Origin of the sequence: Roseovarius sp. SK2 (genome assembly GCF_028807495.1) — a bacterium.
Lineage (GTDB): Bacteria > Pseudomonadota > Alphaproteobacteria > Rhodobacterales > Rhodobacteraceae > Roseovarius > Roseovarius confluentis.
On record NZ_JARAMK010000002.1, the window covers coordinates 55463 to 113133 of the forward strand.

Consider the following 57671-nt stretch of genomic DNA (forward strand, 5'->3'; position numbering starts at 1 on the left):
TTAGCCACGCCCCGGCTTTTTCTTGCCGTAAATACTCAATCCGTCCTAGGCCCCAATATTCGGCACCGGCCTTTTTCGCCCCGTCAGCGGCTGTGCCCGCATGGGCAGGCCACCCCCGGCCCGGACGCAATACGCTTGTCCTGCGTCCCGCCATCGCTTACCCAAATGACAAACGCCATAAGGGAGGCTTTCCATGTCCGACGACGACCGCATCCACCAGTTCGGCTTCGACACACTGCAAATCCACGCCGGCGCCCGGCCCGACCCGGCCACAGGCGCGCGCCAGACGCCGATCTACCAGTCGACCGCCTACGTGTTCCGCGACGCCGAACATGCCGCCGCCCTGTTCAACCTTCAGGAAGTCGGCTTCATCTATTCCCGCCTGACCAACCCCACCGTGGCCGTGCTTCAGGAACGCGTCGCCACGCTCGAGGGAGGCGCCGGCGCCGTCTGCTGTTCATCGGGGCACGCCGCCCAGATCATGGCGCTTTTCCCGCTAATGGGTCCGGGCAAGAACGTGGTCGTCTCCACCCGCCTCTACGGCGGTTCGGTCACGCAGTTCAGCCAGACCATCAAGCGCTTCGGCTGGTCGGCCAAGTTCGTCGATATCGACGACATGGACGCCATCAAGGCGGCCATCGACGATGACACCCGCGCCGTCTTCTGCGAATCCATCGCCAACCCGGGCGGCCACATCGCCGACCTGCGCGCCGTGGCCGACGTCGCCGATGCCGCCGGCTTGCCGCTGATCGTCGACAACACGTCGGCCACGCCGTACCTCTGCCGCCCGATCGAACATGGCGCGACGCTGGTCGTGCATTCCATGACCAAGTTCCTTACCGGCAACGGCACCGTCACCGGCGGCGTCGTGGTGGATTCCGGCACGTTCGACTGGTCCGCCTCCGACAAGTTCCCGTCCCTCTCGGAACCCGAACCCGCCTATCACGGCCTGAAGTTCCACGAGACCTTCGGCCCGCTCGCCTTCACCTTCCACGGCATCGCCATCGGCCTGCGCGATCTCGGCATGACGCTGAACCCGCAAGCCGCGCACTACACCCTGATGGGGATCGAGACGCTGTCCCTGCGCATGCAGAAACACGTCGAGAACGCCGAAACCGTCGCCGCCTGGCTGGAAAAGCACGACGCGGTCGAGGCGGTCACCTATGCCGGGCTCAAATCCTCGCCCTATCACAAGCGCGTCAAGACCGTCTGCCCCAAGGGCGCGGGCGGGCTTTTCACCGTCGCGTTGAAATCGGGCTACGAGGGCTGCGTCAAATTGGTGGACAATCTCGAGCTCTTCAGTCACGTCGCCAACCTCGGCGACACCCGCTCGCTCATCATCCACTCGGCCTCCACCACCCACCGCCAGCTGACCCCGGAACAGCAGACGGCGGCCGGGGCGGCGCCCAACGTGGTGCGTATCTCGATCGGCTGCGAGGATGCGGACGACATCATCGCAGATCTGGAACAGGCTCTGGCCAAGGCCAGCGCCTGACCGCCGGGGGTCTCCGCCGATCGCGAAATTCGTGATCGGTGTTTGCCTTTCCCTCGGCGGTAAGCTGCTGTAGAATCCAACGGCGGCAGGGGGAGCCCCCTGCCGGGTCCGTGGTGCCAGAGCGTTGTAAATGAAACCGAATTTTGCCCTGACCCTGTCCTTTGAAGGCATCAGCCTTCTGCATCGTGCCTTCCCCGGCTGGCACATGGTGGGTGAGGTCAGCCTCGACAACACGGACCTGACCGGCGCGCTCTCGGACCTCCGCCAGCGAGCGGAAGACCTCGACAGCAATCCTATCCGCTCCAAGCTGGTCGTCCCCAACGACCAGATACGCTTTATTCAGTTCGACTCGGAAGGGCTCGAAGCGGACGAGATCGCCTCTGCCGTACACCGCGCGCTCAACGGGGCGACACCCTACGCGGTCGATGATCTGGCCTATGACTGGTCGATCTCCGCCGGGCAAGTGCATGTCGCCGCCGTCGCCCGCGAAACCCTGACCGAGGCCGAGGCCTTCGCCACCGAACACGGTTTCAACCCGCTTTGTTTCGTCGCTGTCCCCGAGGGCCGCGATTTCGTTGGCGAGCCATGGTTTGGCGAGACAAAAGCCGCGCCCTCCCTTCTGCCCGAAGGCGGGCGCATCGACCGCGACACCGCCGCGATCCGCGTCATCGGCATCGCTCCCATGCCCGCCGCAACGGCGGACGCCGCACCCGAGGCTGACCTCGAAGGCGCGCCCGAAGCCGGCGCATCGCCCGATCCGGAGGTGCCGCCAACGCCACGGCCCGAGGTACCGCCTGCGCCACAGCCGGACCTTCCGCCACAGCCCGAACCCGAGGTTCCGCCCGTACCCGGCACGCCCCCCGCGCCGGACCCCGAGATCGAGCCCGACACCGATCCGGTGCCTGACATCCCGCCCGAACCGACGCCGACACCGGACCCGGACATTCCCCCAAGCCCCACACCAGGGCTTGGCGACGAGGATGCTGTCACACAGGCCAGCCCCAAGGACACTGGCCCTGAAACGCAGAACGAAGGTGCCGAGGCTGTCGCGGAAAAGCCCGCCGACCCGCCCGCGCCCGATGCCGCGCCAGCCGTCGCCTTCAGCTCGATCCGCGCCCGGCGCGACGAGCTGCCCACGGTACCGCGCCGCCTGACCGGTGCAACACGCGATGCCGCGACCGCGTCCCACGAAACACCACCCAGCGAGGCGCCCCGCGCCGAACCCACGCTTACCGCGGCACCGCCCCCGACCGCCGACACCGCCGCGGCCAAGGTAACCGGCAGGCCTCAGGACGCGCTGCCGGCGGACGCCGCCGCGCGAATCGGCGCATCGCTGCGTCCCTCCGGCGACAGCCGTCTCGCCCCGGCGGATGACGACCTGCCTCAGGACGACGGAGTGGCGGCCGCGCCTGTCCCCGATGACCCTGACGATGGCGCCGACATTCCCCCGCCGCCGGCCTTCATGGCCGACCGCACCGACCCGGCGCTTCTCGACCTTCCCGATGATACGCCCAATGCCCCCCTCGCGGCACCCGCAGTTGCGAGGTCGTCCCCCTCCGCCGCGCCGCCCTCCGGCCCGCTCTCTTTCTTCTCCCGCCGAAAGGCCCCCAAGCCCGACAAGCGTCAAGCCGCGCGCACCGCCACGCGGCCCACTCCCGAGGCCCAGCGCGAGCAGGAACGCCAACGCATGACCGTCTTCGGCGCGCGCAAATCCGCCTCCGTCGGGGGCAAGCCGCGCTTCCTCGGTCTGATCCTCACCGCCGTTCTGCTGATCTTCCTCGTAGGTGTGGCCGCCTGGGCCTCGATCTTCCTCGAAGACGGCATTTCTCGTGTCTTGCGCGGCGATCCCGATCCCCAGGAACAGATCGCCGCCACCCCCGACGCCGAACTGCCGCCCGGCGACACCGCCACCGCGCCCGAAACCGAGGCCGAAGAGGACGGCGAAAGCGTTCTCGCCGCCTTGCCCGGCGTCACCTCCGACGGCGCAGAGCCAACCCGCGCCGACCCACAGCCAGAGCCAAGCCCGGCCGAACTGACCGATCAGCAGGCCCGCACCCGCTACGCCGTCACCGGCATCTGGCAACGCGCCCCGGACGCGCCCTCCGATCCCGGAGCACAAACGCTCGACGATTTCTACCTTACCTCGATCGATCCGAAAGTCGTCGAACAGGACGCCGTCGCCCTGCCCGCCCCCGAAAGCCTGCGCGGCGACACACGCCCCGACACCCCCGCCGATCCGGCCGCCGCCGACACCATGTTCACCATGGACACGCGCGGCCTCGTTCAGCCAACCCCCGAAGGCGCAACGAGCCCCGACGGCGTGTTGGTCTATGCCGGTCAACCCGCGCTCGTGCCCCCTGACCGCCCGGCAGAAACCCTTGCTCAGCCGGGCGAGGACCCGGCCGAGGCCGCCGCGCGCATCGAAGCGCTTGAACGCATCGCCGCGCTGCGTCCCCGCGTCCGCCCCGGCGACCTTGCCGAAACCAATCAGCGCGAAACGCTCGGCGGTCGCACCCGGGACGAGCTTGCCTCCCTGCGCCCCCGCCTGCGCCCTCAAAGCGCCCAGCAATTGGCAGAACAGGCCGCCGCCTCCACTGCCGCCGAAGCAGCTGCGGCGGCCACGTCAGAGGCAGTCTCGCCCGACCCCGAGGCGGTCAACGCCGCGGTCCAGGCCGCTGCCGCGGTTCCCGCCCCCGACCCCGACCCCTTTGCCGGGGCGACGGCCCAGGCGGTCAAGGTGTCGGTCAAGCCCAACGTCCGTCCCCGCAACTTCGACCGCATCGTCCAGCGCAGCAAGCGCCTTGCCGAACAGCAAGAAGCCCGCACCGCCGCCGCTGCCGTGCCCCGCAATCAGCGCATTTCGCCCAGCGGCCCGACGCCGACCACGGTCGCCCGCGCCGCGACTGAAAAGAACGCGCTGCGTATGCGCCGGGTCAACCTGATCGGCGTCTACGGCAGCAACTCCAACCGCCGCGCCCTCGTGCGGCTGGCGAATGGCAGCTACAAGAAGGTCAAGGTCGGCGACCGGCTCGACGGCGGGCGCGTCGCCGCCATCGGAACCAGCGAACTGCGCTACGTGAAATCTGGGCGCTCGGTCACGCTCACCATGCCGCGCGGCTGACCCCGTCCCCGACTGACAGTCGCATAGTTGGTTTGCCCGAAAAGCAAGGCACACCCGCTATTTTATATACTCTGAACATCGGCAAAAGGCGCACCGAATGGACCAGTGGCTGAAAAAACAGCGGCCACGTTCCGATCCAGTGCCAAGCCGTTTGCACAAGTGTCACCCGCAACGCATACTCTGACCGTGGCGGCGCGTCGCCCCACTCCCGAAAACTTCGCAGGAGTCCCATGGAAGGGTTTTTCTTTCAGGCCACCGTTTTCCTCGCCGCCGCCGTGATCGCGGTGCCGCTCGCCGCCCGGCTGGGGCTGGGCTCGGTTCTTGGCTATCTCGCCGCCGGTATCGCCATCGGCCACATTCCCGGCCTCCTGGGCGGTCACGACGCCGAGGAATTGCAGCATTTCGCCGAGTTCGGCGTGGTCATGATGCTCTTCATCATCGGGCTGGAGCTGGAACCCAAAGCGCTCTGGGACATGCGGCACAAGCTGATCGGACTGGGGGGGCTTCAGATCACGCTGACCACTGCAGCGGTGATGCTTGGCTGCATGGCGCTCGGCGTGGTGTGGTCCGTGGCGCTGGCCATCGGCATGGTCTTCGCGCTGTCCTCGACCGCCATCGTTCTGCAAACCCTGTCGGAAAAGGGCCTTATGCAAACCGGCGGCGGGCGATCGACCTTCTCTGTTCTGCTGACACAGGACATCGCCGTCATCCCGATGCTGGCTTTGCTGCCGCTTCTGGCCCTGCCCAAGACGCCGGACATGATCTTGGGCGAAACCCTGCAACGGCTGGCTGACGAGGGCCACACCGCCGAGGGCGACCACGGAGGCGCGCCGGTCCAGGTTGCGCAGTCCATGATTGACAGCCTGCCCGCATGGGGCGTGACCCTTCTGACACTGGGCGCGGTCGCCGGCATCATCATCTTCGGCGTCTACGCCACCCGCCCGGTGTTTCGTTTCATCCATCACGCCCGCCTGCGCGAAATGTATACCGCGCTGGCGCTGTTGATCGTCGTGGGCATCGCTTTCGTGATGAACCTCGTGGGTCTCTCACCCGCTCTCGGCGCTTTCCTCGCGGGCGTCGTCCTTGCCTCGTCCGAGTTCCGGCACGAGCTGGAAAGCGATATCGAGCCTTTCAAGGGCCTGCTTCTGGGCCTCTTCTTCATCACCGTGGGCGCGGGCATCAACTTCTCGATCCTCTTCGCCTCGTTCTTCACGATCATGGGGCTGGCCTTTGCCATCATCCTGATCAAGGGCAGCATCCTCTACGGGCTGGGCCGGATCTTCGGCCTTAAGGGGCGCAACCTCTGGCTCTTCACGCTGGGCCTTGCCCAGGCAGGCGAGTTCGGCTTCGTGCTGATCAATTTCTCGGGTCAGAACAACGTGATCCCGCCCGAACTGCGCGAGACGCTGCTGCTGGTCATCGCCATTTCCATGTTGATCACGCCGCTGCTCTTCATTCTCTACGATTACCTGGCCCCCCGCATGATCGATCCGTCCGAGGCCCAGGAACCCGACGAGATCGACGCAAAAGGCCCGGTGATCATCGCCGGCATCGGCCGCTTCGGGCAGGTGGTCAACCGCATGGTCCGCTCCTCGGGGTTCGAGACGGTCGTTCTCGATCACGACCTTGCCGCGATCCAGCGGATGCGCCGCTTCGGCATCAAGGGCTTTCTGGGCGATCCCGGCCGGCCCGACCTGCTGCACGCGGCTGGTCTTGCCGATGCCAAGGTGCTCGTGGCCGCGCTCGACGACGCGGACGCCACCACCCGCCTCGTGGCCTTTGCCCGGCGCGAGCGGCCCGACCTGCATATCGTGGCCCGCGCCCGCGACCGCACCCACGTCTTCCGCCTTTACAAGGCCGGCGCAGACGACATCGTGCGGGAACTTTTCGACAGCTCCCTCCGGGCCGGGCGCTATGTGCTGGAAAACATGGGGCTCACGGAGTTCGAGGCAGCAGAGTTGCAAAAGACCTTCTACCACCACGACCGCGACTCTGTCCGCGACCTCGCCGCCTTGTGGGACCCCAACATTCCAACCATCCAGAACGGCGCCTATATCAAGCGCGCCAAGGAGTTGGAGGCGGAATTGCAGACCATGCTTCTGTCACAGCTCGAGGAGAAGGCCGCAGACGACATTTCGGACGACCGCAAGGAAGCATAGGCTGGCGTTTTACCTGCGCATACATGGTCATCAAATGCGATCCCGGACTTGATCCGGGATCTCTCCGATCAGCGCAGAAACGAAAAGGCCGCACCCTTCGGCACGGCCTTTCCCTTCAATTTCCGATCCGTATCAGGCCGCGCGCGAGATCAAGACCTCGTCGACTTCCTTGGCCGCCTGCACCTCGTCGCCACCGCTGACGGCGGCCACTTCGCGGGTCAGACGCTCCAGCGCCGCCTCGTACAACTGGCGCTCGGAATAGCTCTGCTCGCGCTGGTCGTCCGTGCGATGCAGGTCGCGCACCACCTCGGCAATCGCGATCAGGTCGCCCGAATTGATCTTCTGTTCGTATTCCTGCGCCCGGCGCGACCACATCGCCTTTTTCACCTTGGCCTTGCCTTTCAGCGTGGTCATCGCCTTCGACACCACGTCGGGGCTCGACAGGCTGCGCATGCCGATTTCGGTCGCCTTGTGGGTCGGAACCCGTAGCGTCATCTTGTCCTTCTCGAACGAGATCACGAACAGTTCCAGTTCGATCCCGGCGATATCCTGCTTCTCGATCGACATGATCTGGCCAACGCCGTGCGCAGGGTACACAACGTAATCGTCAGGGCGAAACTCGGACTTCTTCGATTTGCTCATTCAGGTTTTCCTCGCAAGCTTCCCAGTTCAAACTTGGCGGAGCATCTCCCGGGGCGGCGGGCCATCAGGGTCTGGCGTCAAGCACAAAGAAATCCACCTCCCATGCGTCAGCGCGGGCAGATGGATAATATATGGGCGGTGTCTACATTTGTAACGATAGTGTATCACAAAAAACGGGCCACAGAAAGCGGCCTCTACGCATCAGGCTGATTACACCTTAAACGTCAGGGTGTTACAGCGATCTCTTCAGGCAAAACATGAGGCCCTGATCGTTTGATCAAACGAATCGGTTTAATCTGAACGAAGCGCCTTCAGCCGCCTTCGCCCGGCGCTTCCGAGAAGTACTTCTCCAGCTTGCCCTCTTCCCCGTCGCGCTCGTCCGCCTCCGGCAGCGGATCCTTCTTGGTTACGATCACCGGCCACATTTCAGAGTATTTGCGGTTGAACTCCACCCATTTCTCCATGTCTGGCTCGGTGTCGGGACGGATCGCGTCTGCCGGGCATTCAGGCTCGCACACGCCACAGTCGATGCATTCGTCGGGGTGGATCACCAGCATGTTCTCACCCTCGTAGAAACAATCCACGGGGCACACCTCGACGCAGTCGGTGTATTTGCACGCGATGCAACTGTCATTGACGATATAGGTCATCTTTCGCCCCGGTCCTGATCTGTTCAGGGTCACGTAATCCAGTCCGGCGGATCATTCAAGCGCCAGACGCGCAATCGCGGCTCACGAACGCGTTTCACGATCCATCTTGCGTCGGTCCTTTTTCGTCGGGCGCCCCTTGCCCTCGTATCGCGGGGTGTGCGGCTCGGCCAACCTGTCCCGGGGCTTTGGCGGGTCAAGGTCGTCATACAGCGCCTGCGCCTCGGGCGCAGGGCCTCTGCGTTCGCCCACCGCAAGGATGCGGATCACGCGGATGTCGTACTCTTTCGGGAAGGTCAGAACATCCCCGGGCCGCACCGACGCAGACGCCTTGGACACCCTTTGCGCGTTGACCCGCACATGCCCGCCGGTCACCAATTTCGTGGCCAGGCTGCGGGTCTTGAAAAACCGCGCATGCCACAGCCACTTGTCCAGCCGGATCTTCGGCTGGCCCGGATCGCTCATGCGTCGCTCATGTCAGGACTTGTCCTTCAGCCCCATAAGGGCCGCTGCGAACGGGTTGTCGGGGTCGATCTTGTCTTTCTTCGCGGGCTTGGAAGAAAAGCTCTTGGCCCCCTCTTCACGGCGCGGCTTGCCCTTGGGTTTACCGCCTTTGGGACGGGGCTTGCCGCCCTGCGGTTTACCGCGGCCCTCGCCCCGGGGTTTCGCCGCGCGCCCGGCCCATGTGAAGGTGTAAAAGACCTCCATCTCGGTCTCGTCCTTGGCAGCGTCCGGCACCTCGCCCAACGGCACTTCGGTTTCGGACACCTCGGGAATATCCGCCTCGACTTCCGGGTCTTCGGGCGGCACTTCCGTCACCGGCGCCAGCCCGTCCTCGGGAATTTGCTCGACAGCATCCTCCGCCGTGTCCGCCTCCTCCGCGGCGCCGGCCTCGGACGGCTCCGGCGCGTCGTCCAGCGCCGCATCCACCGGCTTGACCTTTTCACGCTCGCCCTGCTCCGCCTTGTAACCAAGGCCCTGCATCAGGTCGGCGAATTGCTCCAGCGTCATGCCGGTGATCGACAGCATGTCGGCGTTGGCCTCAAAGCCACCCCGACTGTCCTCGGAGCGCAGCATGTCAGCCAACCGCTCCAACATGTCGATACGGATCGCCCGTTCACCGGCAGCGCGGTAGCCCGACATCGAATGATATCCGCCCGGCGCGCTGGTGCCCGCGGGCACCGTCACCAGCCCCGGCGGCGGCGCCTCGGGGAATTCCTGCAGCCCCATTTTCAACGACCAAAGCACCAGCCGCAGGCGCGTCGGCGCGGGTTTCAGCAGAACCGGCATGAAAATCGTGAACTGGCCAAAGCGCACACCGTGCTTGCGCAGTTGCCCACGGGCATCCTGATCCAGCGCCTTGACCTCGTCGGCCACCTCGCCGCGCGGGATGATCCCGAAATTCTCCACCAATTGGAACCCGAAGCCGCGCGCCAGCCCTGTCAGCTCCTCGTCGCGTTGAATGTTCAGCAACGGCTCGAACAGCGTCGCCACCTTGCGGTCGATGAAATGCTGCAACCGGCGCTGCACCTTCTGCATCACCTCGGGCCCGGCGGTGTCGTCCACGAACGCCTCGACCTGTGGCTTCAACGGATCGGCACCCGCCACCAACTTGCCCACGGCGCTTTCGCCCCACATCAGGCCGCCTTGTTCGGTGAAATCGATCTCGGTGTCGGGCGCGTTGTAGAACTTGTCCGCCCGCAGATGGAAATGCGGCGCCAGCGCCTGAAGGCTGGCCTGCGCGACCGCCTTGGCCTCCTGTCCGCCCGCCGTCTTGTCCTGGCGGAACCGGAACCCTTCCAACCGTCCGACGAATTCGCCTTCGACGGTCACTTCACCTTTGTCATTCACTTCGGCCACGATGGCGTCCTTCTGCTTGAGCCGGCGCATCAGCACGCTGGTGCGCCGGTCCACAAATCTTTGCGTCAGCGCGTCATGCAACGCGTCCGACAGGCGGTCTTCTACAGCGCGGGTCGTTCCGCGCCAATGGTTTTCGTCCCCGACCCAGCCCTTTCGCTGGGCAACATAGGTCCATGTGCGGATATATGCCAAACGCTTGGAGAGCGTGTCGATATCCCCGTCCGTCCGGTCGATCCGCGCCACGTGCCCGGCCAGCCACTCCTCGCTGACGCGGCCATGTTCATGCAGGTCACTGAATATACGCTCGAGCAGCCCCGCATGTTCCGCGTGGCTGATCCCGCGAAAATCCGGCACCCGGCACACATCCCACAAAAGCCGCACCGACGCCCCGTCGCTGGCCCGCGCGGCAATCTCGGCATCTTCGGCCAGCGTGCGCAGCACGACAAGGTCATCCGCCTCACGGGCGCGGGCCAGCCAGTCATCCTCGGGCTTTTGCTCCAGCGAGGCGATCAACGCGTCGACCGACCCGAATTGCAGCGCCGCGTTGCGCCATTCCAGCTTGCGAATGGGGGTAAAGCGATGATCCATGATCGCCTGTGCCATGTCGTCCGGCAGCTCCGGTGCCTCGCCCGTCACCCCGAACGTGCCACTGGTCATGCCCCGCCCCGCGCGCCCGGCGATCTGGCCCAGTTCATTGGGAGCAAGATTGCGCATCCGCCGCCCGTCGAACTTCGTCAGGGACGAGAACGCGACGTGGTTGATATCCAGATTCAGCCCCATCCCGATGGCATCGGTGGCCACCAGGTAATCCACGTCGCCATTCTGATAGAGATCCACCTGCGCATTGCGTGTCCGGGGGCTCAGCGCGCCCATCACGACCGCCGCACCGCCCTTCTGACGGCGCAAGAGTTCGGCGAAAGCATATACATTTTCAACTGAGAACCCCACGATAGCCGAGCGTGCGGGCATCTTACTTATCTTTTTCGAACCTGTGTAGGTCAGTTGGGACATTCGCTCGCGTCCGACGAATTCCACCCCCGGCACCAGCGCCGAAATCGCGCCGCGCATGGTATGCGCGCCCAGAAACTGCGTCTCTTTCTGCCCCCGCATCCGCAGCAGGCGGTCAGTGAACACATGCCCCCGTTCGGGATCGGCACATAGCTGGATTTCGTCCACCGCGACGAAATCCGCACCCATCCCCTCGGGCATCGCCTCGACCGTACAGACCCAGTATTGCGTCCGCGGCGGCACGATCCGTTCCTCGCCGGTGACCAGCGCCACCACCGACGGGCCGCGCACCGCGACGATCTTGTCATAGACCTCCCGCGCCAGAAGGCGCAGCGGCAACCCGATCACGCCGGTGCGATAGCCCAGCATCCGTTCAATCGCGAAATGGGTCTTCCCGGTATTCGTCGGGCCCAGGACCGCCAGGATCCTCGACTGCTCGCCCATGGGCTTTGCCCCTTGTCGTCTCGTGCTTACAGGTCCCGGCCGCCGATTTCGCGTTCGACCAACGGCAAGACCTGTTCCACGTCTTGATGATGCGGATGCAACGCCAGCACAAGGTCGAATGCCTGCTTGGCCTTCTCATAGTTCTCGACGTGGTAAAGGATCCCGCCAAGGCTTGCGATGGCGTTGTAATGTCGCGGGTTCAGCGTCAGCGCCCGTTCGATGTCGGCCAGCGCGGGCCCGAACTTCTCGGCATCAGCATAGGCCATCGCCCGCATGTGGAACCCTTCGGCGAAATCCGGCGCATGATCGGTCAGCGCCGTGAAATGCTCGATCGCCGCCTTGGTGTCGCCCGCCTCCAATGCATCGCGCCCCCGTTTTAGCAGCAGGTCCGCCGTGGCAGAGCCCGACCGCGTCCAGGCCAGCTCGATTTCCTTGGATATTCGGTTGGCCTCCTGTGGCTCGGCCTCTTTCAACTGCTCGAAAAGCGGGTCGAGCGCCGAATCCTGCGCCGCTGCGGGTAAGGAAAACATGACTAACGGCAAAACTGCCGCGACGATATATTTGGAAAGTCGGTTCATAACGCCCATAACGTACCCAGTTTAGCGCGCATGGCCGGGAATCAAAGCCCCCGGTCGATCAAATCTGGAGGAACTGACATGAGCGACGTAACGAAATCCGCGGTCGAGGCCCTGTCCGCCAAGATGAATGGCAGCTTCGACGGCAGCGCCAAGTTCGTGATCGAGAACGAGGGCTCCATCGTGATCGACGAATCCGGCGTGCGTGAAGGCAATGACGAAACCGACGTCACCATGACCGCCGACGCCGACACGTTCCAGTCCATCCTCGAAGGCGATCTCGACCCGACCGCCGCCTTCATGTCCGGCAAGCTGTCGGTCGACGGCGACATGGGCACCGCGATGAAACTCGGCTCGGTCCTGTCGTAACCCCCATGTTGACGGACGCGCCCTTCTTCTCCGATATTGCCGATGGCCCCGACGGTGGCCGCGCCTTCTGGTGCGACACTGCCGACGGGGTGCGCATCCGGCTCGGGCTCTGGCGTCCGCAGGACGATACGGGCGAAAGCGCAGGCACGCTCCTGCTCTTTCCCGGTCGTACCGAGTATATCGAGAAATACGGCCGCACCGTCCGGCAATTCGCCGCCGCGGGCCTGACCACGCTGCTCGTCGACTGGCGCGGTCAGGGCTTGGCCGACCGTCTGATCGAAGACAAGATGTCGGGCCACGTCCTGCATTTCGACGACTACCAGCACGACGTCGCCGCCATGGTTGACGCCGCGCAAAAGCTCGACTTGCCGAAACCGTGGTTCGTTCTGGGCCATTCCATGGGCGGCGGCATCGCGCTCAAATCGGTGATGGACGGCCTGCCGGTGGCCGGCGCGTCCTTTTCCGCGCCGATGTGGGGCATCCGTATCTCGGCTGCGCTGCGCCCGGTTGCCTGGTCACTGGGATGGAGCAGCCGCAGCGTGGGCTTCGACCACGTCTACGCCCCCGGGACCTCGCCCCAAAGCTACGTGCTGGTCGAACCGTTCGAGAAGAACCGCCTGACCACCGACGTCGAAAGCTACCAGCACATGATCGCCCAGGTTACCGCGCACCCGGAACTGACCATCGGTGGCCCGTCCCTGCGCTGGCTCTACGAATCGCTGATGGGCACGCGCCAGATGTGGCGCCGCCCGTCCCCCGACCTGCCCTGCCTGTGCCTGCTTGGGTCGGACGAGGATATCGTCGACGTCTCCCGCGTTCATGACCGCATGTCACGCTGGCCCGGCGGCGAACTGGAAATCGCCGAAGATGCCCGTCACGAGGTACTTCAGGAAGCGCCACAGATCCGCGACGCCCTTATCGGCAAGCTGATCGACTTCTACGCGAGCGTCAGGGATCGGCACGCACCGTCTGGCGCTGACGCCCAAGCCCCCGGATCTCCAACTCCATCACGTCGCCAGGCTTGAGGTAACGCTTGGGGTTGCGCCCCATCCCCACCCCCGGCGGCGTGCCGGTGGCGATGACGTCTCCGGGCTCCAGCCGCATGACCTCACTCAGATGCGCGATGATCTGCGCCACTGTGAAAATCATCGTCGAAGTGTTGCCGAACTGCATCCGCTCCCCGCTCACATCCGCGGACATATCAAGGCTTTGCACGTTGCCCACCGCGTCCGGCGTCACCAGCCACGGCCCGATCGGCCCGAACGTGTCGCAACTCTTGCCCTTGGTCCACTGCCCGCTGCGCTCGGTCTGGAAATGCCGCTCGGACACATCGTTGACGATCGTATAGCCCGCGACGTAATCCAGCGCCTCAGCCTCGCTCACGTATTTCGCCTCGCGCCCGATCACCACGCCAAGCTCCACTTCCCAATCCGCATGGGTCGATCCGCGCGGCAGCACCACATCGTCATCCGGTCCCACGATGCTGGAAGTGGCTTTCATGAAGACAACCGGCTCGGCCGGCGGCTCGATCCCGATCTCCGCGGCATGATCGCTGTAATTCAACCCGATACCGATCAGCTTGCCGATTCCCGCAACCGGCGGCCCCAGCCGTGGCGTCCCGTCCACCAGCGGCAGCTTTTCGGGGTCCAGCTTCGGCAACGCTCCCAGCGCGGCACCGGAAATCTCGGCCATCACGCCGCTCAGGTCCCGCACCCGCCCTTCGGCGTCCAGCATTCCGGGCTGTTCCCGCCCAGGTGCCCCGTATCTCACGAACCGCATTCTTCGTCCCCTGTCTCGTTTCACCCGACGATAGCGGGCCTGTTCGTCACGGCAAGCATTCATCCTCTGGCATGCGCGCGCCAGCACGCTAATTCCCCGACATGGTTCTGGAATTCAAACCTCAGGGCATCTACTGCCCCGCCGGAGATTTCTTCATCGACCCGTGGCGCCCCGTCGACCGGGCGCTCATCACCCATGGCCACGCCGACCACGCCCGACCCGGCCACGCCCGCTATCTTTCGACCGCCGCCGCCGCGCCCGTCATGCGGCACCGCCTGGGCGAAATCACCCTCGACACGGTCAATTACGGCGAAACGCGCCAAATCGGCGGGGCGCAGGTGTCTTTTCACCCCGCCGGCCACGTCCCCGGCTCGGCCCAGATCCGGGTCGAAGTCGAAGGCGAGGTCTGGGTCGTCTCCGGCGACTACAAGACCGAAGCGGACCGCCTGTCCGAACCGTTCGACCCGGTGCCATGCCACAGCTTCATCACCGAATGCACCTTCGGCCTGCCGGTCTTCACCTGGACGCCCGAAAAGGACGCCGCACGTGAGATCAACGACTGGTGGGCCGCCAATGCCGCCGCCGGCACCTTCTCGCTTCTTGGGGCCTATTCTCTCGGCAAGGCCCAGCGGGTCCTGTCGCTGCTCGATCCTTCGATCGGTCCCATCCTGACGCACGGCGCGGTGGAAAACACCAACGCGGTCCTTCGCGATCAGGGGCTCGCTCTGCCGGATACCCTGCATGTCACACCCGACCTCAAGGCCAAGGATCACCCCGGCGCCCTCGTGCTCGCGCCGCCCTCGGCCCTGGGCAGCACATGGGCCCGCCGCTTCCGTCCGGCCTCCACCGGCTTCGCCTCGGGCTGGATGCGCCTGCGCGGCGTCCGCCGCCGCCGTTCCGTCGACCGCGGGTTCGTCATGTCCGACCATGCCGACTGGCCCGGCCTGCTCGATGCAATCAAGTCAACGGGCGCAGAAAATATATATGCAACACATGGTTACACCGATATCTTCGCGCGATACCTGAGCGAGAATGGCTGGAACGCCCAGGTTGTCCCCACAGAGTTTACCGGCGAGTCCCTGGATGCCACGGACGACGCAGAGGGCGCGGCATGAAAGACTTCACAGCCCTCTTCACCACCCTCGACCAGACCACCAAGACCAACACCAAGGTCGCCGCGCTGGCCGACTATTTCCGCACCGCGCCCGATGACGACAAGCTCTGGACCGTCGCGCTGTTTTCCGGCCGCCGCCCCCGCCGCGCCATCACCACCACGAAACTGCGCGAATGGGCCGCCGAACGCGCCGGCATCCCGCTCTGGCTCTTCGAGGAAAGCTATCCCATCGTCGGCGACCTGTCGGAAACCATCGCCCTCGTCCTGCCGCCCCCGGCGCGCGACCATGACGACAGCCTGTCCACGTGGATCGGCCGCCTCCGCGCCCTCGACCATGAAACCGAGGTCGCCCGCAAGGCCGCCATCCTCGACGCCTGGGACCAGATGCAGCCTCATGAACGTCTCGTCTTCAACAAGCTTCTGACCGGCGGTTTCCGCATCGGAATCTCGCGCAAGCTGATGACCCGCGCCCTGGCTCAGGCCAGCGACCGGGACGAGGCGGAACTGGCCCACCGCCTCATGGGCGACTGGACCCCCGACAGCACGTCCTGGAACGCATTGATCGAGGCGCATGACGCCACCGCGGACCTATCGCGCCCCTATCCCTTCTGTCTCGCCTACGGGCTTGATGACGAGGAACCCGAGTCGCTGGGCGATCCCGCCGACTGGCTGGCCGAGTGGAAATGGGACGGCATCCGCGGTCAGCTAATTCTGCGTGGGGGCGAGCACTTCACATGGTCCCGCGGCGAAGAACTGATGACCGACCGTTTCCCCGAACTTGCCCGCGCCCGCGACTACCTGCCTCCCGGGACCGTGCTCGACGGTGAAATCCTGGCCTGGCAGGCCGATGGCCCGATGTCCTTCAACGCCCTGCAAAAACGCATCGGCCGCAAGACCGTGCCGAAGAAACTGCTGAAGGACGCCCCGGTCATCCTCTACGCCTACGACCTGCTGGAGGAAAACGGAACCGACCTGCGTGACACACCCTTCGCCCAGCGTCGCGCCCGGCTTGAGGCCATGCTGCACGAACTTGCACCCGAAGCGCCCATCCGCCAATCCCCGCTCATCTCCTTCCAATCGTGGGACAATCTGCGCGAGACCCGCGCGAAAGCCAGGGACGCGCGCGCCGAAGGCCTCATGCTTAAGCGCAAGGACTCGCCCTACCATTCCGGCCGCAAGAAAGGCGACTGGTGGAAATGGAAACTTGATCCCCTGACCATCGACGCCGTGATGATCTACGCTCAACAGGGCCACGGCCGGCGCGCCAACCTGTTCACCGATTTCACCTTCGCCGTGCGCGACGGCAACGACCTTGTGCCGTTCACCAAGGCCTATTCCGGGCTCACCGACACCGAGTTCCGCAAGATCACCGCATGGGTCCGCAAAAACACCCTGCAACGCTTCGGCCCGGTGCGGCAGGTCAAACCCGAGCATGTCTTCGAGATCGCGTTCGAGGGGATCATGGAATCGACCCGCCACAAGTCCGGGGTGTCGCTTCGCTTCCCCCGCATGAAACGCTGGCGCCACGACAAGCCGGTGCAGGAGGCCAACTCACTCGAAGACCTTCACGACATGCTGGCCCACTACGGATAAAGAAAATTCGTACGAATTTTCTCCGCCAAGATTCTTCGTACGAAGAATCTCGACCCCCTCACCGCAACAGATCGTCCTCGAATGGAAAGCGCGATAACAGCTCCACCCCGGTTTGCGTGATCAGAACCTGTTGCTCCAGCTTCACGCCCTCCGTACCGCCTTCCGCGCCAATATAACTCTCGACGCACAGCGTCATGCCCGGCTCGATCACCCCGTCATACCCCGCATCCGGGAAATCCCCGTGGTGATAGAGATACGGATATTCTCCCGTCATCCCGCAGCCATGCGCCGACAGGTAATAGCGGTTGGCGTAATACTGCTCCGGAATATCCCAGGCCGCATCGGCATAGTCGCGGAACGTCATACCGGGCCGCAGGATACCCTTGTTATGATGCACCTGCTCATGGGCCACCTTGTAAAGCTCCCGCTGGGTGACGCTCGGCTTGCCCGGGCCCGAATGGAAGGTGCGCGAGAAATCGGAGTAATACCCGTGGCACCCCACCACGTCGGTATCCAGCGCGATCAACTCATTGGTGCCGATCACGTTATCCGTCGTCTCCTGAAACCATGGATTGGTCCGCTCCCCGGCATTCAGCAGGCGGGTCTCCACGTAGTCCCCGTTCTGCGCGATCACCGACTGGTGCAGCACCGACCACAGCTCCGCCTCGGTCATCCCCGGCCGGATCGCCTCGCGCAGCTTACCCACGCCGATCTCGGTCGCCCGCAGCGAGGCATTGACGCATTTCATCTCTTCCGCCGACTTGATCGCGCGCGCCATCTCGACCGGTTCCTGCGCATCCACGATCCGCAGCCCCGCATCGCGCAGGGCAATCGCGCTGCCGGCATTCAACCGCTCGATTCCCAGCGTCGCCGCCTTGCCCACCAGCGAAGTCACCAGATCCGCCATCTCGACGGCCCAGGCCCGTTCCCGCCTGGCAATATCCGGCCCGGCCGCCACGAAACTCGCTGTACGCGCCGCGCGCACCTCGTCGATCGTCTCCAGCCCGTCGGCCAAATGCGCACAGCCGGTGAACTCGAACAGGATCGAGCGGTTTTCGGTCAACAAAAGGTACCGCGACGGCGCGTTGCGCTGGCTGAACACCTGCATGTTCCGCGCCCCAGTGGCATAGCGGATGTTCACCGGATCGGACAACAAAACCGCCGCGATATCCCGCTTGCGCATCTCCGCCCTGACCCGGCCCAGCCGGTAGCCGCGCACCGCCGCAAGGTCGATCCCCTCGTCCTCCGGCGCCCGGTCCAACAGGGCCAGATCCGCAAGGTCAGCCCGCTCCGCGTGCCAGTCCAGTTCCGCCATGTCACCCTCCTCGGCTTGAAGTCATGCATTCCATATCCGACCCAATGCACTTCGAAAACGCTGGAAATTCTCGCGCTCTTGGATAACCTCGAGGAATGAATCAGGACCGCCGAGACCTTCCCCCTCTGGAAAGTCTCATCTTCTTCAACACCGTGATGAAACGGGGCGGCTTCTCCGCCGCCGCCCCCGACCTCATGGTCTCCCAGGCCGCCGTCAGCAAACGCATCCGCCAGCTCGAAGACTGGCTCGGCACGCCGCTTTTCGACCGCGGCGCGCGCCACGCGGTGCCCACTGACACCGCCCGCCGACTGGAAGAGCCCGTGCGCCTCGCGCTCGACTACCTGACGGCGTCCCTCGATACGGCGCGCGTCACCGACACCGGCACACTCCGGATCGCGGCCAACGGCGCGGTCTCGATGTTCTGGCTCTATCCCCGGCTCCAGGCCTTCGCCACCAGCTCGGATGCCTGCAATGTCAATGTGCTGACTGCCGACGATCCCTCGACCCTTGCCGCGGACACGCTCGACCTCGCCATCCATTACGGCGAGGCCCCGCCCACTGGCTGGACGGGCACGCCGCTTTTTGACGAGACGATCATTCCAGCCGCCGCGCCCGCCATCGCGTCCACGTTTTCCGACCGGCCCGACCTGCCGCTGCTGGACTATCCCCGCCTCGCGCCCGACTGGATCAACTGGCGCATATGGCACGACCGCAAGCCCGGCTCTCCCCTCTCCGCGCGCCCGGTCCAAACCTGCCGCAGCTACGGCCACAGCATCGGTCGCGCCCTGGCCGGGGAAGGCATCGCCCTGGCCAGCGTGCCGATGCTCGACACCCTCGTCAGCAGCGGCCAGTTGGTCGCCGTAGGCGACGACACCCTGACCACCACCCGCCGCTACTGGCTGAACCATCGCGTGACCGCGCCGCTCTTGCCCAATGCCATGCTCCTGCAGCGCGCCCTTGTGGGATCCGACACCATCTGAGGCGCGCCGCGACCCTCGCCAATCGGCCCCGCGTCCAATCCGCCGCTTGAGCCTGCCCGCCCCGACCCCTATGTCTTGGCCAGCCACGCATTTCAGGAGATCCGCATGTTCCAGCTTCCCAAACCCGCCTTCGACGTCAACGCCGCCTCCGGCTCCGACAACCTGGGCGACCTGCCGGAGTGGAACCTCGACGACCTCTACACCGGGCAGGACGCGCCCGAACTCAAGCGTGATCTCGACTGGCTGGAACAGGCCTGCGCCGACTTCGCCAACGATTACGAAGGCAAGCTGGCCGATCTCGACGCTGCGGGCCTCCTCGAATGCATCCAGCGCAACGAAAAGATCTCTTCCATCGCCGGTCGCATCATGTCCTTCGCCGGCCTGCGCTATTACCAGCAGACGACCGATGGCGAGCGGGCCAAGTTCCTCTCCGACTGCCAGGAAAAGATCACCAATTACACCACGCCGCTGGTGTTCTTCACGCTCGAACTCAACCGGCTCGAGGCCGACATGCTCAAAGCGATGTACGCCGAGAACGCCGATCTCGCCCGCTACGCCCCCGTCATCCGCCGCATCCAGGCGATGAAACCCTACCAGCTTTCCGACGAGTTGGAGAAATTCCTGCACGACCTCGGCGTCGTGGGTGACGCCTGGGAACGGCTCTTCGATGAAACCATCGCGGGCCTCACGTTCGACGTCGATGGCGAGGAACTGGGCATTGAGTCCACCCTCAACCTGCTCACCGAACAGGACCGCGACAAACGCGAATCCGCTGCGCGCGAGCTTGCCCGCACCTTCCAGGCCAACATCCGCACCTTCGCCCGTGTCCACAACACCACCGCCAAGGAGAAAGAGGTCATCGACCGCTGGCGCGGCATGCCCACCGCCCAGACCTCGCGTCACCTCAGCAACGATGTCGAGGCCGAGGTGGTCGAGGCCCTGCGCAACGCCGTGGTCGACGCCTACCCCAAGCTCAGCCACCGCTACTACGAATTGAAACGCAAATGGCTCGGCCTCGACCGGATGCAGGTCTGGGACCGCAACGCCCCCCTGCCGATGGAAGCGCCGCGCAAGATCGATTGGCCGACCGCCCGCGGCATGGTCATGGACGCCTATTCCGATTTCGACCCGCGCATGGGCGACCTGGCCGAGCCCTTCTTCGACAAGGGCTGGATCGACGCCGCCGTCAAGCCCGGCAAGGCCCCCGGCGCCTTTGCCCACCCCACCGTTACGGACGTGCACCCCTACGTCATGCTGAACTACCTCGGCAAACCGCGCGACGTCATGACCCTCGCGCATGAACTCGGTCACGGCGTGCACCAGGTACTGGCCGCCGAACAGGGCGAACTTCTCTCCTCCACCCCCCTCACCCTTGCCGAAACCGCCTCGGTCTTCGGCGAGATGCTGACCTTCCGCAAACTGCTGGATGCGGCCAAGGACAACGCCGAACGCAAGGTCCTGCTCGCCGGCAAGGTCGAGGACATGATCAACACGGTCGTCCGCCAGATCGCCTTCTACGATTTCGAGTGCAAACTGCACGATGCCCGCCGCGGCGGCGAGCTGACCTCGGAAGACATCGGCGCCCTCTGGATGTCCGTGCAGGGCGAATCTCTCGGCCCCGCCTTCGACTTCATGGAGGGCTACGAGACCTTCTGGGCCTATATCCCCCACTTCGTCCACTCGCCCTTCTACGTCTACGCCTACGCCTTCGGCGACGGGCTGGTGAACGCGCTCTACGCGGTCTACGAGGAAAACCCCGACGGCTTCCAGGACAAGTATTTCGACATGCTCAAAGCGGGCGGCTCGATGCACCACAAGGAGCTTCTGGCCCCCTTCGGCCTCGACGCCTCGGACCCCGCCTTCTGGGACAAGGGCCTGTCGATGATCTCCGGCTTTATCGACCAGCTGGAGGCGATGGAGGACTAGACGCTGCCCCGCACAAGCGGCCCCCACAGCCTGCGCAACCGCCTGAAACGCGCCCTCGTGCGCATCCGGTCGCGCGTGCCCCCGGGGCTGCGGCTGGTGCTGGGCATCCTGCTCATCATCGGCGGGATCTTCGGCTTCCTGCCGGTGCTGGGCTTCTGGATGATCCCGCTCGGCGTCGCCGTGGCCGCGCTCGACGTGACCCCTCTCTGGCGCCGCCTCACCGGCCGCGCACCAAGGCGCTGAGCCCACCTCTTCTTCTGGCCGAAAATATCCCGGGGGGGAGCGGTGAAACGCAGTTTCGCCGTGGGGGCAGAGCCCCTGCAACATCCGCCTACTTGAGCTGACTGTCTTTCGAGCCGCGCCGGTTGATCCCGCCCCGCGCCTGTTGCGCGCCGTCGCGCTCCTGGCTACATTCGATGCACAGCTTCACGCCCGGCAACGCCTCGCGCCGCGCCTGCGGGATCTCTTCCTCGCATTCGGCACAATGCGTCAGGCTCTCGCCCACGGGGCGTTTCGCGGCCTTCATCCGCGCCAACTCATCCTCGATCGAGGCTTCGATCTGTTCACTCACCGCGCCGTCGCGCGCCCATCCACCGGCCATGGTTAAAATCCTCCTGAACGGCAAATATAGGATGCCGCAGGCTCCGTGTCACGGCTGCGCCTCCAGCACCATGTAGTCCTCGAATGCAGCCCGGCCCAATGAGGCCTGCTCCAGCATCCCGTTCAGCACCGAAATCGCCGAAGGCGAGGTGATCGCCACCGCGTGGTCCAGCCCCTCGCCATCCGCCAGCGCGGTAAAGTCGATCACCTTGACCGGCAGGCCCGCCACCGCCTCCGGCCCGTCGATCACGCCCAGCCGCTTCTTGCGCCCGGTTATCAGGCTGGCAAGGCTCAGCGCCCGGTCCTGCTGCGTCACGAAAATCAGGAACGGCTGTGGCAACTCCCCGATCGCCTCTGCCTGCCTGCGAAAGATATCCGGGTCGATATCCGGCGACATCAGCACCACGCCGCTGATCCGGTCCAGCAGACGCCGGTCCCCCTTCAGCGCCGCCTGCCGCATCACCTCCATCACAAGATGCGCGCCCATGGAATGCGCCAGCAATGTCACCCGGTCCCCCGGCCCGCTGGTCAGCCGGGCCAGCAGGTCTTCCAGGTCGTCCCGGGCATAAAGCACGCTGTCACGGTCATAGACATACCCCCGCGGGTCCCCGGCCGAGGCCCAGGCGAACAGCACCGACGGCTCGGCCACCTCGAAATCCTCGCGCATCTGCGCCAGCCGGTACAGACCATCGGAAAGCGTCACGTTGTAGCCATGCACGAAAACCTGGGTTTCCCGCCCCGGGCGCGCTGCCTTCACATCCCCGACAAAGGCCGCGCCGGACGGGTAGACATCCGTCGCCGCCACCACGAAATCCGTCGCAGCATCCGGCGGTCCCTCGGGCCATTCCACATGGCCCGGCCGATGCGTCGGCGGGATCGAGATATCGGCCCGGAAATAGCGCATCTGGCCCGTGCGTTTCGCGCCAAAGGTCCACCCGGTATGGTCCAGCGCCTTTTGCGTGGCCACATAGAGCGTCTGGAGATGCGCCTCGGGCACCGTCGGTGCGTATTCCGCGGCAGGGCGCGGCGCACAGGCGGCCAGCACGGTCACACAAAGTATCGACAGCGTACGCAACGGACGTCCCCTTTCGTTTCCGACTCACCGGAAACAATAAGGCCCCCTCCGCCATGCGGAAGGGGCCAATTTTCGTGACCGTACCGATGTGTCGCAAAATCAGGCCGTGGCCATCATCCCTTTTTCGGCGGCAAGGCTGCGCATGCGCTTCTGCAGTTTCTCGAACGCCCGCACCTCGATCTGGCGGATCCGCTCGCGGCTGACATCGTACTGCCCGCTCAGATCCTCCAGCGTCACGGCCTTCTCGTTCAGCCGCCGTTGCGTCAGGATATCCTTCTCGCGGTCGTTCAGCACGTCCATCGCCTCTGCCAGCAGTTCGCGCCGCGCCTCCAGTTCGTCGCGCTTCTCGTAGTCACCGGCCTGGTCGGCATCCTCGTCCTCCAGCCAGTCCTGCCACTGCATCGTGCCTTCGCCCTCGGTACCGACGGTGGCGTTCAGCGACGCGTCGCCCCCGGACATCCGGCGGTTCATGCTGATCACCTCGTCCTCGGTCACACCCAGGTCGGTCGCGATCTGCTTCACCTTGTCGGGATGCAGGTCTCCGTCCTCCAGCGCACCGATCCGGGCCTTGGCCTTGCGCAGGTTGAAGAACAGCTTCTTCTGCCCGCTTGTCGTGCCCAGCTTGACCATCGACCAGCTGCGCAGGATGTACTCCTGGATGCTGGCCCGGATCCACCACATCGCATATGTGGCCAGGCGAAAGCCTTTCTCGGGGTCAAAGCGCTTGACCGCCTGCATCAGGCCCACATTCGCCTCCGAGATCACCTCGGCTTGCGGCAGGCCGTAGCCACGATAGCCCATGGCGATCTTCGCCGCCAGGCGCAGGTGGCTGGTGACCATCTGGTGCGCGGCATCGGTGTCCTGTTCCTCGACCCAGCGCTTGGCCAGCATGTATTCCTCTTCCGGCTCCAAAAGCGGAAATTTCCGGATTTCCTGCAAATACCGGTTCAGCCCGGCTTCGGGCGATGGCGCAGGAAGATTTGCATAATTGCTCAACCCTGTGACCCTCCAATGTTTATCGTCTTAACATCCATATGGGCAGCCATCAGCCCGGATTCAAGACAGGTGAACCGAATGGTTTAATTATTTATGAATCAAACCGGCCCGGTTTTCCAGTGATGTGACGTTTGCTCACGCACACGTGCTGTGCTGTCATATTAACGTCAGGCCGGCGCGCCCAGTTCCTGCAGCAGGTTGGCCATGTCCTCCGGCAGCGCCGCCTCAAAGCGCAGCATCTCCCCCGTACCCGGATGCTCGAACCCCAGCAGCGCCGCATGCAACGCCTGTCGCGGGAACACCTGCGTGGCCGCCAGCGCCTCGGGCGACAGCGCCCGCGCGTTCAGCTTGCGCCGGCCACCATAAACCGGGTCGCCGATCAGACCATGCCCCGCATGCGCCATATGCACCCGGATCTGGTGCGTACGCCCCGTCTCCAGCCAGCACTCGATCAGCGCCACCTGCGGCGGAGCGCCGAACGGGGTGACAACGCGCGCCCGCGTCACCGCGTGCCGCCCGCCCTCGAACAACACCGCCTGCCGTTGCCGGTCGGTCTTGTGCCGCGCCAGCTGCGTCGTCAGCTTCAGGATGTTGCCCGACTCGAAACTGGCCCCGCGCACGCCGCGCAGCCGCGGATCGGCGGCATCCGGCACGCCGTGGACCACCGCCAGGTACTTGCGTTCCACGCTATGCGCCTCGAATTGCGCGGCCAGACCGTGATGCGCCCGATCGGACTTCGCCACCACCAGCAGGCCGCTCGTGTCCTTGTCGATCCGGTGCACGATGCCGGGCCGTTTCTCGCCCCCCACGCCCGACAGCGTGCCGCCGAAATGGTGCAACAGCGCGTTCACCAGCGTTCCGTCCGGGCTGCCCGGCGCCGGATGCACCACCATCCCCGCAGGTTTGTTGATCACGATCAAATCGTCATCCTCGAACACCACGTCCAGCGCGATCTCCTGCGCCACTACGTCCACCTCAACCGCGACGGGCACGCTGATCTCGACGATATCTCCCTCGGCCACCTTCGCCTTGGGGTCCGCCACAACCGCACCGCCCACCCGCACTGCGCCCTCGGCGATCAGCCTTGCCAACCGCGTACGCGACAGCGACGCCGCCTCTGGCACATCGCGCGCCAACGCCTTATCAAGGCGCGGCGGCGGATCGGCCCCGATCCGCACGGTGACACTGGTTTGCAAGGGGGCTGCGCCCATGAACGACACTCCTCAGCCGCCGTCGCTGGACCCCAAAATGGTGCGCTACCTGCGCACACTCGTGACCGTCCTGACGGGCGTGATGATTCTCGGGTTTCTAGTGATCGTCGCGCTCTTTGTCACCAAGTTCTCCGGTGCCTCCGACCCGGCCCTGCCCAAGGTGATCACTCTGCCCGACGGCACGACGCCCACCGCATTCACCCGCGCCAATGGCTGGTACGCCGTTGTGACCGAAGCCGACACGATCCTGATTTTCGACGAGACCACGGGCGAGTTGCGCCAGACCATCGAGGTCACGACGGACTAGCCGCGCGAGTCTTACCAGTCCGAAAAAGGGAGATGGTACCACCTCCCCGGCTCGAACGGGGGACCTCCTGATCCACAATCAGGCGCTCTAACCAACTGAGCTAAGGCGGCACGCGGCACGGATTTAACTTTCCCGGCCCGCGATTGCAAGCCTCTTCGACACGATCTCGCCCATTCCAACCCGCTTGCCTTCGCGCGGCCAAGGCGCTAGGCCATCGCGAATATTCAAGCGTTTCCGGGAAACACTGAATCGCATTTCGCTGTCTCTGCGAACGCAAAATAGCGATGCATTTTTCAGACTGACCCGGAATCGCTATAGGAGGCCGCCATGGGCATCAACGACGAACGCGACATCGAGGCGAATCTTCAAATCGGCCCCACCGACCAGGGCATGGTCCGCCTGTTCATCATGGCAGGCCCCACCGAAATCCCGATGGACTTCGACCCCGACGAGGCCCGCGAAATCGCCGAGGAAATCCTCGCCGCCGCCAAGGCCGCCGAAGCGAAACGCTAGCCGCGCGCACCCAAAATTTGCGAAAATTTTGGAATAGAAAATACCCATTTTCTATTCCGTTTTCTTTGCAAGAAAACGGCCCCTTCAAAGCCCCGGATCGCGCGCGCCCTGCAACCGCAGCGCCGCCTGCCGCGCAAAACGTCGCGTCAGCGCCGTGCGCCGCGCGCCGGCCAGCTTGTGCTCCGGCGCCATCCGGATGATCTGCGCGTCATAGGCATCCGCGATGATCAGTCCCGTGCCCTCGGGCAACAGATCGGTCGGAAACGCCTCGTCCACCGCCCAGAAATAACGGTCGCACCATTCAAGATAGCCATCCCACTTGAGATCCGAAGTGAAATCCGCCCGGCTCGACTTGCACTCCACCACCCAGATCTCGCCCTTGGGTCCCAGCGCCATGACGTCCACGCGCTTGCCCCTCTCGGGCGAGAATTCCTCGACCGTTGCGAAATCATAGCCCAGCAGATGCCGGCACACGCCCCGCGCCAAAAGCTGGCCGGGCTGCATCGCAATTATGTCGCTGACATGGTCCTGCATGACGCCAGTTTATGAACAATACGTGAACATTGGCAACCCCCTGCACGGGAATTGCTTATCACGCAGGCTTGTCTTGTGTGATTGATTAACCATTTCATAGTGATGTCCCCGGGGTCTGGCACGTTCGCGCCCCTCTTTCGCTGCAAAAAGGTGCGCCATGCCCGATCCGAAAACAAACTCCTCCCGCACCCGCGGCGCCCGCTATGCCCGCGATCTCGAAGGTCATATCGACTGGCTGGAGACCTTCTCGGGCACCGCCCTCGGCGTTTTGGCCGTGGCTTCGGGCATCTACACCTATCTCGGCGTCTCCTCCCTGCTGGACGACACCGGCGCCATGTCCACCTTCGCGGCGCTGGCCTATTCCGTCGCCGTTTCGGTCGGCATCTTCGTCTTCTGGTCCTACCTTCTCCGCCTCTTCCCTGCCGTCACCTCCGCCCGCGCCCGCGTCGGGCTCCTGGGCGCGATGGGCCTCGGTTCGGTCGCCATCATCGCCATGTCCAGCTGGCTCAACGCCGCCGCGCTGGCGGGCTCGGCTGCCGTCGAACAGCACCTGGCAGAGACCGTGCAGGACTACCAGCAAAGCCTGGAACGCGCCCACGAGATTGCCCTCACCGGACAGGCCCTGGGCCGCGACGTCGCCCGCGTCCGCCAATCCTTCGAGGATCTCAGCGAACAGGAAGCCACCGGCAACCTCTCGGGTCTCGCCGGCCGTGGCGCCGTCTTTCGCGTGCTGCGCCAGAAATCCGCCGAACTGGCCGCGCTCGAGGAACAGATCGCCGAACAGACACCGCTCGTCGACACCGCCTTCGCCGAGGGCAATACCATTCTCAGCCGCATGCGCGCTCTGACGGTCGAGCCCGGGCCCGTCGAGGCCCGCTCGGTCGAGTTTTCCGAGGCCGCCGTGCGCCTGCAGGGCCTCATCACCCAGATGCGCCAGCTTACCGTCGCGCCACTGGTGGAGCGCGCCGCACAGGATCTCTCGGCCTCCGTCGTTCTGCCAGAGCTCGACAGCCGCACTGAGGCCGGGCGCGGCGACCAGGCCGCCACCATCACCTCCGTTCTCGAAGTCCTCGGCCAGCGCGCCGCCACCCTGGAAAACGCCGCCCAGGAGGTGGCCGCACTCGAACCCGCGGCAGAGGTCACATACACGCCCATATCGTCGGCCGACGCGGTCATCCTCTATGCCCGCAACTTCGTGCCTTCCTGGGCCGGGGCCATCGCCATCGACCTTCTGCCCGCCGTCCTGGTGCTGATCCTGTCGATCACCCACGGCATGATCCGTTCGATGCGCGACGGCACCGATATCGAGGACTCCATGACCGTGGCCGAACTGCGCGCTGCCATCGCCGTGGCGCATGAAATCGAGGACACGCCCGCCCCGCGCAAACCCGGCGAGGATGACACGCGCGAGGACCGCAACAAGGTCAAGCGCATCACCGGAACCACGCCATGAGCGACGACGACACCGGGAACGGCCCGACCGAAAAGCCCAAATCCAAACACGGCCCGCCCGTGGCCCGCATCCTCACCGGCGCGCTGATCTTTCAGATCGGCATCGGCGCCATGCTGGTGCTGGGCGATGTCAGCGCGTCGGGTTTCCGGCTGCCGGGCATGGCTCCCGACGCCCCCCGGCTGACCGAACCCGTGCGCCCCGGTGACCAGCGCCGCCTCTTCCGCCCCGACCGTGACCGCCCCGCCACGCGCCCCGCGCGCGACCCGGGCGAGTTGCCCGAACGGCTTGTGCTCACACAGGAAGACGGCACCACCTACCGCCTCGAAGGCGGCATCGCGCCGGGCGACGCGGATCGCATCATGAAGCGGCTGGAGGAAAGCACACCCACGCCCGAAACCCTGATCCTGCAATCCCCCGGCGGCACCGTGACCGAGGCGCTGGCCCTCGGGCGCCATTTCCGCGAAACCGGCCTCACGACGCGCATGCTCTCCGGCGAATACTGCTTCTCCGCCTGCCCCTACATGCTGGCCGGTGGGGCCACACGCGATATCGACGACGCGGCGCAGGTCGGCGTCCACCAGCACTATTTCGGCGAAAGCACGATCCTGCCCGCCTCCTTCGCCGTCGAGGATATCCAGGCCGGCCAGGGCGAGGTCATGCTCTACCTCGACCAGATGGGCATTGATCCGATGGTCATGACCCACGCGCTCGCCACCCCGCCCGACGAGATCTACGTGCTCCTGCCCGAGCAGCTGCGCGACTACGGATTTATTTCGGATGCTTCGGAATAGCCCCTTGCCGCACCGCCCCCGACGTCTTACCTCAGTCTGGTGACGGGTGCTGCCCTTCTCGTGAACGGTTGCATTCCGGTGGCCTTAAGCAATTCCGAGGGAGCTGGCTCTGTCCGGGCCCTGGTCCGGTTACCCGGCGCCCACCTGTATATACAGGTCCTCGGGAATGAGATAACCAAACGGTTGCGTGCGGGCCCGTCACACCTTTTGCCGCCACGTAGGTTTGGTGAAAACCCACGCGCCGCAACGTCTATGCGGCACCCGACGCAACCCGCCGTGCGCCTCTCAGCCTTTCAAACCGGATACGCTTTCTAGCGCTTGCTCCAGAACGGACGCTCGCCCTGGTCCGCGCGCACAGGGATGGTCGCATGATCCTGCCGCATGACATGCTGGCGCAACCCGCCACCGGGGCCGTCATCATCGTCGTCGTCCTTCATCCGCATCACCGCGATGCCGAACTGTACGCCCGCAAAGACAATGCCGTTCGACACCCACAGCAGCAGAACCGCAAGCCAACCCTTGTCGGAATGGCTGACCAGATGCCAAAGGTTCGCGATATCGAACCACAGCAACATCCCCACGAACACCGCCGCAAGGCCGAAGCCGATGGCGACGTTCACGATATACATGCGGATGAGCTTGGGCATTGGACGACTCCTTTGCGCTTCACCTGTAATAGTAGCACATTGGCCCCCATCCTCAAGGGAAAGCCCCGGCATCACCGGTTGATCGTTGCCATTCCGCCGCGACATCTCGTCCGTCACATGCGCACGAACGCGTCAGTCGGACACCATAACCCGACATCCCCTCTGGCCTTCCGCACACCCCTGCGCTATCTGGCGGGCCTGTAACCCCAGAGGCGCCAGATGTCCGAAACCCAAGCCTTCGAAAAACCCGGGCCCGTCGAGGCCGAACTGCGCTCCGCGATCTCCCCCACCAAAGAGATTATCGCCGAGGCGCGCGCGGGCCGCATGTTCATCCTCGTCGACCACGAGGACCGCGAGAACGAAGGCGACCTGGTGATCCCCGCCGAATTCGCCACGCCCGAAGTCATCAACTTCATGGCCACCCACGGCAAGGGTCTCATCTGCCTGCCCATGACCTCCGAGCGCATCGACCGCCTTGGCCTGCCGATGATGGCCGTGAACAACTCGTCGCGGCACGAAACCGCCTTCACCGTCAGCATCGAGGCGCGCGAGGGCGTCAGCACCGGCATCTCGGCGGCCGACCGCGCGCTGACCATCTCGACCGCGATCAACGAGCAGAACACCCAGGCCCATATCGCCACGCCGGGCCATGTCTTTCCCCTGCGCGCCCGCAACGGCGGCGTGCTCGTGCGCGCCGGCCATACCGAGGCCGCCGTCGACATTTCCCGGCTCGCCGGCCTCAACCCCTCCGGCGTGATCTGCGAGATCATGAAGGACGACGGCACCATGGCCCGCCTGCCCGACCTCGTGGAGTTCGCCAAGACGCACGGCATGAAGATCGGCACCATTTCCGACCTCATCGCCTATCGCCACAAGCACGACAACCTCGTGCGCGAGGTCCGGCGCGAGACCGTCAACTCGTCCCATGGCGGCGAATGGGACATGCGCATCTTTGCCGACCAGATCACCGATACCGAGCATGTTGTGCTGTCCAAGGGCGACATCACGGACGGCAAGCCCGTGCTGGCCCGCACCCACGCGCTCAACGCGCTCGAGGACGTGCTGGGCATCGGCCTTGACGCCAAATCCGAAGGTCCCACCGGCAAACTGCCCCGCGCCATGAACATCATTGCCCGCGAAGGCCGCGGTGCCGTCTTCCTCTTCCGCCAGCCCCGGCCCAGCCTCGCCTCGGAAATGGAAGAGGACGACACGCCACGCACCATCAAGCAGACCGGTCTCGGTGCTCAGATCATGTCCACCATGGGCCTGCACGAACTGATCCTCGTGACCGACAGCCCGAAGACGCGCTACCTCGGGCTCGACGCCTACGGCATCAGCATCGTCGGCACGCACCCCCTCAGCGAAGGATAACGCCATGGCCGGAACCGAATACACCCTGCCCCGCGCCACGTTCGACAAGCCGGTAAAACTGCTGATCGTCGTGGCCCCCTTCTACCGTGACATCGCCGACATGATGATCGAAGGTGCCCGCGCCGAGATCGAAGCCTCGGGCGCAACTTTCGACCTCATCGAGGTACCCGGCGCCCTGGAAATCCCCACCTCCATCGGCATCGCCGAGCGCCTGTCGAACTTCGACGGCTACGTGGCGCTTGGCTGCGTCATCCGCGGCGCCACCACCCACTACGAGACGGTCTGCAACGATTCCAGCCGCGGCATCACCCTGCTTGGCCTGCAGGGCCTCTGCATCGGCAACGGCATCCTTACGGTCGAAAACCGCGATCAGGCCGTGGAACGCGCCGATCCCGAGCAGATGAACAAGGGCGCAGGCGCCGCCGCCGCCGCCCTGCACCTTATCGCCCTCACCCGCAAGTGGGGCACCCGCAAGGGCGTCGGCTTCATGCCCGACGCCGAGGAATACAAGCTCGCAGGCGAGCTCAAGGACAACCCCACCGCATGACCGAACTATCCGGCAACCAGAAACGCAAGATGCGCTCCGCCGCGCGGCTCTACGCCGTGCAGGCGCTCTTTCAGATGGAGCATTCCAGCCAGTCCTACGAGACGATCATCCGCGAATTCCTCGATTTCCGCTTTGGACAGGAATTCGAGGAAGGCATCGAAATGGCCGACGGCGATATCGACCTCTTCCGCAAGCTGGTCGAGCAAGCCGTGAACTGGCAATCCAAGATCGACCAGATGACCGACCGCGCATTGGTGGCCAAGTGGCCCATCGCGCGCATCGACCCCACCCTGCGGGCGGTGTTCCGCGCCGCGGGGGCGGAATTCCTCGAAGGCGAAGCGCCGGTCAAGGTCGTCATCAACGAATTCGTCGATGTCGCCCGCAGCTTCTATCCCGAGGGCAAGGAAGGCAGCTTCGTCAACGCGGTGCTCGACCACATGGCGCGCGAGGCCAAACCCGAAGCGTTCTGACCGGGCCGAGGCCACTCCCTGCGCCGTCCCCGACTTGATCCGGGACCTCAAATGCCGACGTAGGGTGGGGTTTCACCCCACCTCGGCGCGCACCTCAATTGTCCTTGTCGTCGTCCTCACCCTGCTCGGCCGACCACGCGCCCGCCGCCTCGACCACGAAGGCCGACGAGGCCGGCAGCACGCCCAGGTAACTCTCGGTCTCCTCCACCGGCGTCGCCGCCCGCTTCGTCATCCGGTATGCGGCATAGACCGCAATCGCCGCGAACGCCACCGCCAGCACCAGCCAGAACGCGGACGGCCCCGCCACGTCCATCACCCAGCCCGCCGCCAACGGGCCAAGGATGGCCCCGATCCCGAAGGTCAGAACCAGCCCGCCCGAGGCCGCCGCCATGTCCTCGACCGGCAGGAAATCATTCGTATAGGCCAGCAGCAGCGAATACAGCGGCGTCGTCACGCCCCCGGTCAGGAACGCCGCCGCCATCAACGGCCAGTACGTGCCGCCCATGGCCCACCCCAGCAGGCAGAACGCGGCCCCCAGTGCCGCCGCGCCGAAGATCACCTTGCGCCGGTCGATCCGGTCCGACAGCCAGCCGATAGGGTATTGCAGCACCAGCGCGCCGCCGAACAGCATCGCGATGAACAGCGCGATCTCGCCCTTGCCCATCCCGATCTGCGCGCCATAGACCGCGCCCATCCCCGACTGCGTGGCGTACAGACTGCCAAGCAGGAAAATCCCCACCGTGCCCAGTGGCGAGCCCGTGAACAACTCGCGCAACGGCATCGCGCGGATCACCTCCGCCGCCGGTACCGGCGTGACGGATAGAAGGATCGGCGCAAAGGACACCGACACCAGGATCGACGCCCCGATGAACAGCGACGCCCCCGCCGTCTCGCCCAGGTTCAGCAGGCCCTGCGCCCCGATGATGCCCAGCGTCTGCGCGATCATGTAGGCCGACAGGATCTTGCCGCGCGTCTCGTTCGTGGCCGCGTTGTTCAGCCAGCTTTCCGCGGTGACATAGATCCCCGACATGGCGAACCCGATCAATACGCGCAAGAGCGTCCACGCCCACGGCTCGGCCAGCAGCGGAAAGGCAATCAGTCCGGCCGACATGAAGCTGCCCAGTGCCGCGAACACCCGCACATGCCCGACCCGACGGATCAGGCGCGGCGCATAGCGTGCCCCCAGCAGGAACCCCACGAAATAGCCCGATGTCACGACCGCCAGCTCGCCCGAGGAAAACCCCTCGATATCCCCGCGCAGACCGATCAGCGTGAAATGCATGCCGTTGCCCAGCATGATCAGCACGATCCCGATCAGCAGCGCCCAGATCCCCGCAAAAGCCTGAAACATCACGTGCCCCTTTCGATTCGGCAGCCCCTGTGCCCCTTCGCCACTCCTGTCAGCTTCGCCGACCTCCGTCGTCCCACCGACGCCGCTTTGGCTTCGCCCCGCGACACCGCGTCGGGTTGGCAAGACCCACGGCGCTAGTCCAACTTCTCGCGCACCCGCTTGATCATCCACCACACCGCCGCCACCACCGGCAGCGCCACGATCGCCGTCAGCATCTCCTTCGACAGCCCCGTCGGCTCGGTCAGCGGGTAGAGCACGTACCCCGCCAGCGACACCGCGTAGTAACTGATCGCCACCACCGACAGCCCCTCGACCGTGCGCTGCAAGCGCAACTGCATGTCTGCCCGGCGGTTCATGCTCTCCAGCAGGTCCTGGTTCTGTGCGCTGCGCTCCACGTCCACCCGCGTCCGCAGCAGTTCGCCCGCCCGCATCGCCCGGTCCGACATCGCGTCCAGCCTTTCCTTGGTAGACAGAACCGTGCGCATGGCCGGATCATAGCGCCGCATCATGAACTCGCCAAAGGTCTGCCGACCGTTGAACCGCTCCTCGCGCAGCACGGTGATGCGCTGCTTCACGATCTGCTCATAGGCCGAGGTCGCGCCAAAGCGATAGGACGACCGCGCCACCATCCCCTCCAGCTTGGCCGAGATCTCCAGCAGGTCGTCCAGCGTGTCCTCCGCGGCCACCGACCCGCCCGGCATGTTGCTGATCAGATGCGTCAGCCGCTCTTCCAGCGCGCCCATGTCGGGCCGCATCTCGCCCACCCGGGCAAAGCCCAGCATCGACATGGTCTTGTAGGTCTCGATCTCGAACAAACGCTGCACCACGCGCCCCATCCGCCGCGTGCCGATATCGGCCGAGGCATTGACCATGAACCGCAGATGCCCCGCCGGGTCGATCCGGAAATCCCCCGCGATGATCGCACTGTCATCCAAGACCCGCGCCACGGCCACGCTGTCGGCCACGAACCAGTCGTGGATGTTTTGGCGCACCGTATCTTCGTCCTTCTGCGTCTCGATCCGTACCATGGCCGAGGTCATCCGGTGCCCCGGCGCCTCGCTCAACCAATCGGCGGGAAACACCTCGAAATCCGCCGGATCGAAGGGCCTGTCGCTGACCCCGTCGCGGAACGCGGTATAGGTGACGAACTCGGTATGCCGCTCCCACTTCAGATGGTGCTTGCCGATATCGCCCGAATAATGCGAGGCACCCGGCTTGGGATGCGCCGCGCCATAGCGGTCCAGCAGCGCCGTCAGATGCGCCAGGTCATCGCCCCTGTCCCGCGCCGCCGCCCCCTCGACCCGCTTGATCGCCAGGAACACGCCGGTCGCCGGCGCGCTCAGATTGGGAAACGGCCGCGCGTGCAGTTCGTTGGACAGCTCGAATCGCAGCGGATGATCTTCAATTGGCGGCATGGCTCTCGCGTCCTGTCGTTTCCGGGGACATTAGCGATACGGCCCAGGGATGAAAATAGTTTTAAATGCGCTTTCAATGACTTAGCGGAATGCAACGGTATACTGGCGCAAATTTAGCCATCTGCAATGGCACCTGCATCATCATCCATCCCGACGCGGGAAATCAAGCGACCCTCGTAGGGTGGGTGAAAACCCACGCGCCTCAAACCCACCGCGACAATACTTCCCTCGTCCCGGACCTGATCCGGGACCTCTGCCTCGGGCCCAACGAAAAAGGCCCGCCAACCGGCGGGCCCTCTCCAATTCCAAACGAGCGGAGATTACCCGATCTTCGACAACAACGCCGTCACGCTGTCCTTGGCGTCGCCATAGAACATCCGCGTGTTGTCCTTGAAGAACAGCGGGTTCTCGATGCCGGAATACCCCGTGCCCTGACCGCGCTTGGACACGAACACGTTCTTGGCCTTCCAGACCTCCAGCACCGGCATCCCGGCGATGGGGCTGTTGGGGTCATCCTGCGCGGCAGGGTTCACGATGTCGTTCGAGCCGATCACGATCACCACGTCGGTGTCGGGGAAATCGTCGTTGATCTCCTCCATCTCCAGCACGATGTCATATGGCACCTTCGCCTCGGCCAGAAGCACGTTCATATGCCCCGGCAGACGCCCCGCGACGGGGTGAATGGCGAACCGCACTTCCTTGCCCTGCGCCCGCAGCTTGTTGGTCAGTTCGCTGACCGCCTGCTGCGCCTGCGCCACCGCCATGCCATAGCCCGGCACGATGATCACGCTGTCGGCCTCGTTCAGCGCGTTGGCCACGCCGTCGGCATCGATCGGCACCTGCTCGCCCTCGACTTCCGCCGCCGGGCCACCCGCGCCGCCGAAGCCGCCCAGGATCACGCTGACAAAGGACCGGTTCATGGCCTTGCACATGATGTAGCTCAGGATCGCACCCGAGGAGCCCACAAGCGCGCCCACGACGATCAAGAGGTCATTGCCAAGGCTGAAGCCGATGGCCGCCGCCGCCCAGCCGGAATAGCTGTTCAGCATCGAGACCACCACGGGCATGTCCGCGCCGCCGATCCCCATGATCAGGTGATAGCCGATAAACAGCGCCAGCAGCGTCAGCACAACAAGCGTCCAGCTGCCCGACCCGCTCAGGTACATGATCGCCAGCACCAGCGACAGCGCCGCGGCGGCCGCGTTCAGGATATGCCCGCCCGGCAGCTTCGTGGCCGCCGAGTCAACCTTGCCGGCCAGCTTGCCATAGGCAATCACCGACCCGGTGAAAGTCACCGCACCGATCCAGATGCCCAGCACCAGTTCGACCTTCAGGATCGACACTTCCACCGCCGTCTTCTTGGCGACGATCGCGGCGAACCCGGTGAACTGCTTGGCAAAGGCCACGCCTTCCGCCGTCACTTCCTCGGGCCGCGGGAAGGGCAGGCCCGCATCGGCAAACTGCGCCGCCACGCGCCCCAGCTCGATATCGGCGTTGAAGCCCACGAAGACCGCGGCCAAGCCGACGAGCGAATGCATGATTGCCACCAATTCGGGCATCTGCGTCATCTGCACCTTGGTGGCCAGCTGATAGCCCACCACGGCACCGCCCGCGATCATGATCAGCGACACCAGCCACAGCCCCGCGCCGGGGCCGATCAGCGTCGCCAGAACGGCAATCGCCATACCGGCAATGCCGTACCACACCGCGCGTTTCGCGCTTTCCTGCCCGGACAGACCGCCCAGGCTGAGGATGAAGAGAACTGCCGCGACCGCATAGGCCGCAATGGTAAATCCGAAATCCATCGTCCCTTACCCCCTTACGATTTCTGGAACATGGCGAGCATGCGCCGTGTCACCAGGAAGCCGCCGAAAATGTTGATTGCCGCCATGAAGATGCCGAGCCCGGCCAGCAGCGTGATGAGGTAGGAGGTCGAGCCGATCTGCATCAGCGCGCCCAGGATGATGATCGACGAAATCGCGTTCGTCACGGCCATCAGCGGCGTGTGCAGGCTGTGCGCCACGCCCCAGATCACCTGGAACCCGATAAAGACCGACAGCACGAAGACGATAAAGTGCTGCATGAAGCTCGCCGGCGCCACGGTGCCGACCAGCAGCACCAGGAACGCGCCGACACCCAGCAGGCCCACCTGGTTCATCGTCTGTTTCTTGAAGGCCGCCACCTCCTGCGCCTTCTTCTCTTCCGGCGTCAGTTCCTTTGGCTTTTCCTTCTTCGGGGCCGCCGCGATGGCGGACACCTTGGGCGGTGGCGGCGGATAGGTGATCTCGCCGCCATGCGTCACAGTGGCGCCCCGGATCACGTCGTCTTCCATGTCGTGCACGACCTTGCCGTCCTTCTCGGGCGTCAGGTCGGTCATCATGTGACGGATGTTGGTGGCGTAAAGAGTCGAGGACTGCGTCGCCATCCGGCTGGGGAAGTCGGTGTAACCGACGATGGTCACGCCGTTGTCGGTGACGATCTTCTCGTCCTTCTGGGTCAGCTCGCAGTTGCCGCCGCGCTCGGCGGCCAAATCCACGATGACCGAACCGTTCTTCATCATCTCGACCATGTCCTTGGTCCACAGAACCGGCGCGGGCCGGTTGGGGATCAGGGCCGTGGTGATGACGATGTCCATGTCGGGCGCCATCTCGCGGAATTTTTCCAGCTGCTTTTCCTGGAACTCGGGGCTGGACGGCGCGGCATAGCCGCCGGTTTCCGATCCGTCCTTTTGATCTTCCTCGAAATCGAGGAACACGAATTCCGCCCCCATCGATTCGATCTGCTCGGCCACTTCGGGCCGCACGTCGAACGCATAGGTGATCGCGCCCAGGCTGGTCGAGGTGCCGATCGCGGCAAGCCCCGCCACACCGGCACCGACCACCAGCACCTTGGCCGGCGGCACCTTGCCCGCGGCGGTTACCTGGCCGGTGAAGAAGCGGCCGAAATTGTTGCCGGCCTCGATCACCGCGCGATAGCCGGCGATATTGGCCATGGACGACAGCGCATCCATCTTCTGCGCACGGGAAATCCGCGGCACTGATTCCATCGCGATGACGGTCGCGCCCTTCTCGGCGGCGATCTTCATCTGCTCTTCGTTCCCGCCCGGGTTGAAGAAGGAAATAAGGGTCTGGCCCTTGGTCAGGCGCTTGACCTCGGTATCCGTGGGAACGCGCACCTTGGCGATGATGTCACAGGCTTTCCACAAGGCTGCGGGCGACTTGATAATCTCGACACCGGCCTCCTTGTAATCCGCATCCGTGAAACCCGCGCGCTCTCCCGCTCCGGTCTCGATGGCGCATTCATGGCCCAGTTTCTGAAGTTGCAGGGCCGAGTCCGGCGTCATGGCAACGCGCGCCTCACCCTCCATCACCTCTTTTGGTGTTCCGATCTTCAACTTTCACTCCCCCCGTTTTCTGACGGTCACATGTGGCGGCCTCTCGGCCTGTCGTTTTCTGAACCCTAATGGTCGGGCACGGCTTATCACACAATTTTTACCCGCTTGAAATGTAGCGATTGTCGCATCCTGTCAAATCACCATCGTGTCTTTTCACAGTATCGCGCAAAATTCATTCGAAACTTTCGTCGCAGCCAGCCGCGCCGGTCCCCGCCGAGAGCGAACCCCGCCAGACCGACCACCGCCGGCCCGGATACACCCCGTGCGCCGGTCGCCTTCTCGCAAGGTACATAGATCCATCCCAGCATCATAGCCACACAGCTGCCTCTTCGGAATCGCCCGACAACTGGTATAGAGTATACCAGTTTGCCTTGCCAGTCCTTCCAACGCGGCTCTTGGCAAGCCGCGCGCCCTGCGGCACAGTTGCGCTCATGACGCTTACAGGAAAACACGCTCTTGTCACCGGCGGCGGCACCGGCATTGGCCTCGCCATCGCCCGCGCGCTCCAAAGCAGCGGCGCAGACGTCACCATCACCGGCCGCCGCCCCGAGGTTCTGGAAGAGGCCGCCAGTTCCCACGGCCTGCACGCCCAGGTCATGGACGTGCGCGACGAGGCCAGCGTGGTCGAAGGCATTGCCGCCTCCGTTGCCGAACGCGGGCCCATCCAGGTCTGCGTGCCCAATGCCGGCATCGCCGAAGGCCGCAGCCTGTCGAAAACCGACACCGATTTCTGGCACCGCACAATGTCCACGAATCTCGACGGCGCGTTCTGGACCATCCGCAGCGCCATGGCCTCGATGAAAGGCACCGACTGGGGCCGCGTTGTGGCGATCTCTTCCATCGCGGGCCTCAGGGGGCTCAAGGGCGCCGCCGCCTACTCCGCCTCCAAACACGGCCTGATCGGCCTCGTCCGCGCCCTCAGCGAGGACTACATGGGCAGTCCCTTCACCTTCAACGCGGTTTGCCCCGGCTATGTCGACACCGACATCGTCACCCGCAACGTCGACGCCATCAGCGCCCGCGCCGGGGTCGATGCCGACACCGCCCGCTCCATGATGGTCGACGCCAACCGCCACAAGCGCCTCATTCTGCCCGACGAGGTCGCCGCCGCCGTCACCTGGCTCTGCGGCCCGGGCTCCGATAGCGTGAACGGCCAGACCATCGAGATCGCCGGCGGCCAGGTCTGATGCTACCCCGCGACGCGTTCATGACCTTCTGCGCGTCGCTGCCGGCCACCGCCCATGTCGTGCAATGGGGCAACGCCGACGTCTGGAAGGTCGGCGGCAAGGTCTTTGCCATCGCCGGGTGGAACGACGGTCGCGACGCCTACACGTTCAAGGCCACCGACATCGCCTTTGAGGTCCTGCAGGATCAGCCGGGTATCCGCCCGGCCCCCTACCTTGCCTCGCGCGGGATGAAGTGGCTGCAAGTCCACGATGATCCCGGCCTTTCGGATGACAGCCTGAAAGAGCATCTTGCTCTGTCCTACGACCTGGTGACCGCCAAGCTGACCAGGAAAAAAAGGGCTGAACTGGGCATCTGAGCCTGAAACACCACGTCCAGAACTTGCCTTAATTCACCTAAAATTCGCCTAAAACCCCCCGCTTTCCGGCCACGGACACTCTGTATCCATTCTGGAAACAACCGGCGACAGAGCAGCAAAAGACGCGCCGGGGGTCACGCGGCACAGACCGCGGACTGACAAAGGAAGGCAGGAAGACCATGGCCACGTACGAGGTCAATTTCTACGATTACAACCCGGCCGGCAACATCCCGACCGGTACCGGCAGCACCTTCACCTGGGGCGGTCCCGGCACCGCTGCGGGCACTGCCGTCATCACCGACAACGAGACGGGGATCCAGGAATTCACGCTCGACGACGACAGCGCCGGCGGAGAGACCGCCACGGCCGATGTCACGCTGGGCAACGACACCTCCGTCAACACCACTGTCGATGCCGAACTTGTCTGGACCCTGCGCGACACCGTTACCGGCCAGACCTTCCAGGTCATCCAGTTCGACGTCGAGAACGGCGCCGCAGCCGGACTCTACACCCTGTCCGAGGTGCCGCTGGTGGCCGGCCGCAGCTACCAGGTGCAGGCTTACGACAGCAACCCCAACGCCGCCGCGGGCGATATCGCCTTCAACGCGCAGGACTATACCGACCAGATCGTCGACGGCACCGAAGGCGACGACACCATCGACGGCAGCTACACGGGCGACCCGCAGGGCGACGTGGCCGACGGCGGCGACGGCACCGGCGCGGGCCTCAACGCCGACCTCATCCATGCCGGCGCGGGCAACGACAGCGTCGTGGCAGGTCTCGCCGACGACACCGTCTATGGCGGGTCCGGCAACGACACGATCCTGGGCGGCGACGGCAACGACCTGATTTATGGCGACAGCGATCCGCGCGAGACCAGCTCGATCGGCGGCACCAACACGCCGGGCAGCACCTTCACCGTCATCAGCCTCGGCTCCGCCCCCGATGTGGACCCGACCGAGACCAATACCGCCAGCGAAAACGCCACCGCCCTTCAAGGGACCTACGGCGACGCCGGCAACCCGCTCTTCGAGCAGTTCCTCGACGCCCAGACCTTCGACAGCAACAGCGACGGCACGCTGCAGGACAACGACAACGGCCAGACACCCGAGAACATCGTCATCGGCGGCACAAGCTACCAGATCGATTCCGGCCTGGTCTACAGCGCCACCGTCACCTTCGTCGACAGGTCTTCACAGGATTTCACCGCCGTGGTCATCCAGACCACCACCGGCGACGTCTTCATGCTGCCCGAACTGAGCAACAACGCCGACAACACGATCCTGACCAGCCAGCCGATCGAGTCGATCACGCTAAACAGCGTCGACAGCGACAACGCGACCATCGGCGCGAACCGGGTGGACGCCGACTACCAGATCGGCGAGGGCGACCCCGGCGACGACAGCATCGACGGCGGCTCCGGCAACGACACGATCCATGCAGAGGGCGGCTCCGATACCGTCACAGGCGGCGACGGCAACGACCTGATCTATGGCGACGACGCGCCGGCCGCAGGGCAATGGGACTATCAGGTCTACAACCACGACTTCTCCGATGCCAACGGGCAGGCCTTCGACATCGAGTCGGGAACGCTGGTCGGCTCGGGTCAATCGGATGGGTTCAATTCGGCAACCCTCGTGCACGAGGCCCGCGGCACGACCGGCGACGCCAATGACTTCGGCGTGATCTACACCTCGCAGTTCCTGGCGTCCGAAGACGGGACCTACACGTTCTCGACAACCTCGGACGACGGCTCGACCATCCGGCTGCTGGATGAAAACGGCGACCCCCTGACCTTCACCAACCAGGGTGGCGGCACGGCCGATTTCATGGACAACGACTTCCACCAGAGCGCGACAACCCGTTCGGGCACCGTCGAACTGGAGGCGGGGCGCATATACACCATCGAGGTGCGACACTGGGAAAATGCCGGGGGCGAAGTCATCTCGGGACAGGTCACCAGCCCGAGCGGCACCACCGAGGCCCTTGCCGACAGCAGCCAGGTCATGGGACCGGCCACGGCTTCCGGCGGCGACGACAGCCTCAGCGGCGGCGCCGGCAACGACGCTATCTTCGGGGGCGGCGGAAACGACACGCTGATCGGCGGCACCGGCGCCGACAGCCTTTATGGCGGCCTCGGCGACGACGAGATGTACCTGGCCGAAGGCGACAGCGCCTTTGGCGGTGACGGCGACGACCTTTTCGTGCTGGGCGACCTGGGCGAGGCCGGGTCCAGCACCATCACCATTGTCGGCGGCGAAGGCAACGAGACGAACGGCGACACGCTGCAACTCACGCCCGATGTCACCTTCGACGACATCACCTTCACCGACACCGATGACGGCGCGGGCGGCCTTTCGGGCAATTTCTCGCTGGCCGACGGCACCACGGTAAACTTCTCGGAAATCGAGAACATCATCTGCTTCACCCCCGGCACACGCATCCTGACACCCCAAGGCGAACGCGCTATAGAGACGCTCCGCCCCGGCGACCTGGTCATCACGCGCGACAACGGCCCACAGCCGATTCGCTGGCTGGGTCAACGCACGGTCGAGGGCCGCGGCAAGTTCGCTCCCATCGCCGTCAACTCCACCATCATGCAACGCGCCCGCCGACCGCTTCTGGTCTCACCGCAGCACCGGCTGATGTTCTCGGGCTACCGCAGCCAGCTGCTCTTTGGCGAAAGCGAGGTTCTGGTGGCGGCCAAGCACCTTGTCGACGGACAAGATGTGCGCATCGCCGAACGCAGCCTTGTCACCTATTTCCACATGATGCTCGACCAGCACGAAATCGTCTATGCCGAGGGCGCCGCAACCGAAAGCTTCCTTGCCGCAGATGTGGGCGTCGGTGCGCTCTCGGATGCCTCCCGAGAGGACATGTTCCGCGCCTTTCCGCACCTGCGGGGCGATCTCTCGGCCTATGGTGACACCGCCCGGCTGTGCCTGCGCGCGCACGAGGCGCGCCTCTTGGTTGAACCACGTGCCGCGCTTGTAATGGCGGCGTGATAAATCACTTAATTTTAAGGAAAAATCTTACTCTCGCCACATTCCATCCGAATTCGGGCCAAGCCCGGATTCTAATGTCGCTCCCAACGTCGGACATTAAACGAACCGACCACGACAAAGCGGATCGAGTAGGATTAATGGTGATCAGGGTTAACAGATGCCCCCGTCCGGGGGCCTTGCGTGAGGCATCGCGCCCGCGTGCGCGGCGCCAGCGGCGCGCACCATGACCACCTACACCGTCACCACGGCCAACTGGAACGACCCGGCCTTCTGGGCGGCGGTCTCGGAATCCGCGGGAGGCAACACGCTGGATTTCTCCGCCCTGCCGGAACCCTATGCCATCGACATCGACAAGGCGACGGGCCGGATCAGCCTCACCGACGGCGCCACGACCTTCACCGTGGGCGAGGCGGGCTATGGCGGAGCCTCCGACGCCAGCTTGGGCGGCAGCACCCTGCTGGACCATTTCGAAACACTGACTTTCGGCGACGGCGATCACACCGTCACCGGCGATGCAGACTCCGAAACCCTCACGACCGGCACCGGCAACGACACGATCACCTATGGCGACGGCGCCGATACCGTTCATGCGGGCGATGGCGACGACCTTGTCGACGATGCCCCCGGCATCAACTCGACAGGTACTGGCAGCCGCGTTCATGCCCAAGGCGGCAACGACACCGTCTTCGGCACCGGCGGGAACGACACGCTGGACGGCGGCTCCGGCAATGATCGGCTGAACGGCGAAGCCGGAGACGACCACATCTTCGGCGGCGACGGCGCCGACACCATCCTGGGCGGCACCGGCAACGACCGCATCTCGGCCGATGACTTCGTGCCCACAGGCCCCAACCTGATCGTCAACGGCTCCTTCGAAGACACCACCGGCATGACCCCCGTGGGTTTCGGCTTCCAGGGCGCCGGCGGCACCGTCCCCGGCTGGACCGACGCCAATGGCAGCTCCGTCGATTTTCACAGTGACGGGCGCGGCGGGCTCACCGCCACCGATGGCGCCAACTGGCTCGACATCGAAGGCGACGCGGGCCAGCAACTCGTGATCTCCCAGACCGTCACGGGCCTTCAGCCTGACGGGATCTACCAGCTCAGCTTCGACGCGGGCGATCTGTCCAACGCCGATGACGGCACGGCGCAGGACAACACGATCGACGTCTACTGGAACGGACAGCTGATCGACAGCATCGATCCCCCCGATGGCGGATGGCAGACCTACACCTACAACCTCGTCGGCGGGGCGGGCGACGGCACCGGCACGCTGGAATTCCGCGGCGCCGGGGCCAGCGATTCCGAGGGCGCGTCACTCGACTCGGTCGAACTCTACGCCACGACCGAAACCACCGGCGCGAATGACTTGGTGACCGCCGGGGACGGCAACGACACGGTTTTTGCGGGTGCCGGGGCCGACACCGTCACGGGCGGCGCGGGCGATGACAGCATCGACCTGGGCGCGGGCGACACCGCCACCGACACGGTCGTTGTCTCCGACGGCAACGGCGCCGACACGGTGACCGGCTTCGAAGGCCCGGTCGACAACGGCGACGGGACTTTCACGGGACAGGATCAACTGGATCTCTCCGGCGCGACCGACGCCGCCGGCAACCAGCTCAATACCCGCGACATTACCGTGGGGGACGACGGATTCGGCAACGCCCTGCTCAGCCTGCCCAGCGGCGACAGCATCGTGCTCGTCGGCATCGCCCCCGCCGACCTGTCGGATGAAGACGCACTCGCCGCAATGGGCGTCCCCGCACCCGACGACATCGTCGAAGGCACCGCAGGCGCAGACAGTATCGACGCAAGCTATACCGGCGATCCCGAAGGCGACGCCGTCGACGCTGCCGACAACGCCACCGGCACGGATGCCGATTCCATCATGGCGGGCGCGGGCAATGATACCGTCCATGGGGGTGCCGACAACGATACCGTGCGGGGCGGCACCGGCGACGACCAGATCGACGGTGGCACCGGCAACGACACCCTCTACGGGCAAGGCGGCAGCGACAGTCTGCGCGGCGGCGATGGCCACGACCTTATCGACAGCCGCGGCGGTGACGGCTACGGCCTGCCCGACACCGGCTATACCGATCCCGGCAATCCCGGCCTGAACTACGCCTCGGATCCCGACCCGTTCGATGACCGCGACACCGTCGAGGGCGGCCTCGGCAATGATCGCATCCTGACCGGCGACGACGACGACATCATCACCGGCGGCGCGGGCAACGATACCATCGACGCGGGGTTCGACGCCGACAGCATCACCGGCGACGCGGGCGCGGACCTGATCGAAGGCAATGCCGGGCGCGACACCATCGACGGCGGCACCGAGGACGACCTGATCTACGGCGACGTCTCGGCCTCCAATCCGCTCTATCCCTACTACCCGCTCTACAACCTGCCCAACGACGGCACCGACCAGAACCCCGGCGACAACGCCGACAGCATCCTTGGCGGCGACGGCAACGACACGATCTTTGGTCAGGACGACGACGACACGATCTCGGGCGGTCAAGGACACGACGTGATCGACGGCGGCCTCGACGCCGACATCATCACCGGCGGAGACGGCAACGACAGCATCGACGGCGGCGACGGTGCCGACAGCGTCGACGCGGGTGCCGGCAATGACAGCATCACCGTCGATCAGGGCGATACCGTCACCGGCGGCGACGGCGACGACACCTTCACGCTTCGGGATCTCGACACCACCGGCACCGGCAACGGCGCCATTTCCATCACGGGTGGCGAAGGCAATGAGACCAATGGCGACACGCTGATCCTCACCCCGGACGTGGGCCGGAACGACATCACTTTCTCCGACAGCGATCCCGGCACCGGCATGTCGGGCAGCTTCACCATGGCCGACGGCACGTCCGTCACCTTCTCCGAGATCGAGAACATCATTTGCTTCACCCCCGGCACGATGATCCTCACCAGCCATGGCGACCGCGCGATCGAAACCCTGCAACCCGGCGACATGGTCGTGACGCGCGACCAGGGCCTGCGCCCGATCCGCTGGATCGGCAAACGCACCGTGCAGGGCCACGGTCGCTTCGCCCCCATCCGCGTCGGCGCCAACGCGCTCGACCCCGCGCGCAAGGGCCTTTTGGTGTCACCCCAGCACCGCATCCTCTACACCGGCTATCGCGCCGAGCTTCTCTTTGGCGAGTCCGAGGTTCTGGTTCCCGCCAAGCACCTCGTCGACGGGCGCGACGTGCTGCGCCAGCCCCGCGACGAGGTCACGTATATCCACCTGATGTTCGACCACCACGAGGTCATCTACGCCGAGGGCTTCGCCACGGAAAGCTTCCACGCCGGCGACGTTGGCTTGGGCGCCATCGAAGAGGCCGCCCGCGAGGAACTGTTCGCCCTCTTCCCCGAACTGCGCACGGCGCCCGGACACCACCTGGAAACCGCCCGTCCCTGCCTGAAGAAACACGAGGCCGCGCTGCTGATCGAAGACACCGACGGCCCGCATTACTGAGGCGTTTCGCAATATGCTTTAGGCCGTCGCAGCCTTGGCCCATGCCGTCACGACCCGGCGCAAGCCATCCCAATCGGTGTATTCCGTGTCGCAATGCGGATCGACCGTTTCGCCTTTTACCGCCGCGATGTAGCGCATCGCCCAGGCGCGAAAGAAATCATACTCCGTGAATCGAAACGCACCCGCCACCTGTTCCACCTCTGCGGGACGATACCCCGTGTCGTCGCAAAACGCCGCCACGATCCGCTCCAGATCGGCCCAATCCTGCGCGTCGTCCCCTGCGGCGGCCAACGACACCGACAAAAACAGCGACGGATGCGCGCTCAACGCGGCGCCGTGCTGCGTCGCGAATTTCATCATGTCCTTCTGAAACCGCCCCAGGTGGATCGACGCCGCCAGAAGGCTCGCGTCATAGCGCGCCGGGTCAAGGTCACGGGTCCGCCCGCTGACCTGCAACAGCTCCACGCTGTGTCCCGCCTCGATCAGCAGGTCGGCGCAAAAGCGGCATATCTTCCGGGTCTGCCCCTCGGTCGTGGCATAGGCAATCAGGATGTTCATCGCAGGATCCTCCCATCTGGAACGGAAAGGATCGTCTCACGGCACCACAGCGCGCGCCTTGTCCTGCATCAATGTCCCGGACCTGCTTTAACGGGCCTCAGGCCGAGCGCAGCGCCGGCCCGCGCTCACCCGCCTGCCACGCGCGCGCCGCATCGCCCAGCGCCTCGAACAGGCACCGGCTGACCGGGTCGTTCGCCGCATTCCACTCCGGGTGCCACTGCACCGCCAGCGCAAAGCCCGGCGCGCCCTCGATGTAGACGGCCTCGGGCGTACCATCGGGGGCATAACCGTCGATCACGACGTTCTTGCCTTCCCGGATGATTCCCTGCCCGTGCAGCGTGTTGGTCATCACCTTCTCGGACCCCATCAGCCGATGGAAAACGCCGCCTTCGACAAAGCTCACCTCGTGGCGCAGCGCGAATTTTTCCTCCAGCGTGCCGTCAGGCGGCATCCGGTGGTTGTCACGCCCCGGCAATTCGCGGATCTCGGGATGCAACGTCCCGCCCATTGCCACGTTGACCTCTTGGAACCCCCGGCAAATCCCGAGGATCGGCTGCCCACTGGCCACGCAGGCCCGCACCAGCGGCAGGGTCAGCGCATCGCGCTCCCGGTCAAACGCGCCATGCGCCTCCGTGGCGTCCTCGCCATATTCTTCGGGATGAATATTGGGCCGCCCGCCAGTCAGAACGAACCCGTCGCAGATCTCCATCAATTCCTCGACGCTCACCAGCGCGGGGTCGCTCGCCACCAGCATCGGGATACAGTCCGACACCTCCGACACCGCCTCGGAATTCATCCGCCCCACAGCGTGTACGGGATAGCGGTCGTCGATGGAGTAGCTGTTGCCGATAATGCCGATCACGGGGCGCGTCATGTCTATCCTTCACCTGCTGCGATTACGACCTAAGGATAATATCCCGCACAGATAAGAAAACCTCAACATGCGCACAAGCGGGACTGCAAATTTGCCGCCCCGTTAATCAATTCCAAACCCGCACCGCCTAGTTTCAAGGCGCAGGCGGAGGCACCCCCCCCGACGCGCCACTTTGCATCCCGGCGCGAGGGGGGCCAAGGCGCGTCCGTCTGTACCAGCGCCCCCGTTTCCGCGTTGCCTCCCCTGCCGCATCGCCCTACCCTCCGCGCAAACCCTGCACAGCCGGAGAGATACGCGATGAAAGACGCCGCCCCGCAAGCCATCTACCTTGCCGATTACACGCCCCCCGCGCACTTGGTGGATCACGTCTCGCTCACCTTCCGACTCGACCCGGAAAAAACCCGCGTGATCAGCAAGATCGCCTTCCGTCCCAACCCCGACGGCCCGGGCGGCCCCCTGCGTCTCGACGGCGAGGACCTTACGCTCATCTCCGCCCGCATCGACGGGGCCGAGGTCACGCCCGACATCACGCCCCGCGGCCTGACCATGCAGGCCCCCGACGCCCCCTTCACCTGGGAGGCCGAGGTCGAAATCGCGCCTGTCGAGAACACTGCCCTCGAAGGTCTCTACATGTCGAACGGCATGTATTGCACCCAGTGCGAGGCCGAGGGCTTTCGCAAGATCACCTATTACCCCGACCGCCCCGACGTGATGGCCACGTTTGACGTCCGCATCGAAGGCGACGCGCCGATCAAGCTCTCCAACGGCAACCCCCGCGGGTCCGGTGACGGTTTTGCCGAATGGCACGATCCCTGGCCCAAGCCTGCCTATCTCTTCGCGCTCGTGGCGGGCGACCTGATCAACCACCCCGACACGTTCACCACCAAGTCCGGCAAGCACGTCGACCTCAACATCTGGGTCCGCCCCGGTGACGAACACAAATGCGCCTTCGGCATGAAAGCTCTCAAGAAGTCCATGAAATGGGACGAGGACACCTATGGCCGCGAATACGACCTCGACATCTTCAACATCGTCGCGGTCGACGATTTCAACATGGGCGCTATGGAAAACAAGGGCCTGAACATCTTCAACTCCTCCGCCGTTCTGGCCAGCCCCGAAACCTCGACCGACATGAATTTCCAGCGGATCGAGGCGATCATCGCGCACGAATATTTCCACAACTGGACCGGCAACCGCATCACCTGCCGCGACTGGTTCCAGCTTTGCTTGAAGGAAGGTCTGACCGTCTTCCGCGACGCCCAGTTCACCGCCGACATGCGCTCGGAACCCGTCAAGCGCATCGACGACGTCATCACCCTGCGCGCCCGCCAGTTCCGCGAGGATAACGGGCCGCTCGCGCACCCCGTCCGCCCCGCCAGCTTTGTCGAGATAAACAATTTCTACACCGCCACAGTGTACGAAAAAGGCGCCGAACTCATCGGGATGCTGAAGACCCTCGTGGGGGATGAGGCCTACTATAAGGCCCTCGACCTTTATTTCACCCGCCACGACGGCGACGCCGCCACGATCGAGGACTGGCTCAAGGTGTTCGAGGACACCACAGGCCGCGACCTTGCCCAATTCAAGCGCTGGTACGAGGACGCCGGCACCCCTCGCGTCGCCGTGTCCGAAGACTATGCAGACGGCACCTACACCCTCACCTTCGAGCAATCGACGCCCCACACCCCGGGACAGGACGACAAGCCACCGCGTGTCATCCCCATCGCCGTCGGTCTCCTCTCGCCGAACGGCGACGAGGTGCAGCCCACAAAAGTGCTCGAAATGACCGAAACCAAGCAAAGCTTCACCTTCGACGGCCTGTCGTCGAAACCCGTCCCCTCCATCCTCCGCGGCTTCTCCGCGCCCGTCATCGTCGACCGCGACACCACAAACGACGAACGCGCCTTCCTGCTCGCCCACGACACCGATCCCTTCAACAAGTGGGAAGCGGGCCGCGACCTTGCCCGCGACGCCCTTGTCGCCATGATCCGCGACGGTGCTGCGCCCGACGAGGCCTATATCGACGCCGTGCACACCATGGCCCGCGACGACAGCCTCGACCCGGCCTTCCGCGCATTGGCCCTCGGCCTTCCCAGCCAGGACGACCTCGCCCAGACGCTCCATGACACCGGCACCACGCCCGACCCGCAGGCGATCTGGGACGCCATCGAAACCCTGCGCCACGCCCGCGCCGAGCGGATGCAGGACACCGCCACGCGCCTTTACGCGCAGTTCCAGGTGTCCGAGCCCTACCGGCCCGACGCCGAGCAATCCGGCGCACGGTCGCTCGCCAACGCCGCGCTCAGCCTCATCAACCGGCTCGACGGCGGCACGCAGGCGCAGAAACAGTTCGATTCCGCCGACAACATGACGCAACAACTTGCCGCCTTCTCCTGCCTGCTTCAGGCCGGCAAGGGCGATGCGGCCACGAAATCCTTCTATGACCAGTGGCAGCAGGACCGCCTCGTGATCGACAAGTGGTTCATGATGCAGGTCGTCCACGCCGCCCCCGAAGATGCCGCCGCAACAGCCGCCCGCCTCACCGAACACCCTGATTTCACGATGAAAAATCCCAACCGCTTCCGCGCCACACTCGGCGCGCTCACGATGAACGCGGCAGGCTTTCACCACGTCTCGGGCGCGGGCTACGAACTTCTGGCCGACTGGCTGATCCGGCTCGATCCCCTCAACCCGCAAACCACCGCGCGGATGTGCTCGGCCTTCGAGACGTGGCGGCGCTACGACGACACCCGCCAGAGCCTCATCAAGTCCCAGCTCGACCGCATCCTCGCCACGCCCGACCTCAGCCCCGACACGACCGAAATGGTGACCCGCATCCGCGGCACCTGAACTTCGCGCAAGCTCTACAAGCTTGAAGGGCAGACCGGTTTCGAGCCGCTCCTGTCGGTTATCACCACCTCGGCGCAGCCCAGCAATGGCGATCTCAACGCCAAGCAGCGCGAGAGGCTCGACGAGATCCGCCGCGCCGTCCGCATCAAGCGATCAGGGGCTACTCGATAACCGGAATCGGCTGCGGCTCGGGCGCCGCATCGGCGGCCGCCGGCAGTTCCTTCACGGCGGCCTCGCCCCCGGCCACCTCCGGCAAGTCCTGCACGACGGGCTCGGTCCCGATCGCCTCCGGTTCGGGCGCGGGCAAGGTGCGCACCACCACAAGGTCATCGGGCCGGGCCTGCGGGCGCACGCTGCTCATCGGCTTGCAATAGGTCTGCCGCCGCGTCCAGGCCATCATGTCCTGCCGTTTGCTCCGGCTGTGCAGCGGCCCCCAGTCGGCGGCCACGCCGCGCATCCCCCGCGACACCACGCCATCCCGTGCCACAGTCTTGGTCATGATCCGGATCGCGCAGCTCAGGTTCGTCGGCCCGTGCTTCAAATCGCCTCCGCTCCGTCCGCGACACCCGTAAAGCCTTGCAGTCGAGGGCAGGATCTGCGTCAGCCCGTACCACCGCCCGCCGCCACCCACGGCGTAGGAACGATAGGTGCTCTCGTGCTTCACCAGTGCCGACAGAAAGCCGACCCAAAAGGCCCGCCTTTGCGCGGGACCGGCATCGGGATAGGCCGGGCACCAGTCGCCGATGTCGCGCGGCACGATCTCGGTCAGCGGCCTGCCGTGATCCTTCAGCGCGGCCAGCGCCGCCCGTGTCCAGAGCTTGGAATCGCCTTTATGCTCCCACCGCGTGCGCGGCAGGTTTCCGTCGCGCGCGGGGGGGGATATCCGCGTGACCACGCCGTCCTTCAGGAAAACCGCGTCCTCTCCGGTCGCGGCAAGTGACTGAAAGCACAGGCATAAAAAGAAGGCAGCAAACCTGAGCATCGGCGCAGTCTGCCCCGAACCCCCCTGCGAATCAAGAACATAAGGGGGATAGGCAAATTCCCTCTTGTCTCCGCAGCAGTGCCGCTTTTTGGCCGGATTGCCGGGTCAGAAAGACCCTGACATAACGAGCAGGCCGAAGTATGGCACGACAGCCCCGACATGACGGCGCGCAGAACGGCGCGACCCGCCCCCATTCCGCCAAGGCGCCGCGCGGCCTGCGCAGGTGGTTCGCCCCGCGCGGCGCCCCGGCCCGCGCCGGGACGGCACCGCGTCGCGCGGCCGAGGATATCGATTCCCTGGCCAAGCGCATCATCGTGCCTTCCCTGCCCGTCTCGGACGAGGAAATGGCCCGCGCCACCCACCAGGACCGCGGTCTGCAACTGGCCCGGCAAGAATCCTGGGACACCCTGTCGGACAAGATCCAGTATGCCGATCACACCCGCCTTGCCACCCCGGGGGGCGAGACCGCCTCGCTGCTGCTGGCCGCCGGCGCGCGCAGTGATATCGTCGCCGCCGCCGAGGACGCCTTGCACGACGGCCAGCACCTACCCGACGACGCCATCGAGGCGCTGGAAGAGGTGCTGGACGAGATGCCGGGCGACTACCCGTCGGCCCTCGTCGTGGCGCTCGCGCATATCGACATCGCCTGGGCCTGGCGCAACATCGCGGCGCGCGACGACCCCGCCACCGCCGCCCGCGCCATTGCCCGGCATATCGCCAGCGCCGACGCCATACTGGAGCCCTATGACGGCCCCGCCATCGACGCGCCTTCGATCGCCGCCGCCCGCTGTGCCCTGATCGCCGCCTGTGAAACGCGCGGCCGCCGCGTGGCCGAGGAATACGAGGCCCTGATCGGGCTCGACCCCGCCGGCCACCGCCATATCCGCGCCATGGGGCGTCACATCCTCCCGCCCTATGCCGGCGGGGTCAACGCACTCGAGGTCGCCGCCCGCCGCATCGCCGCGGGCACCGAAGACACCTGGGGCGCCGGTGCCTATACCTGGGCCTATCTCGACGCCCTGTCCCTCGAGCCACGCGCGCTGGACTTGCTGGAACCCGGTTTCTTCATCGAAGGGCTGCGCGACATCCTCGCCCGCAAGGACGACCAGCACATCATCAATCTTCTTGCCGCCTTCTGCGCCATCGCCATGGCGCCCGGCGCGGGCGACCGGGTGCTCTCGCCCCATGCCGACCGCACGAGGGCCGAGATCCACGACTGCGTCGACTGGATCCTCGAACATCACCTGCAGGAACTGCACCCGCTGATCTGGTCCCAAACACTCCTGATGCCGGGCCACGCGCCACTTCTGCCGTCGCGCCGCGCGCTCATCGCCAAGGGTCGCCAGACCGCCCTTCGTATCATCGCCGCGCGCTTCGCCGGACAAATCGCCGATGGCTCCTCGCTCACCTTCTCGCGCCAGGGCATGTACCGCCTGCCCGCGCTCTGAGAGCGTATGGGCGGGATCGTCGCTGCATCTCCGGCAGATCGGTAATGAGCCCTTGTGAGACACGGGTCTCGAACCCCCAGCCGGTTAACAGCCGCGACGCGGCCCGGCCATCGCCAGCCCCTCCCTTGGGCTGGCGATTTGGCTGAGGCTGGGCGCACCGATCCTTCCGAGGATGTATCTGGCAGGCATAAAGCGCTTCCGAATTGCCGTCGGATCGCCACCCCAGGAGCTGACGCTCGCCTCCGTCGCGAACGGCAGCGAAATCCGCACAACCGCAATTCGTAATCACGACGCCTTCGCGGTGGAGATGCAACATTGTTAGACGACCAAGGACCCGTTCCGTTATTCCATGCCGTCAGGCGTCCCCCTCCACCTCTCCCACCACCACGTGATCCTCCGGGATATTGGGCTGCGGATAATCCGCCTTCGTCCCGCGCCGAACGAAAACCGAGGCATGCACCCGCGCGCCCTCGGGAATATGCCGGTACTCGCAGAGCGGCAGGTAGAACCCCAGGAACGTCTTGCGCCGGCTCAGGCTGTAGCGCGTCTTGTAGAACGGCAGGAACTCCACCAGCTTCCAGCCCAACGTCATCGACTCGTTCGGCCGCGCCAGCGGGTCGGGCGCGACGTACCGCCCGTCCGGATCGTCTCCCAGAACCAGCCGCCGCACCGTGGACTCCTTGAACGTCACCCCCAGCGGGCGCAGCTCGTCGATCATCCAGGCCAGCGGAAATTTCGCCAACTGGCTGCGCTTTTCCGGATAGCCGCCGCCCACATCTCCATGCACGCCGGAAAACCATACCTCGTCCACGTCCTGCGGCGCGATCCCGCTCTCGTCGCGGGGCCGGAACGCGCTGCCCCAGTATTCGCCGCCCCCGGGCCAGGGCGTCGGCAGGTACATCGTCCGCCGCTCGTCGATCGCCAGCGCGTGGCGCACCGACCGCACCGAAGGGTTCTCGGACACATGCGCATGGTTGCGGATGCGCGGCAATCGCGCGCTCCATTCGATCACCGACCCCACCGTGTCAAAAAGGCCCAGCGCCCGGATCGCGGGCCGCCGTGGCCGCAGCATCCGCTCGAACAGCCGCACCTCGGCGAAGGGGTTGCGCTCCGGCTCCCGCGCGTCGGTCACGTCCCGCCCCGTCGTCCGGCCGATATTCTTGTAGGCCCGGTAGGCATAATTCAACAGGTTCAGGTTCCGCGCGTCGATCAGCCCCAGCGCGTGGATGAAACCCGCCAGCACCCGGGCGGTATAGGCGCCTCGGCTGAACCCGATGATATAGATGCGGTCCGGCTCCTCGTCGGTCTCGTTCTCGCGTTTGCCGTCATCGTAATGCTCCACCAGAAAGCGGTAGGCCTCCTTCACGTTGGCATCCAGCCCCCAGCCCGTGATCAGCCCAAAGACCTCCACCGCCCGGCGCCAGAAGGACAGCCAGGCGTTTTCCGCCCCGAAAGTTCCCACCCCGGGATCGTAGAACACCAGCTGGTGCTCGTCCTTCTTCAGACAGCCATAAAGCCGCAGGATATTGGTCCGGTTGCGGGCAATCTCGTTCGACGTCCCGTCGCAGAGCAGGATGATGTTTTTCGGCATGGGCGGACCTTCGTGCTGAAAAGAATTCTGGCGAAAAAACCGGCACAACCTTAAATCAATGCGACCAGTCTAACGCTCAACCGCACTTCCGCCAAGCCCGTCGCGCAGACGCCCTTGCCCGCGCCTGCGCTCTGGCCTAGAACCGCGCTGATACCGTGAACGGAGCGCGCAGACATGCTGGACCTGACCTATGAGACCCCGAAACCCAAGGTGATCGCCGGGGCGAAACAGGACTGGGAACTCGTCATCGGGATGGAGGTCCACGCCCAGGTCGCCTCGAACGCCAAGCTCTTTTCCGGCGCCTCCACCCGCTTTGGCGCCGAGCCAAATTCCAACGTCGCCTTCGTCGACGCCGCCATGCCCGGCATGCTGCCCGTGATCAACGAATTCTGCGTCGAACAGGCCGTGCGTACCGGCCTTGGCCTCAAGGCGCAGATCAACCTGAAATCCGCCTTCGACCGCAAGAACTACTTCTACCCCGACCTGCCGCAGGGCTACCAGATCTCCCAGCTCTACGAGCCGCTGGTGGGCGAAGGCGAGATCCTCGTGGACATGGAGCCGGGCATCGCCCGCCTGGTGCGGATCGAACGCATCCACATGGAACAGGACGCGGGTAAGTCGATCCACGACATGGACCCCGCCATGTCCTTCGTCGATCTCAACCGCACCGGCGTGTGCCTGATGGAAATCGTCAGCCGGCCCGATATCCGCGGCCCCGAAGAGGCCGCCGCCTACGTGGGCAAGCTGCGCCAGATCCTGCGCTATCTCGGGACGTGCGATGGCAACATGCAGAACGGCAACCTGCGCGCGGACGTCAACGTGTCGATCTGCCAGCCGGGGGCGTATGAGAAATACCGTGAAACGGGCGATTTCTCTCATCTGGGCACCCGCTGCGAGATCAAGAACATGAACTCCATGCGCTTCATCCAGATGGCCATCGACGTCGAGGCCCGCCGCCAGATCGCCATCGTGGAATCCGGCGGCAAGGTGGACCAGGAAACCCGGCTTTACGATCCGGACAAGAACGAAACCCGCTCGATGCGCTCCAAGGAAGAGGCGCATGATTACCGCTACTTCCCTGACCCCGACCTCCTGCCGCTGGAAATCGAACAGGGCTGGATCGACGACATCGCCGCGTCCCTGCCCGAACTGCCCGACGAGAAAAAGGCGCGCTTCGTCAAGGATTTCGGCCTGTCGGAATATGACGCCAACGTCCTGACCGCCGAGCATGAAAACGCCGCCTTCTTCGAGGAAGCCGCCGCGAGCCGCGACGGCAAGCTGACCGCGAACTGGGTCATCAACGAGCTTTTCGGCCGCCTCAAGAAGGACGACCACGCCATAACCGAAAGCCCGGTGTCGCCCGCGCAGCTGGGCGGCATCGTCGATCTCATCGCCTCCGACGCCATCTCGGGCAAGATCGCCAAGGACCTCTTCGAGATCGTCTATACCGAGGGCGGAGACCCCGAAAAAATCGTCGAAGAGCGCGGCATGAAGCAGGTCACCGATACCGGCGCGATCGAGGCAGCGGTCGACCAGATCATCGCCGACAACCCGGCGCAGGTCGAAAAGGCCAAGCAGAACCCCAAGCTCGCCGGCTGGTTCGTCGGCCAGGTGATGAAGGCCACGGGCGGCAAGGCCAACCCCAAGGCCGTCAACGAGATCGTGGCGCAGAAGCTCGGGCTCTGACTACCGGAATTTTCATACGAAAATTCCAAGGCCCAGAAAATTCGTACGAATTTTCTGGGCCTTACACCACAGCACTGCCAGCTCGCGCCCGGGGCACCCCGATAAAGCCGTCGGTCACCATGCGCTATTCTGTGATAAAATTCTACGAAGCTTTTCTGACATAGACCCTCGGCGCCGGGAGCCGACGCTAGCCGCGGCGCCGCAGCCCGATGCCGCGTCCCGCCGCCTCGGGGCGCGGCAATGTCGCATGGGCCTCGGCCACCGTGCGCAACCGCGACAGAAGCTCACCCGGCATCGGCGCCACCTTCGGCCCCGACTGGTCCACGTGCAGCGCAACCCCCTCGCCCGTGGCCACCACGGTACCATCCTCACGGATCAGCTCCTGGAAGCTGTGAAATCGCTTCTCGTCGTGATCGAGGATGCGAAACGCGCCCTGCACCCGGTCGCCCAACTTCAGCTCGCGCAGATAGCGCACATGGAACTCCGCCGTATAGGTGGTGCACCCGCTGGCGGCACGATAGTCCGGCCCGAAACCGATCTCGGCATAGGCCTCGTCGGCGGCGCGGTCGAACAGGACGGTGTAATAGCCCATGTTCATATGCTCGTTATAGTCGATCCAGTCCGCCTCGACGGTCTGGAAGCTGGACAGGAAAGGTGCAGGTTCGCTCATGCGCCCCGCATATCACGCGGGTGGCGGGCATGACCACGCTTTACGCGCCCACCAGACCAATTTATACCAGTTACACCTAAATTGGTCTGGTCCGATGAGCACACAAACCGAAGACACCGCCCCCGAACTGCGCCTCGCCCACCCGGTTGGCGCCACCGTGCAGATCGTCGTCGACACGCTCTTCGCACGCATCAAGTCCGAGGAATATCCCCGCGACACCCGCCTGCCGTCCGAGCGCACACTGGCCGCCGAACTGGGCGTCGCCCGCAACACCGTGCGAGAGGCGCTCGACGTGCTCGAAGGCCAGGACGTGATCCGCCGCCGCCCCGGGGCCGGCAGTTTCGTCACCTACCGCTCCACGCCCCAGACCGTCCCCTCGCCCGATTCCGTCGCCGGCGAGACCAGCCCCCTCGATCACCTCGTCGTCCGTGGCATCCTGGAACCCGAGATTGTCCGGCTGGCCGTGGTGAACATGACGCCGCGCATGCTTACCGCACTGTCCGAAACCCTGTCGCGGATCGAAACCGTGACCACCGATATCGACGCCTTCATCGCGCTCGAGGAACAGCTCTACATCCAGATCGCCGAAGGCACCGGCAACGCGCTTCTGGCCTCGTGCTACCGGCTGGCCATCGACACCTACCACGAAAGCTATCGCACCCGCCTGCGCCGCCGCGCGCTCACGCCGCGCCGGATGCAGGAGTACCAGAAACGCTACAACACGCTCTACAACGCCATCGCCTCGCGCGATGTCGGTCAGGCGGTGGAGTTCATCAAGCTGCATCTCGTCGAGGAACAGAAACTGCTTCTGCAAGACGATTGACGCGCATTAACCCCGGTTAACGCAGGGCCAAGACTTTTCAAAAAGTCTTGGCAAAAGTTTTCAGAAAACTTTTGCGCCGCGCGCTCTGTTCACACCAAGGGGTCGCAGTATCGCACCGACGCAATACAGTCGGACATACCGACGTGATACCGACGCGGGTTTTCGGGGTTCGGATCGCGTTTACCTTTGAGTCGCGTCCTCGTCCTGCACCACCCGCGCCCCCAGCGCCAGCACCCGCTCATAAGACAACCGCTGCTGCCACATCTGCCCAAGGTCCTGCATCTCGGCACGCAGCAGGTCCTCGTAGCGCCGCAGCCATCCCGGCACCGATCCGAACGCCACGACCCGGGCTCGCCCTTCCTCGATCCGCACCACCGGCCAGTCGCCGACCAGCGCGTTGTCGATCCCGAACACCTCCGCCCCCCACCACTCGGCGGGGC

Annotated in this window: 48 protein-coding genes and 1 tRNA gene (1 of these 49 cut by a window edge); 25 read left to right on the plus strand and 24 right to left on the minus strand. The window is 65.0% G+C overall.

Annotated elements, in window-relative coordinates:
• Positions 1-193: 193 nt before the first annotated feature.
• The 3 genes from PVV74_RS04580 (at position 194) to PVV74_RS04590 (ending at position 6775) form a co-directional block, all read left to right on the plus strand.
• Complete coding sequence (locus PVV74_RS04580) at positions 194-1495, plus strand: O-acetylhomoserine aminocarboxypropyltransferase/cysteine synthase family protein (RefSeq protein ID WP_103762419.1); 1302 nt, start codon at positions 194-196, stop codon at positions 1493-1495.
• Positions 1496-1625: 130 nt separating this feature from the next.
• On the plus strand, positions 1626-4616 hold the full coding sequence (locus tag PVV74_RS04585) for a hypothetical protein (protein WP_274592409.1): 2991 nt from the start codon (positions 1626-1628) through the stop codon (positions 4614-4616).
• 230 nt (positions 4617-4846) lie between these two features.
• Positions 4847-6775, plus strand: a complete 1929-nt coding sequence (locus PVV74_RS04590) for a cation:proton antiporter domain-containing protein (protein WP_274592410.1) — start codon at positions 4847-4849, stop codon at positions 6773-6775.
• Between the two features lie 132 nt (positions 6776-6907).
• On the opposite strand, the gene PVV74_RS04595 is transcribed toward PVV74_RS04590, so the two are convergent.
• The 5 genes from PVV74_RS04595 to PVV74_RS04615 all read right to left on the minus strand — a co-directional run bounded on the left by PVV74_RS04595 (position 6908) and on the right by PVV74_RS04615 (position 11906).
• Positions 6908-7417 carry a CarD family transcriptional regulator gene (locus tag PVV74_RS04595; protein WP_103762416.1) on the minus strand — a complete coding sequence of 170 codons (510 nt, stop codon included), beginning with the start codon at positions 7415-7417 and terminating at the stop codon, positions 6908-6910.
• Between the two features lie 311 nt (positions 7418-7728).
• Entirely contained in the window at positions 7729-8067 is a 339-nt protein-coding gene (gene fdxA, locus PVV74_RS04600) for a ferredoxin FdxA (RefSeq protein WP_103762415.1), read from the minus strand.
• An 81-nt stretch (positions 8068-8148) separates the two neighbouring features.
• Positions 8149-8529, minus strand: coding sequence for an RNA-binding S4 domain-containing protein (locus PVV74_RS04605; protein WP_274592411.1), 381 nt, complete (start codon positions 8527-8529; stop codon positions 8149-8151).
• A gap of 12 nt (positions 8530-8541) precedes the next feature.
• Entirely contained in the window at positions 8542-11376 is a 2835-nt protein-coding gene (locus tag PVV74_RS04610; RefSeq protein ID WP_274592412.1) for a helicase-related protein, read from the minus strand.
• Between the two features lie 26 nt (positions 11377-11402).
• The gene (locus tag PVV74_RS04615) at positions 11403-11906 is read right to left on the minus strand and encodes a tetratricopeptide repeat protein (protein ID WP_245890433.1); all 504 of its coding nucleotides are present in this window, start codon (positions 11904-11906) and stop codon (positions 11403-11405) included.
• A gap of 126 nt (positions 11907-12032) precedes the next feature.
• On the opposite strand from PVV74_RS04615, the gene PVV74_RS04620 reads away from it, so the two are divergent.
• Positions 12033-12320, plus strand: coding sequence for an SCP2 sterol-binding domain-containing protein (locus PVV74_RS04620; protein ID WP_057792812.1), 288 nt, complete (start codon positions 12033-12035; stop codon positions 12318-12320).
• A 5-nt stretch (positions 12321-12325) separates the two neighbouring features.
• Complete coding sequence (locus PVV74_RS04625) at positions 12326-13345, plus strand: alpha/beta hydrolase (protein WP_338020417.1); 1020 nt, start codon at positions 12326-12328, stop codon at positions 13343-13345.
• Here the strand turns inward: PVV74_RS04625 and PVV74_RS04630 are convergent.
• On the minus strand, positions 13269-14099 hold the full coding sequence (locus tag PVV74_RS04630; RefSeq protein WP_274592413.1) for a fumarylacetoacetate hydrolase family protein: 831 nt from the start codon (positions 14097-14099) through the stop codon (positions 13269-13271). The genes PVV74_RS04625 and PVV74_RS04630 overlap by 77 nt on opposite strands.
• A gap of 101 nt (positions 14100-14200) precedes the next feature.
• Between PVV74_RS04630 and PVV74_RS04635 the strand changes: the two genes are divergently transcribed.
• Complete coding sequence (locus PVV74_RS04635; protein ID WP_274592414.1) at positions 14201-15214, plus strand: ligase-associated DNA damage response exonuclease; 1014 nt, start codon at positions 14201-14203, stop codon at positions 15212-15214.
• A complete protein-coding gene (locus PVV74_RS04640) occupies positions 15211-16806 on the plus strand; it encodes an ATP-dependent DNA ligase (RefSeq protein ID WP_274592415.1) in 1596 nt (531 codons plus the stop codon). Before PVV74_RS04635 ends, PVV74_RS04640 begins: the two co-directional genes overlap by 4 nt.
• Positions 16807-16864: 58 nt before the next feature.
• On the opposite strand, the gene PVV74_RS04645 is transcribed toward PVV74_RS04640, so the two are convergent.
• Complete coding sequence (locus tag PVV74_RS04645; RefSeq protein ID WP_274592416.1) at positions 16865-18121, minus strand: M24 family metallopeptidase; 1257 nt, start codon at positions 18119-18121, stop codon at positions 16865-16867.
• Positions 18122-18216: 95 nt separating this feature from the next.
• On the opposite strand from PVV74_RS04645, the gene PVV74_RS04650 reads away from it, so the two are divergent.
• The 3 genes from PVV74_RS04650 (at position 18217) to PVV74_RS04660 (ending at position 21270) form a co-directional block, all read left to right on the plus strand.
• Entirely contained in the window at positions 18217-19101 is an 885-nt protein-coding gene (locus tag PVV74_RS04650) for a LysR substrate-binding domain-containing protein (RefSeq protein WP_274592417.1), read from the plus strand.
• A gap of 105 nt (positions 19102-19206) precedes the next feature.
• Positions 19207-21027: a M3 family oligoendopeptidase gene (locus tag PVV74_RS04655; protein ID WP_274592418.1), complete on the plus strand. Its 1821-nt coding sequence runs from the start codon at positions 19207-19209 to the stop codon at positions 21025-21027.
• 96 nt (positions 21028-21123) lie between these two features.
• Complete coding sequence (locus tag PVV74_RS04660) at positions 21124-21270, plus strand: hypothetical protein (protein ID WP_245890432.1); 147 nt, start codon at positions 21124-21126, stop codon at positions 21268-21270.
• A gap of 88 nt (positions 21271-21358) precedes the next feature.
• Here the strand turns inward: PVV74_RS04660 and PVV74_RS04665 are convergent, their stop codons facing one another.
• The 4 genes from PVV74_RS04665 to PVV74_RS04680 form a co-directional block, all read right to left on the minus strand.
• Entirely contained in the window at positions 21359-21628 is a 270-nt protein-coding gene (locus tag PVV74_RS04665) for a DksA/TraR family C4-type zinc finger protein (RefSeq protein ID WP_274592419.1), read from the minus strand.
• A 48-nt stretch (positions 21629-21676) separates the two neighbouring features.
• On the minus strand, positions 21677-22702 hold the full coding sequence (locus PVV74_RS04670) for an alpha/beta hydrolase (protein ID WP_274592420.1): 1026 nt from the start codon (positions 22700-22702) through the stop codon (positions 21677-21679).
• A gap of 99 nt (positions 22703-22801) precedes the next feature.
• Positions 22802-23698, minus strand: coding sequence for an RNA polymerase sigma factor RpoH (gene rpoH, locus PVV74_RS04675; protein WP_103762404.1), 897 nt, complete (start codon positions 23696-23698; stop codon positions 22802-22804).
• Positions 23699-23865: 167 nt separating this feature from the next.
• The gene (locus PVV74_RS04680; RefSeq protein ID WP_274592421.1) at positions 23866-24909 is read right to left on the minus strand and encodes an RluA family pseudouridine synthase; all 1044 of its coding nucleotides are present in this window, start codon (positions 24907-24909) and stop codon (positions 23866-23868) included.
• Between PVV74_RS04680 and PVV74_RS04685 the strand changes: the two genes are divergently transcribed.
• Positions 24908-25216 (plus strand): DUF6476 family protein, encoded by a 309-nt coding sequence (locus PVV74_RS04685; RefSeq protein ID WP_103762402.1) that lies wholly within the window; start codon positions 24908-24910, stop codon positions 25214-25216. The two genes, PVV74_RS04680 and PVV74_RS04685, sit on opposite strands and share 2 nt — an antisense overlap.
• A 33-nt stretch (positions 25217-25249) precedes the next feature.
• Here PVV74_RS04685 and PVV74_RS04690 read toward each other — a convergent pair.
• Positions 25250-25326 (minus strand) — tRNA-His (locus PVV74_RS04690).
• A gap of 217 nt (positions 25327-25543) precedes the next feature.
• On the opposite strand from PVV74_RS04690, the gene PVV74_RS04695 reads away from it, so the two are divergent.
• Complete coding sequence (locus PVV74_RS04695; RefSeq protein WP_172977498.1) at positions 25544-25729, plus strand: DUF6324 family protein; 186 nt, start codon at positions 25544-25546, stop codon at positions 25727-25729.
• An 84-nt stretch (positions 25730-25813) separates the two neighbouring features.
• Here the strand turns inward: PVV74_RS04695 and PVV74_RS04700 are convergent, their stop codons facing one another.
• Positions 25814-26263 (minus strand): MmcB family DNA repair protein, encoded by a 450-nt coding sequence (locus PVV74_RS04700; protein WP_274592422.1) that lies wholly within the window; start codon positions 26261-26263, stop codon positions 25814-25816.
• Positions 26264-26420: 157 nt separating this feature from the next.
• On the opposite strand from PVV74_RS04700, the gene PVV74_RS04705 reads away from it, so the two are divergent.
• Together PVV74_RS04705 and PVV74_RS04710 are read left to right on the plus strand one after the other, a co-directional pair.
• Positions 26421-27716, plus strand: a complete 1296-nt coding sequence (locus PVV74_RS04705) for a hypothetical protein (RefSeq protein ID WP_274592423.1) — start codon at positions 26421-26423, stop codon at positions 27714-27716.
• On the plus strand, positions 27713-28507 hold the full coding sequence (locus PVV74_RS04710; protein WP_274592424.1) for a hypothetical protein: 795 nt from the start codon (positions 27713-27715) through the stop codon (positions 28505-28507). Before PVV74_RS04705 ends, PVV74_RS04710 begins: the two co-directional genes overlap by 4 nt.
• A 311-nt stretch (positions 28508-28818) precedes the next feature.
• On the opposite strand, the gene PVV74_RS04715 is transcribed toward PVV74_RS04710, so the two are convergent.
• Positions 28819-29154, minus strand: coding sequence for a hypothetical protein (locus PVV74_RS04715; RefSeq protein WP_274592425.1), 336 nt, complete (start codon positions 29152-29154; stop codon positions 28819-28821).
• 219 nt (positions 29155-29373) lie between these two features.
• Here PVV74_RS04715 and ribB point away from each other — a divergent pair, with 219 nt between their 5' ends.
• Genes ribB through nusB form a run of 3 tightly spaced genes read left to right on the plus strand, consistent with a single transcriptional unit; the run spans position 29374 to position 31542 of the window.
• Positions 29374-30525, plus strand: a complete 1152-nt coding sequence (ribB, locus tag PVV74_RS04720; protein WP_103762397.1) for a 3,4-dihydroxy-2-butanone-4-phosphate synthase — start codon at positions 29374-29376, stop codon at positions 30523-30525.
• A gap of 4 nt (positions 30526-30529) precedes the next feature.
• Positions 30530-31072, plus strand: a complete 543-nt coding sequence (locus tag PVV74_RS04725; protein WP_103762396.1) for a 6,7-dimethyl-8-ribityllumazine synthase — start codon at positions 30530-30532, stop codon at positions 31070-31072.
• Positions 31069-31542 (plus strand): transcription antitermination factor NusB, encoded by a 474-nt coding sequence (nusB, locus tag PVV74_RS04730; RefSeq protein WP_103762395.1) that lies wholly within the window; start codon positions 31069-31071, stop codon positions 31540-31542. The genes PVV74_RS04725 and nusB overlap by 4 nt, the downstream gene beginning before the upstream one ends.
• 94 nt (positions 31543-31636) lie before the next feature.
• Here nusB and PVV74_RS04735 read toward each other — a convergent pair whose 3' ends face one another.
• From PVV74_RS04735 to PVV74_RS04750, 4 genes are all read right to left on the minus strand, one after another.
• On the minus strand, positions 31637-32893 hold the full coding sequence (locus PVV74_RS04735; protein WP_274592426.1) for an MFS transporter: 1257 nt from the start codon (positions 32891-32893) through the stop codon (positions 31637-31639).
• 134 nt (positions 32894-33027) lie between these two features.
• Positions 33028-34308 carry a DUF3422 family protein gene (locus tag PVV74_RS04740; RefSeq protein ID WP_274592427.1) on the minus strand — a complete coding sequence of 427 codons (1281 nt, stop codon included), beginning with the start codon at positions 34306-34308 and terminating at the stop codon, positions 33028-33030.
• Positions 34309-34628: 320 nt separating this feature from the next.
• The gene (locus PVV74_RS04745; protein WP_274592428.1) at positions 34629-36113 is read right to left on the minus strand and encodes an NAD(P)(+) transhydrogenase (Re/Si-specific) subunit beta; all 1485 of its coding nucleotides are present in this window, start codon (positions 36111-36113) and stop codon (positions 34629-34631) included.
• Positions 36114-36127: 14 nt separating this feature from the next.
• Entirely contained in the window at positions 36128-37702 is a 1575-nt protein-coding gene (locus PVV74_RS04750; protein WP_103762391.1) for a Re/Si-specific NAD(P)(+) transhydrogenase subunit alpha, read from the minus strand.
• Between the two features lie 431 nt (positions 37703-38133).
• Between PVV74_RS04750 and PVV74_RS04755 the strand changes: the two genes are divergently transcribed.
• The 4 genes from PVV74_RS04755 to PVV74_RS04770 all read left to right on the plus strand — a co-directional run bounded on the left by PVV74_RS04755 (position 38134) and on the right by PVV74_RS04770 (position 45749).
• Positions 38134-38889 (plus strand): SDR family NAD(P)-dependent oxidoreductase, encoded by a 756-nt coding sequence (locus tag PVV74_RS04755; RefSeq protein ID WP_274592429.1) that lies wholly within the window; start codon positions 38134-38136, stop codon positions 38887-38889.
• Positions 38889-39245: an MmcQ/YjbR family DNA-binding protein gene (locus PVV74_RS04760; protein ID WP_103762389.1), complete on the plus strand. Its 357-nt coding sequence runs from the start codon at positions 38889-38891 to the stop codon at positions 39243-39245. Before PVV74_RS04755 ends, PVV74_RS04760 begins: the two co-directional genes overlap by 1 nt.
• A gap of 179 nt (positions 39246-39424) precedes the next feature.
• Positions 39425-42250, plus strand: coding sequence for a Hint domain-containing protein (locus PVV74_RS04765; protein ID WP_274592430.1), 2826 nt, complete (start codon positions 39425-39427; stop codon positions 42248-42250).
• 223 nt (positions 42251-42473) lie between these two features.
• Positions 42474-45749 carry a Hint domain-containing protein gene (locus PVV74_RS04770; protein ID WP_274592431.1) on the plus strand — a complete coding sequence of 1092 codons (3276 nt, stop codon included), beginning with the start codon at positions 42474-42476 and terminating at the stop codon, positions 45747-45749.
• 18 nt (positions 45750-45767) lie between these two features.
• Here the strand turns inward: PVV74_RS04770 and PVV74_RS04775 are convergent, their stop codons facing one another.
• On the minus strand, positions 45768-46307 hold the full coding sequence (locus PVV74_RS04775) for a flavodoxin domain-containing protein (protein WP_274592432.1): 540 nt from the start codon (positions 46305-46307) through the stop codon (positions 45768-45770).
• Positions 46308-46404: 97 nt separating this feature from the next.
• Positions 46405-47181: a gamma-glutamyl-gamma-aminobutyrate hydrolase family protein gene (locus tag PVV74_RS04780; RefSeq protein WP_274592433.1), complete on the minus strand. Its 777-nt coding sequence runs from the start codon at positions 47179-47181 to the stop codon at positions 46405-46407.
• A gap of 297 nt (positions 47182-47478) precedes the next feature.
• Here PVV74_RS04780 and pepN point away from each other — a divergent pair, with 297 nt between their 5' ends.
• On the plus strand, positions 47479-50031 hold the full coding sequence (pepN, locus tag PVV74_RS04785; RefSeq protein ID WP_274592434.1) for an aminopeptidase N: 2553 nt from the start codon (positions 47479-47481) through the stop codon (positions 50029-50031).
• 160 nt (positions 50032-50191) lie between these two features.
• Here pepN and PVV74_RS04790 read toward each other — a convergent pair whose 3' ends face one another.
• On the minus strand, positions 50192-51013 hold the full coding sequence (locus PVV74_RS04790) for a transglycosylase SLT domain-containing protein (protein WP_103762385.1): 822 nt from the start codon (positions 51011-51013) through the stop codon (positions 50192-50194).
• 140 nt (positions 51014-51153) lie between these two features.
• On the opposite strand from PVV74_RS04790, the gene PVV74_RS04795 reads away from it, so the two are divergent.
• A complete protein-coding gene (locus tag PVV74_RS04795) occupies positions 51154-52461 on the plus strand; it encodes a hypothetical protein (protein WP_274592435.1) in 1308 nt (435 codons plus the stop codon).
• Positions 52462-52816: 355 nt separating this feature from the next.
• On the opposite strand, the gene PVV74_RS04800 is transcribed toward PVV74_RS04795, so the two are convergent.
• Entirely contained in the window at positions 52817-54052 is a 1236-nt protein-coding gene (locus PVV74_RS04800) for a T6SS phospholipase effector Tle1-like catalytic domain-containing protein (RefSeq protein WP_274592436.1), read from the minus strand.
• 174 nt (positions 54053-54226) lie between these two features.
• Here PVV74_RS04800 and gatB point away from each other — a divergent pair, with 174 nt between their 5' ends.
• Positions 54227-55738 (plus strand): Asp-tRNA(Asn)/Glu-tRNA(Gln) amidotransferase subunit GatB, encoded by a 1512-nt coding sequence (gatB, locus tag PVV74_RS04805; RefSeq protein ID WP_274592437.1) that lies wholly within the window; start codon positions 54227-54229, stop codon positions 55736-55738.
• Positions 55739-55925: 187 nt separating this feature from the next.
• On the opposite strand, the gene PVV74_RS04810 is transcribed toward gatB, so the two are convergent.
• Positions 55926-56408 (minus strand): thioesterase family protein, encoded by a 483-nt coding sequence (locus PVV74_RS04810; RefSeq protein WP_274592438.1) that lies wholly within the window; start codon positions 56406-56408, stop codon positions 55926-55928.
• A 94-nt stretch (positions 56409-56502) separates the two neighbouring features.
• Here PVV74_RS04810 and PVV74_RS04815 point away from each other — a divergent pair, with 94 nt between their 5' ends.
• The gene (locus PVV74_RS04815) at positions 56503-57231 is read left to right on the plus strand and encodes a FadR/GntR family transcriptional regulator (RefSeq protein ID WP_103762380.1); all 729 of its coding nucleotides are present in this window, start codon (positions 56503-56505) and stop codon (positions 57229-57231) included.
• Between the two features lie 180 nt (positions 57232-57411).
• Here the strand turns inward: PVV74_RS04815 and PVV74_RS04820 are convergent, their stop codons facing one another.
• Positions 57412-57671, minus strand: partial view of an ABC transporter substrate-binding protein gene (locus PVV74_RS04820; protein ID WP_274592439.1) — the 3' portion only. The gene runs 1075 nt beyond the window's last position; only the last 260 of its 1335 coding nucleotides appear in the window; its start codon lies beyond the right edge, outside the window; the stop codon is at positions 57412-57414.

Excerpts from the sequence above, each read along its gene's own strand:
- PVV74_RS04580 (WP_103762419.1), top strand. The coding sequence starts at position 194 with ATGTCCGACGACGACCGCATCCACCAGTTCGGCTTCGACACACTGCAA.
- PVV74_RS04585 (WP_274592409.1), top strand. The coding sequence starts at position 1,626 with ATGAAACCGAATTTTGCCCTGACCCTGTCCTTTGAAGGCATCAGCCTT.
- PVV74_RS04590 (WP_274592410.1), top strand. The coding sequence starts at position 4,847 with ATGGAAGGGTTTTTCTTTCAGGCCACCGTTTTCCTCGCCGCCGCCGTG.
- PVV74_RS04595 (WP_103762416.1), bottom strand. The coding sequence starts at position 7,417 with ATGAGCAAATCGAAGAAGTCCGAGTTTCGCCCTGACGATTACGTTGTG.
- fdxA (WP_103762415.1), bottom strand. The coding sequence starts at position 8,067 with ATGACCTATATCGTCAATGACAGTTGCATCGCGTGCAAATACACCGAC.
- PVV74_RS04605 (WP_274592411.1), bottom strand. The coding sequence starts at position 8,529 with ATGAGCGATCCGGGCCAGCCGAAGATCCGGCTGGACAAGTGGCTGTGG.
- PVV74_RS04610 (WP_274592412.1), bottom strand. The coding sequence starts at position 11,376 with ATGGGCGAGCAGTCGAGGATCCTGGCGGTCCTGGGCCCGACGAATACC.
- PVV74_RS04615 (WP_245890433.1), bottom strand. The coding sequence starts at position 11,906 with ATGTTTTCCTTACCCGCAGCGGCGCAGGATTCGGCGCTCGACCCGCTT.
- PVV74_RS04620 (WP_057792812.1), top strand. The coding sequence starts at position 12,033 with ATGAGCGACGTAACGAAATCCGCGGTCGAGGCCCTGTCCGCCAAGATG.
- PVV74_RS04625 (WP_338020417.1), top strand. The coding sequence starts at position 12,326 with ATGTTGACGGACGCGCCCTTCTTCTCCGATATTGCCGATGGCCCCGAC.
- PVV74_RS04630 (WP_274592413.1), bottom strand. The coding sequence starts at position 14,099 with ATGCGGTTCGTGAGATACGGGGCACCTGGGCGGGAACAGCCCGGAATG.
- PVV74_RS04635 (WP_274592414.1), top strand. The coding sequence starts at position 14,201 with ATGGTTCTGGAATTCAAACCTCAGGGCATCTACTGCCCCGCCGGAGAT.
- PVV74_RS04640 (WP_274592415.1), top strand. The coding sequence starts at position 15,211 with ATGAAAGACTTCACAGCCCTCTTCACCACCCTCGACCAGACCACCAAG.
- PVV74_RS04645 (WP_274592416.1), bottom strand. The coding sequence starts at position 18,121 with ATGGCGGAACTGGACTGGCACGCGGAGCGGGCTGACCTTGCGGATCTG.
- PVV74_RS04650 (WP_274592417.1), top strand. The coding sequence starts at position 18,217 with ATGAATCAGGACCGCCGAGACCTTCCCCCTCTGGAAAGTCTCATCTTC.
- PVV74_RS04655 (WP_274592418.1), top strand. The coding sequence starts at position 19,207 with ATGTTCCAGCTTCCCAAACCCGCCTTCGACGTCAACGCCGCCTCCGGC.
- PVV74_RS04665 (WP_274592419.1), bottom strand. The coding sequence starts at position 21,628 with ATGGCCGGTGGATGGGCGCGCGACGGCGCGGTGAGTGAACAGATCGAA.
- PVV74_RS04685 (WP_103762402.1), top strand. The coding sequence starts at position 24,908 with ATGAACGACACTCCTCAGCCGCCGTCGCTGGACCCCAAAATGGTGCGC.
- PVV74_RS04680 (WP_274592421.1), bottom strand. The coding sequence starts at position 24,909 with ATGGGCGCAGCCCCCTTGCAAACCAGTGTCACCGTGCGGATCGGGGCC.
- PVV74_RS04695 (WP_172977498.1), top strand. The coding sequence starts at position 25,544 with ATGGGCATCAACGACGAACGCGACATCGAGGCGAATCTTCAAATCGGC.
- PVV74_RS04700 (WP_274592422.1), bottom strand. The coding sequence starts at position 26,263 with ATGCAGGACCATGTCAGCGACATAATTGCGATGCAGCCCGGCCAGCTT.
- PVV74_RS04705 (WP_274592423.1), top strand. The coding sequence starts at position 26,421 with ATGCCCGATCCGAAAACAAACTCCTCCCGCACCCGCGGCGCCCGCTAT.
- PVV74_RS04710 (WP_274592424.1), top strand. The coding sequence starts at position 27,713 with ATGAGCGACGACGACACCGGGAACGGCCCGACCGAAAAGCCCAAATCC.
- PVV74_RS04715 (WP_274592425.1), bottom strand. The coding sequence starts at position 29,154 with ATGCCCAAGCTCATCCGCATGTATATCGTGAACGTCGCCATCGGCTTC.
- ribB (WP_103762397.1), top strand. The coding sequence starts at position 29,374 with ATGTCCGAAACCCAAGCCTTCGAAAAACCCGGGCCCGTCGAGGCCGAA.
- PVV74_RS04725 (WP_103762396.1), top strand. The coding sequence starts at position 30,530 with ATGGCCGGAACCGAATACACCCTGCCCCGCGCCACGTTCGACAAGCCG.
- nusB (WP_103762395.1), top strand. The coding sequence starts at position 31,069 with ATGACCGAACTATCCGGCAACCAGAAACGCAAGATGCGCTCCGCCGCG.
- PVV74_RS04735 (WP_274592426.1), bottom strand. The coding sequence starts at position 32,893 with ATGTTTCAGGCTTTTGCGGGGATCTGGGCGCTGCTGATCGGGATCGTG.
- PVV74_RS04740 (WP_274592427.1), bottom strand. The coding sequence starts at position 34,308 with ATGCCGCCAATTGAAGATCATCCGCTGCGATTCGAGCTGTCCAACGAA.
- PVV74_RS04745 (WP_274592428.1), bottom strand. The coding sequence starts at position 36,113 with ATGGATTTCGGATTTACCATTGCGGCCTATGCGGTCGCGGCAGTTCTC.
- PVV74_RS04755 (WP_274592429.1), top strand. The coding sequence starts at position 38,134 with ATGACGCTTACAGGAAAACACGCTCTTGTCACCGGCGGCGGCACCGGC.
- PVV74_RS04760 (WP_103762389.1), top strand. The coding sequence starts at position 38,889 with ATGCTACCCCGCGACGCGTTCATGACCTTCTGCGCGTCGCTGCCGGCC.
- PVV74_RS04765 (WP_274592430.1), top strand. The coding sequence starts at position 39,425 with ATGGCCACGTACGAGGTCAATTTCTACGATTACAACCCGGCCGGCAAC.
- PVV74_RS04770 (WP_274592431.1), top strand. The coding sequence starts at position 42,474 with ATGACCACCTACACCGTCACCACGGCCAACTGGAACGACCCGGCCTTC.
- PVV74_RS04775 (WP_274592432.1), bottom strand. The coding sequence starts at position 46,307 with ATGAACATCCTGATTGCCTATGCCACGACCGAGGGGCAGACCCGGAAG.
- PVV74_RS04780 (WP_274592433.1), bottom strand. The coding sequence starts at position 47,181 with ATGACGCGCCCCGTGATCGGCATTATCGGCAACAGCTACTCCATCGAC.
- pepN (WP_274592434.1), top strand. The coding sequence starts at position 47,479 with ATGAAAGACGCCGCCCCGCAAGCCATCTACCTTGCCGATTACACGCCC.
- PVV74_RS04790 (WP_103762385.1), bottom strand. The coding sequence starts at position 51,013 with ATGCTCAGGTTTGCTGCCTTCTTTTTATGCCTGTGCTTTCAGTCACTT.
- PVV74_RS04795 (WP_274592435.1), top strand. The coding sequence starts at position 51,154 with ATGGCACGACAGCCCCGACATGACGGCGCGCAGAACGGCGCGACCCGC.
- PVV74_RS04800 (WP_274592436.1), bottom strand. The coding sequence starts at position 54,052 with ATGCCGAAAAACATCATCCTGCTCTGCGACGGGACGTCGAACGAGATT.
- gatB (WP_274592437.1), top strand. The coding sequence starts at position 54,227 with ATGCTGGACCTGACCTATGAGACCCCGAAACCCAAGGTGATCGCCGGG.
- PVV74_RS04810 (WP_274592438.1), bottom strand. The coding sequence starts at position 56,408 with ATGAGCGAACCTGCACCTTTCCTGTCCAGCTTCCAGACCGTCGAGGCG.
- PVV74_RS04815 (WP_103762380.1), top strand. The coding sequence starts at position 56,503 with ATGAGCACACAAACCGAAGACACCGCCCCCGAACTGCGCCTCGCCCAC.